This is a genomic window from Hymenobacter puniceus, assembly GCF_014333525.1.
In the GTDB taxonomy this organism is placed as follows: Bacteria; Bacteroidota; Bacteroidia; order Cytophagales; family Hymenobacteraceae; genus Hymenobacter.
Map to the genome: position 1 here is coordinate 800,202 of NZ_JACSCX010000002.1, position 48,148 is coordinate 848,349.

40 protein-coding genes and 1 tRNA gene (1 of these 41 running past the window's edge) are annotated in these 48,148 nt (G+C 61.9%); 6 read left to right on the plus strand and 35 right to left on the minus strand.

Going from position 1 to position 48,148, the window contains the following annotated elements; translation table 11 throughout:
* The 7 genes from H8B14_RS08525 to H8B14_RS08555 all read right to left on the minus strand — a co-directional run.
* Positions 1-343 carry the start of a S8 family peptidase gene (locus H8B14_RS08525; RefSeq protein ID WP_187315189.1) on the minus strand. Its footprint begins 2,474 nt before the window's first position, so only the first 343 of its 2,817 coding nucleotides appear in the window; its start codon is at positions 341-343; its stop codon lies off the left edge, out of view.
* Between the two features lie 401 nt (positions 344-744).
* A complete protein-coding gene (locus H8B14_RS08530) occupies positions 745-1,008 on the minus strand; it encodes a hypothetical protein (protein ID WP_187315190.1) in 264 nt (87 codons plus the stop codon).
* Positions 1,009-1,085: 77 nt separating this feature from the next.
* Complete coding sequence (locus H8B14_RS08535; RefSeq protein ID WP_187315191.1) at positions 1,086-1,835, minus strand: LytR/AlgR family response regulator transcription factor; 750 nt, start codon at positions 1,833-1,835, stop codon at positions 1,086-1,088.
* Between the two features lie 84 nt (positions 1,836-1,919).
* The gene (locus tag H8B14_RS08540) at positions 1,920-3,002 is read right to left on the minus strand and encodes a sensor histidine kinase (protein WP_187315192.1); all 1,083 of its coding nucleotides are present in this window, start codon (positions 3,000-3,002) and stop codon (positions 1,920-1,922) included.
* Positions 3,003-3,020: 18 nt separating this feature from the next.
* The gene (locus H8B14_RS08545; protein ID WP_187315193.1) at positions 3,021-3,605 is read right to left on the minus strand and encodes a DUF7010 family protein; all 585 of its coding nucleotides are present in this window, start codon (positions 3,603-3,605) and stop codon (positions 3,021-3,023) included.
* A gap of 62 nt (positions 3,606-3,667) precedes the next feature.
* Positions 3,668-4,609: an alpha/beta fold hydrolase gene (locus H8B14_RS08550; protein WP_187315194.1), complete on the minus strand. Its 942-nt coding sequence runs from the start codon at positions 4,607-4,609 to the stop codon at positions 3,668-3,670.
* A gap of 370 nt (positions 4,610-4,979) precedes the next feature.
* The gene (locus H8B14_RS08555) at positions 4,980-5,303 is read right to left on the minus strand and encodes a sll1863 family stress response protein (protein WP_187315195.1); all 324 of its coding nucleotides are present in this window, start codon (positions 5,301-5,303) and stop codon (positions 4,980-4,982) included.
* Positions 5,304-5,567: 264 nt separating this feature from the next.
* On the opposite strand from H8B14_RS08555, the gene H8B14_RS08560 reads away from it, so the two are divergent.
* Positions 5,568-6,035, plus strand: coding sequence for an energy transducer TonB (locus H8B14_RS08560; protein WP_187315196.1), 468 nt, complete (start codon positions 5,568-5,570; stop codon positions 6,033-6,035).
* Between the two features lie 172 nt (positions 6,036-6,207).
* On the opposite strand, the gene H8B14_RS08565 is transcribed toward H8B14_RS08560, so the two are convergent.
* From H8B14_RS08565 to H8B14_RS08580, 4 genes are all read right to left on the minus strand, one after another.
* Complete coding sequence (locus H8B14_RS08565; RefSeq protein ID WP_187315197.1) at positions 6,208-6,771, minus strand: hypothetical protein; 564 nt, start codon at positions 6,769-6,771, stop codon at positions 6,208-6,210.
* Between the two features lie 136 nt (positions 6,772-6,907).
* Complete coding sequence (locus tag H8B14_RS08570; protein ID WP_187315198.1) at positions 6,908-8,125, minus strand: PQQ-dependent sugar dehydrogenase; 1,218 nt, start codon at positions 8,123-8,125, stop codon at positions 6,908-6,910.
* A gap of 67 nt (positions 8,126-8,192) precedes the next feature.
* The gene (locus tag H8B14_RS08575) at positions 8,193-8,855 is read right to left on the minus strand and encodes a hypothetical protein (protein WP_187315199.1); all 663 of its coding nucleotides are present in this window, start codon (positions 8,853-8,855) and stop codon (positions 8,193-8,195) included.
* Between the two features lie 31 nt (positions 8,856-8,886).
* A complete protein-coding gene (locus H8B14_RS08580; protein WP_222840563.1) occupies positions 8,887-9,501 on the minus strand; it encodes a DUF3575 domain-containing protein in 615 nt (204 codons plus the stop codon).
* A gap of 363 nt (positions 9,502-9,864) precedes the next feature.
* Between H8B14_RS08580 and H8B14_RS08585 the strand changes: the two genes are divergently transcribed.
* Positions 9,865-11,991 carry a TonB-dependent receptor family protein gene (locus tag H8B14_RS08585; RefSeq protein WP_187315201.1) on the plus strand — a complete coding sequence of 709 codons (2,127 nt, stop codon included), beginning with the start codon at positions 9,865-9,867 and terminating at the stop codon, positions 11,989-11,991.
* A gap of 195 nt (positions 11,992-12,186) precedes the next feature.
* Here H8B14_RS08585 and H8B14_RS08590 read toward each other — a convergent pair whose 3' ends face one another.
* From H8B14_RS08590 to H8B14_RS08605, 4 genes are all read right to left on the minus strand, one after another.
* Positions 12,187-13,338 (minus strand): Gfo/Idh/MocA family protein, encoded by a 1,152-nt coding sequence (locus tag H8B14_RS08590; RefSeq protein WP_187315202.1) that lies wholly within the window; start codon positions 13,336-13,338, stop codon positions 12,187-12,189.
* 70 nt (positions 13,339-13,408) lie between these two features.
* Positions 13,409-14,227 carry a universal stress protein gene (locus H8B14_RS08595; protein WP_187315203.1) on the minus strand — a complete coding sequence of 273 codons (819 nt, stop codon included), beginning with the start codon at positions 14,225-14,227 and terminating at the stop codon, positions 13,409-13,411.
* A gap of 202 nt (positions 14,228-14,429) precedes the next feature.
* Complete coding sequence (locus tag H8B14_RS08600; RefSeq protein WP_187315204.1) at positions 14,430-14,702, minus strand: hypothetical protein; 273 nt, start codon at positions 14,700-14,702, stop codon at positions 14,430-14,432.
* 37 nt (positions 14,703-14,739) lie between these two features.
* Complete coding sequence (locus tag H8B14_RS08605) at positions 14,740-15,285, minus strand: hypothetical protein (RefSeq protein ID WP_187315205.1); 546 nt, start codon at positions 15,283-15,285, stop codon at positions 14,740-14,742.
* Between the two features lie 179 nt (positions 15,286-15,464).
* Between H8B14_RS08605 and H8B14_RS08610 the strand changes: the two genes are divergently transcribed.
* Entirely contained in the window at positions 15,465-15,752 is a 288-nt protein-coding gene (locus H8B14_RS08610; RefSeq protein ID WP_187315206.1) for a GNAT family N-acetyltransferase, read from the plus strand.
* A gap of 78 nt (positions 15,753-15,830) precedes the next feature.
* On the opposite strand, the gene H8B14_RS08615 is transcribed toward H8B14_RS08610, so the two are convergent.
* The 19 genes from H8B14_RS08615 to H8B14_RS08705 all read right to left on the minus strand — a co-directional run bounded on the left by H8B14_RS08615 (position 15,831) and on the right by H8B14_RS08705 (position 44,223).
* Positions 15,831-18,149: an endonuclease gene (locus tag H8B14_RS08615; RefSeq protein WP_187315207.1), complete on the minus strand. Its 2,319-nt coding sequence runs from the start codon at positions 18,147-18,149 to the stop codon at positions 15,831-15,833.
* 193 nt (positions 18,150-18,342) lie between these two features.
* The gene (locus H8B14_RS08620) at positions 18,343-18,858 is read right to left on the minus strand and encodes a fasciclin domain-containing protein (RefSeq protein WP_261989949.1); all 516 of its coding nucleotides are present in this window, start codon (positions 18,856-18,858) and stop codon (positions 18,343-18,345) included.
* A gap of 367 nt (positions 18,859-19,225) precedes the next feature.
* Positions 19,226-19,900, minus strand: a complete 675-nt coding sequence (locus H8B14_RS08625) for an SOS response-associated peptidase (RefSeq protein WP_187315208.1) — start codon at positions 19,898-19,900, stop codon at positions 19,226-19,228.
* 213 nt (positions 19,901-20,113) lie between these two features.
* Entirely contained in the window at positions 20,114-21,589 is a 1,476-nt protein-coding gene (locus tag H8B14_RS08630) for a glycoside hydrolase family 30 protein (protein ID WP_187315209.1), read from the minus strand.
* A gap of 79 nt (positions 21,590-21,668) precedes the next feature.
* Positions 21,669-23,123 (minus strand): glycoside hydrolase family 30 protein, encoded by a 1,455-nt coding sequence (locus H8B14_RS08635; protein ID WP_187315210.1) that lies wholly within the window; start codon positions 23,121-23,123, stop codon positions 21,669-21,671.
* A gap of 175 nt (positions 23,124-23,298) precedes the next feature.
* Complete coding sequence (locus H8B14_RS08640) at positions 23,299-24,741, minus strand: glycoside hydrolase family 30 protein (RefSeq protein WP_187315211.1); 1,443 nt, start codon at positions 24,739-24,741, stop codon at positions 23,299-23,301.
* A 286-nt stretch (positions 24,742-25,027) separates the two neighbouring features.
* A complete protein-coding gene (locus H8B14_RS08645) occupies positions 25,028-26,530 on the minus strand; it encodes a RagB/SusD family nutrient uptake outer membrane protein (protein WP_187315212.1) in 1,503 nt (500 codons plus the stop codon).
* 13 nt (positions 26,531-26,543) lie between these two features.
* Complete coding sequence (locus H8B14_RS08650) at positions 26,544-29,759, minus strand: SusC/RagA family TonB-linked outer membrane protein (protein WP_187315213.1); 3,216 nt, start codon at positions 29,757-29,759, stop codon at positions 26,544-26,546.
* An 82-nt stretch (positions 29,760-29,841) separates the two neighbouring features.
* Entirely contained in the window at positions 29,842-30,720 is an 879-nt protein-coding gene (locus H8B14_RS08655; protein ID WP_187315214.1) for a PfkB family carbohydrate kinase, read from the minus strand.
* A 182-nt stretch (positions 30,721-30,902) separates the two neighbouring features.
* Entirely contained in the window at positions 30,903-33,683 is a 2,781-nt protein-coding gene (locus tag H8B14_RS08660) for a substrate-binding domain-containing protein (RefSeq protein ID WP_187315215.1), read from the minus strand.
* A gap of 227 nt (positions 33,684-33,910) precedes the next feature.
* Positions 33,911-37,132: an efflux RND transporter permease subunit gene (locus H8B14_RS08665; RefSeq protein ID WP_187315216.1), complete on the minus strand. Its 3,222-nt coding sequence runs from the start codon at positions 37,130-37,132 to the stop codon at positions 33,911-33,913.
* 102 nt (positions 37,133-37,234) lie between these two features.
* Entirely contained in the window at positions 37,235-37,750 is a 516-nt protein-coding gene (locus H8B14_RS08670; RefSeq protein WP_187315217.1) for a YybH family protein, read from the minus strand.
* A gap of 38 nt (positions 37,751-37,788) precedes the next feature.
* Entirely contained in the window at positions 37,789-38,934 is a 1,146-nt protein-coding gene (locus H8B14_RS08675; protein ID WP_187315218.1) for an efflux RND transporter periplasmic adaptor subunit, read from the minus strand.
* The gene (locus tag H8B14_RS08680; RefSeq protein WP_187315219.1) at positions 38,918-39,529 is read right to left on the minus strand and encodes a hypothetical protein; all 612 of its coding nucleotides are present in this window, start codon (positions 39,527-39,529) and stop codon (positions 38,918-38,920) included. The genes H8B14_RS08675 and H8B14_RS08680 overlap by 17 nt, the downstream gene beginning before the upstream one ends.
* A gap of 12 nt (positions 39,530-39,541) precedes the next feature.
* On the minus strand, positions 39,542-40,789 hold the full coding sequence (locus tag H8B14_RS08685) for a TolC family protein (RefSeq protein ID WP_187315220.1): 1,248 nt from the start codon (positions 40,787-40,789) through the stop codon (positions 39,542-39,544).
* A 103-nt stretch (positions 40,790-40,892) separates the two neighbouring features.
* Complete coding sequence (locus H8B14_RS21065) at positions 40,893-41,444, minus strand: heavy metal-binding domain-containing protein (RefSeq protein ID WP_187315257.1); 552 nt, start codon at positions 41,442-41,444, stop codon at positions 40,893-40,895.
* Positions 41,445-41,676: 232 nt separating this feature from the next.
* Positions 41,677-42,399 (minus strand): DUF305 domain-containing protein, encoded by a 723-nt coding sequence (locus H8B14_RS08695; protein ID WP_187315221.1) that lies wholly within the window; start codon positions 42,397-42,399, stop codon positions 41,677-41,679.
* 50 nt (positions 42,400-42,449) lie between these two features.
* A complete protein-coding gene (locus H8B14_RS08700; protein WP_187315222.1) occupies positions 42,450-43,409 on the minus strand; it encodes a heavy metal-binding domain-containing protein in 960 nt (319 codons plus the stop codon).
* A 325-nt stretch (positions 43,410-43,734) separates the two neighbouring features.
* Positions 43,735-44,223 (minus strand): hypothetical protein, encoded by a 489-nt coding sequence (locus H8B14_RS08705; RefSeq protein WP_187315223.1) that lies wholly within the window; start codon positions 44,221-44,223, stop codon positions 43,735-43,737.
* A gap of 377 nt (positions 44,224-44,600) precedes the next feature.
* Here H8B14_RS08705 and H8B14_RS08710 point away from each other — a divergent pair, with 377 nt between their 5' ends.
* Both H8B14_RS08710 and H8B14_RS08715 read left to right on the plus strand, forming a co-directional pair.
* On the plus strand, positions 44,601-46,874 hold the full coding sequence (locus H8B14_RS08710) for a heavy metal translocating P-type ATPase (protein ID WP_187315224.1): 2,274 nt from the start codon (positions 44,601-44,603) through the stop codon (positions 46,872-46,874).
* A gap of 6 nt (positions 46,875-46,880) precedes the next feature.
* Positions 46,881-47,258: a cupredoxin domain-containing protein gene (locus tag H8B14_RS08715; RefSeq protein ID WP_187315225.1), complete on the plus strand. Its 378-nt coding sequence runs from the start codon at positions 46,881-46,883 to the stop codon at positions 47,256-47,258.
* A 111-nt stretch (positions 47,259-47,369) separates the two neighbouring features.
* Here the strand turns inward: H8B14_RS08715 and H8B14_RS08720 are convergent.
* Positions 47,370-47,441 (minus strand) — tRNA-Arg (locus H8B14_RS08720).
* 145 nt (positions 47,442-47,586) lie between these two features.
* On the opposite strand from H8B14_RS08720, the gene H8B14_RS08725 reads away from it, so the two are divergent.
* The gene (locus H8B14_RS08725) at positions 47,587-48,069 is read left to right on the plus strand and encodes an Ohr family peroxiredoxin (RefSeq protein WP_187315226.1); all 483 of its coding nucleotides are present in this window, start codon (positions 47,587-47,589) and stop codon (positions 48,067-48,069) included.
* The last annotated feature ends 79 nt before the right edge of the window (positions 48,070-48,148 follow it).

Consider the following 48,148-nt stretch of genomic DNA (forward strand, 5'->3'; position numbering starts at 1 on the left):
GCACACCGGTTTGGCGCAAAGCCAGCTGGGCTTTAAGCAAGTCGGTGGTAGTTGGCAGCCACACTTGATATACCAGACGCAAATTTACGGCTTCCGGATTTTTAGGGTCGGGAAGCTGGGCATTCGGAAATTTCTGCACCATCCGTATCATTCCCAAACGGCGCAGCGTAGCCTCCAGCCGAGGTATCGTTACGCGGCCTGCCTGCGCCTGCGCGTAGTGTTCCGGCTTTAGCTTGAAGGCCAGCAGACCAGGCTGAACTACCGCAGCTGGTGTGGCCGTAGTGCTGGCGCTGGCAATGCTGCCAGTTTGCGCAATAGTGCTGCCGCTACGCAGCAGAAGCACAGCCAGCAGAGTAATTGCCGAAGAAAGTACTGATGTGCGCATAAGCGAATAGAAAATCAGGATAGGTGGGATGCTGATCCGAACGAAGCAAATCCGCCTTCGGATGTTGCGAAGTGCCTGCTAAACAGGGAATAGCACCAGCGAATTTAGCTGTTTCAGGGCGTTCTGCGGCAGATGCGCATCGGCTTTTCGACCAACTACGCAAATGGCTCTGCCAGCAGCTTCAAACCAATGGTGATAGTGCTGTTTCCTGATTTTGTGCAACTGGCCGCTAGTGGCCGACTATCCAGAAAAGCAGTGCTGTAGGGCAGGTGTCTTCTGCTGATGCTGGTGCGTTGAAAATGCAAAAAGCCCCGCCAATAATGTAGGCAGGGCTTCAGACCAGGGCAGGCAGGCAAGGGTTACCAGCCTACTTTGCTGTATTTATATTTCTTCGGCGCTTTCACAGTTTCGTACTGTGTAGGCTTACGCGGCGAAAGATCAATGCCTAAATCAATGGGGTTGCGTTCTTTACGGAAGCGGGCCTTGTTGTTGCTCCGGCGCTCCGGCTTCACTTTTACGGTGCCGTAGCCACGTGGATTAGCGCTTTGGGCGGTGCGGTCCTGGGCGCAGGAGCCGAGACCAATTAGCGTTGCAAGGGCAAGTATAGGGAGTAGCGTTTTCATGTCGAGGGGCCAGTAGAAAGGGTGTTGCTCCGTGTACTACTGCCGTCCTAAAAAAGATACATATTCTTCGTATTATTCTAAAGGCTAAGTAGTTCGCGGAACCGGGCGGACTGCTGCCGAGATACTTCCACCTCGGGGCCGCCCCGCAACCGGATTTTGAGGGTGCTGCTAAACCAGGGCTCAATGCCTTCGATCCACTTCAGGTTGATAATCTGCTGGCGGTTGGCGCGGAAAAACACGCGGGAATCGAGGCGCTGCTCCAGGTGCTGCAGGGTCCGCGGAATCAGGGGGCGGTGCTGCTCGAAGTAGATCTGGGTGTAGCTGCCATTGATTTCGAAGAGCCGAATGTCGGACAAGCGCACAAACCAGCACCGTTCCCCATCTTTCACAAACACCTGGTCGTGCTCGGTTAACAGGGTGGGTGCGGGCTCATTGGGCAGGGCCGCCGACGCAGGTGTTGGCGCCTCGGCGGCCGGCATCAGCTTGGCCCGCGCCTTTTCCAGCGCGGCGGCCAGGCGGCTTTCCTGCACGGGCTTCAAGAGGTAGTCGAGGGCATTTACCTCAAAAGCCCGCAGCGCATACTCGTCGTAGGCGGTGGTGAAGACGACGTGCGGTGCCGCTTCCAGTGAGGCCAGCAGCTCGAAGCCGGTTTCGCCGGGCATATGGATATCGAGCAGCAGCAGGTCGGGGCGCAGCTCCTGCAGGCGCGTGCGGGCCTCGGCGGCGTGGCGGGCTTCGCCTACTACCGTCACGTCGGGAAAGGCCTGCAGCAGGTGGCGCAGTTCGGTGCGGGCCAGCCGCGAGTCATCAACGAGCAGAACGTTCACAGAAGAGAAGTGATGAGGGGATGAGGTGACGGGGTGAATGGGAAATATTCTGTCATCCTGAGCTTGCGAATGCTGGCAGCAAGCCTATGCTGGCAGCGCCTCGGCCCGCACCGGCAGGCGCAGGTGGGCTACCACGGTGTTGGGCTCGGTGGGGTCGTTGCGGATGTCGAGGTGGGCAGCGGGGCCGAACAGCAAGGCCAGCCGCTCGCGGGCGTTGCGCACGCCTACGCCATCGTGGTTGGGCGGCGGCTGGTAGCGGCCAGTGTTCCGGACGCTCACGTGCAGCTGGCTGGCTCCGTCGAGCTGGGCCGTGAGCTGAATGCTGCCGCCTTCGGGCCGTGGGGCCAGGCCATGCTTGATGGCATTTTCGACGAGCAGCTGCAGCGTCATGGGTGGCAAAAGCACTTCCCGGGCGGCCGGATCGACATCGAGCGTGTACGTGAGGCGCTCTTCCAGCTGCAGGGCTTCCAGCTGCAGGTAGTGCTCCACAATCTCCAGCTCGCGGCTCAGCGGCACTTGCTCGGCCGAGTTCAGCTGAATGGAGTAGCGCAACAGGTCCGACAGGTGCGTCATCATGTCGCGGGCGCGGGCCGGATTTTCAATCACCAGCGCCCGGATGTTGTTGAGGCCGTTGAATAGAAAATGCGGGTTGATCTGGGCTTTGAGAGTGCGCATTTCCGCTTCCTGCACCGCGGCGGCCAGCCGCCACTTATCTACTTCGGCCTGCTTGTAGCGGTGGAAAAAGTGCCAGCCAAAATAGAAGCCCGCCCACAGCCACAGCATAAAGTTGACGTTAAGCGAATAGCCCAGAAACTGCGCCCAGCCGTGTGGCCGCCCATCCGGACTAGGCCGCACCACCCAAAGCAGCAGCGCCCAGATAATAACCTGGCTGAGCACCGACAGCAGCGCATTGGTCAGGAGCAGGCGCCCCAGCAGCGGCAGCGGCGGTAGCTGTTCCCAGCCATTGGCCCGAATGTGGTAGCGCAACGCGTGCGACAGCCCCATGACGGGCAGTACAATGGCAGTAACGATAAGTACCAGCTCGGCGGAAAACCGTCCGAATACTGAAAACACGAACAGGTTGAAAACGAAATACAGGCTCCATCCAACCAATTGCGCACGCCAGTAGAGGCGGCTGGGAGCGGGCACAGAAACGTAGGAGAACATAGCCGTACTATGTTGCTGCTATTGGCCGGCCAGCGGGGTGAGATCATACGCCTGCCGGTTGCGCCGATAGGAGAGCAGCAGCAGCCCACCCAGTACCAGCAGCGCCCCGGCCACAAACGCTGGTATCAGGTACAGGTTGGGCGCGGCCACGCGCAGCCCCAGTATCAGGCAGCCCACCGGAATCAGGCCGGCCATGAATGCGTAGGGCCAGGCCCGATAAAACCACGCGTACGGAAAGAAATGCGCCCCCGTGATGATGCCGTAGGTCATGATGAAATGCTGCGGGTAGCGGCTGAACATAAACATCAGGAACGGGAAGTAGAACAATTGCGCAAAGTTCAGCCACAACCCCAGCGGCTGCAATGGGTTGTGCGGCAGCTTCCAGGTGGTACCAAACACCTTGGACAGCAGGCCCGCCAGCGGCAGCGTAGCCGAACCCACAAAAAAGGTGATAAAGCTGTTTTGGGTGGCCGGGTTAGGCAGCGTCCAGATGAAAGCAATAGCCAGCCAGATGACTGTAGCTGCTACAATGAAGTCCAGCCCGTTCTTGGCTTTTACCGACAATTCCAGCTGCAGCGCGGTGAATTCCTGCGTGAGTGACATAATTACTGATAACTAGGAGGGAAGAGGTAGAGAGAGAGTGAAACGCTTCGGAAAGATAGTTTTTACTTTTTCGCTACATAATGCTGCTGCAGGAAGGCATCCGTCAGCTGGTAAAACCAGGCGGTGTCGTCGTACATGAGAAAATGGCGGCCGGCCTCCGACATTTCGATGCGGTGCTGGGGCAGCTTGGCGTACTGCTGCTCGAACACGGCCCGGGTGCTTTCCTTGGTAGAGCCGTACGCTTTGTAGGCGGCCCAGGCGCCTAACACCAGCACGGGCTGCTGCACGCGGGCAATATCCTGGCGCAGATCGGTCGTGAACAGGTCGTACATGGCTTGCGCCACGGTGGCTGGGTCGGAGGCCACGCTCCAGCGGGCCGTCTGGGTGATGCGGGCAGTGTCCTGCATCATGGTAGCGCTCATCTGACGGGCCGCCGCCATCGTCATAGCGCCGCTGGCCATCTGCTTGCGCATACCTTCGGCCATGGGTTTGGCACCTTCGGCAGTTTGGGCGGGGTTCTGCACGGCGGCCAGAAACGGTAGCGAGTCCACAATCACCAGCGGCCCGATGGCCTCCGGCTGGGTGGTACTCAGCCACAAGCCCATAAAGCCGCCCAGGCTGTGGCCCACCACCACGGGCTTGCTTAGCTTCTGGGTTTTGATGTACGCCAGCAGCTGGTCGCGCACGTTTTGCAGCAGCTGGTTGGTGGAGGCCGGCGCCGCGGTGCCCCCAAAGCCGGCCAGACTGATGATGTGGCACTGATACTGGCGCTGGTAGCGGGCCACGGTTTCGTCCCAGACAGCGCCGGGACAGGTGAGGCCCGGAATCAGCAGCATGGGCCGGCCTTTGCCCACCACGCGCACCGTGAAGTTGGGGTGCGCGGCTGGGGCATCGGCGGTGCCGATGCCGGCACTTGGAGCCGTTGGAGCGGCGGCAATGGCAGGAGCAGCAGTGGCCAGCAGCAGGGCGGCGCAGACGGGGCGGAGGAAGGCGGTCAGGTTCATGGCAGAAGAGTTGGCAGGGTGAAAGGTTGATTTCTGTTTCAAACCTACCTCGCCAACGGCCCCGCTGAAACCGGTTTTCAGCGAACGGTAAATCCGACCGCCGAACTGCTGGTTTTGCCAACCGAACGGATTCGCTGGCCTGCTCTTTTCACCGCTGCAAGTCTCCCAACCGGAATATGGCCGCCCGGTTGCCTCATACCTCCAGCGAGTCGGCAGGCAGCAACCAATCAAACGCCCACGCCCACGGACCAGACAAGTAGAGCAAGGTGGTGGGCCCACACACAAAGAGGACCCGCCGGCTGGCAGGTCCTCTTTGTGTGTTCAAGTATGCAGTAGTTGAGTAATCCGTCTGAAACGACGGCATCAGCGCTTAAATGATGTTGCGTAAATCCTGGCGCAGGTTCTCGATGCCCAGCCAGATTTCGTCCCAGGCGCTCCGGTCAGTGTCAGAGGTGGAGTGGGCTTCAGCGGACGAAGCCGGGGCCGTGCCGAGGCGCTCCTGCAGCTTCTGGCGCTTGGCTTCCAGGCTGGCAATGTGCTCGTGGTAAGTGTGCGAGGCGCCGGCGGTGGTAGCGTGGGCACGGTTGCGGAGCGTCTGGATCTTGCTTTCCAGCTCCGTCAGGGCCTGCCGAAGTGAGGCGTCAGACAGATTCTGGGGCGGACGAACGTGGTCGGGGGAAGGCAGCGTTGACATAGCAGTATCAGTGAGGTGAGCAATGAAAGGTAGGTGAAGCGCTGAGCAGTGCACCAAGCAGCAGAAGCAAGCAGGTGGTATATCCTATCCTTGGCACGGCTGAATGGGGCATTCTTACTCTGTATTCCAAGATACAGCTTTCGGCCCTGAAAGGATACAGGCTATGTTACCAACATAAGCGCAATGCAAGCATAATACTGGCGTTACGGTGGGGCTTGGCAGAGACGGTAGCTTTGTGGGCCAACCCGTTATGCTCAGCTGCTTATGTTTCGTACTGCTACGCTTTTGCTGCCGCTTTCCTTACTGCTGCTGACTCCCCGCCTGCTGGCAGCCCAAACAGCCAGCGCCACCACGCTCATCGACTCCAACTCCAGCCACACCGGCTCGGATAGTCCTGTAGTGGCAGCGCCGCCAATGCTCTACCACGCCGCCGATGAAATGCCAGCCTTTCCAGGCGGCGCGCCGGCATTTCAGCGTTTCTTGCGCGACAAGCTCCAATACCCCGAGGAAGCGCTGCGGCGCAATCTGTCGGGCAAGGTGCACATCAGCTTCGTGATAGATGAGCAGGGCCATATCCTCGACCCCAAAGTGGTGCGCGGCCTGGGCGGCGGCCTCGACGAAGAAGCGCTGCGCCTCGTGCGCATCATGCCCTGGTGGACGCCCGGCCGTGTCGGCGGCCAGCCGGTGCGCGTGGCCTATACGCTGCCCATCGTGTTCCGGGCGCTGGAGTAGAAGGTCAGGTAAAGGAACGACGTGCTGAGCTTGCCGCAGCTTCTCTCCCGCTTTGTTGAAACGTCCTTCCAAACAGCAGTACGCGAGATGCCTCGCACGCTCGGAATAACTCAGGTGAAGCGGTAGAGATGCTTCGGCAAGCTCAGCATGACATTCGAAGGTTTCCCGTAGCTTAATTTGCAATGGCCATCGGCACGCCCAGCTCCCGGGCCAGTGGTGCGGCGGCAGAAGCGTAGAGCAGCGCCAGCACTTCGTTGAGGGCGGGTTCCAGCTCTACCAGATAGTCGGGATGGAGCTTGCTGGCCTGGCGCAGCACTTCGTGGGTGCGGCGGGCCAGGTGCTGCAGCAGCGGCTGCGTGGGGCCGTGCAGGCGGGCCGTAGCTTCGGGCTGGTGGCGCAGCACGTTGCCCAGCAAACGTATCGTTAGCTCAATCTCGCCGAACGTGTCGCCGGTTACCTTGGCATGATAAGTTAAGCGGGCCTGCAGCTGCCGCACAATATGGAGCAGATCGTTGGGGGTTTGGTGGTAGCCGCGCACCGGATCATCGACTTGGGTGCGCAGGCGCTGGCGGCGGGTTTCCAGGGCGTCGGCATCGTCTTCCAGTTCCAGTAGCCGGTAGGTCAGCTGCTCAACCAGCACGGCATCCTGCGCCACGAGGCGCGTCAGGATCTGGTCTTTTTCCTTGGGAGGCAGGGCCAGCAGGGCTTTGCGGAGGTCGGGAGAAAGGGCGGGCATAGCAGGTGAATAACTCGGTAGGGTGTTACCAAACGCAACAGTAAAGTAGCAAAAACAGGCCTGCATGCCGGTTCGGCGCCCTGGGCACCCAACCAACATGCAGGCCACAATAGGTTTGGAAGCATAAGCCTCCAGACTAGCTGCGTTTCTTTTTAGCGGGCTTGCCGCTGGCATACGCAATACGGTAAATCACGCCGTTGTCGTCGTCGGAAACCAGCAGCGCGCCATCGGCGGCCTGCACAATGGCGCAGGGCCGGCCGAACTGCGACTTGTCGTTTTCCACCAACCAGCCCGTGGCGAAATCCTCGAACTGCTGCGGCTGCCCCTGCTCGTTGAAGCGCACCCGCACAATTTTGTAGCCCGAGGGCTGGGCGCGGTTCCAGGAGCCGTGCATAGTCACGAAGGCGCTGTTCTTGTAGTCGGCGGGCAGCTGGGTGCTGCGGTTAAACACCAGCCCCAGCGGCGCCGAGTGGGCCTTGTAGAGCAGCAGCGGGCGCACGGCCTTGGCATCAAACTGCTCATACGACTCGCCGCTTTTGGGCTTGTTGGCCGGGTAGGGCTTGCCGTCGGCAATGATGGACGGCCAGCCGTAGTTAGCGCCCTGCTTGAGCTGGTTGAACTCTTCCTGCTGGTCTTCGTCGCCGAGCCAATCGATGCCGTGGTCCATGCCGAACAGGGCCTTCGTGGTCGGGTGCCAGTCGAAGCCGATGGTGTTGCGTAGGCCGGTGGCGTAGATGCGGCGCCCCGAGCCATCGGTGTTGATTTGCAGCAGGGTTGCGCTTTCGGGGTTATCTTCGTCACAGGCGTTGCAGGTGCTGCCCACCGAGAGGTAGAGCTGGCCATCGGGCCCGAACTGCAGGGTGCGGTTGGCGTGCTGGCCGGCGTCGGGCAGGTCGGTGTAAAGCGTTTTCAGCTCGCCCAGCGTGCCGTCGGCCTTCACGTCGGCCACGTACAGCTCGCGCACGGCGGCCATATACAGCTTGCCGTCCTTGAGGGCGAGGCCGTGCAGATGGGGCTTCTGAGCTACTTGCTGCGTCACCTCCACTTTGCCGTCTTTGTTGGCGTCGCGCAGCAAGGTCACGGTGCCTTTCACGCGGTTGCTCACGTACAGGTCGCCGTTGGGGGCCTGCGCCAACATGCGCGGCGCATCCAAGCCCTCGGCGTATTTACTGACCGTGAAGCCGGCCGGCACTTTCAGCGAGGCTACCCGCTCGGGTGTGGCGGGCAGCTTCTTGGGCAGGTAGATGTTGCCCGTCATCTGAAACGGCGTAGCCTCGGGCGGCACATTCTGGGCAGTAGCAGTAGTGAAGCCGGCAAACAAGGCCGTAGCAAGCAGGAGTGGAGATTTGGTCATGGAAAATCGAAGGGAAGTGTAGTCCCTGTTCAACTCCCATTCCGGCGCCGGGGTTACAGCCCATCTTTCACCCCAGCCACCAACGCCGCCCCAACCGCACAGCAGACAGCAGCGCCATCAGTAGCAACAGTAGCGTAGAGTTGCGCCAGTCGGGAGCTAGTAACTCGGCCAGTGGAAAAGAAAAGGGCGCGTATAATTCAGGCAGATGCGTGCTGTAATAGCTAGTGCCACATAAAAATTGATAGGGTTTAGGCTTGTTTTTGAAGGCGTACAATGCAGTGGAATGCGGTTGAAAGTCAAGCCACCATGTGGTAATATCATTCCGATCCAACAAATCAATTGCCGAAACTAGATTCCCATAAGTTGCATCAGAATCAAATGATATTTTGAGTCCTAAGCGGTAAGTTGAATCCGCGCGTAACCGTTCTGCATCCAGGTTGCTTTGCTGGTAACCGAAGTAATCAACCAGCGAGTTGCCGGAAAAGCTAGTTGATTGCCACTGTCGAAACTGCGCTAGCTGCAGCTCTGCAGAATAAACAGGAGGAATGAACTGCCAATACTCGGATGTGTGTACGGGCACAGCCGTAATTTGCATCACAGACTCCGGCCGTTCCATCCCCCGCATCTGCGGCAGCGCCACGCAGCCCAGCCACAGTAGCCACGCCAGCGCCAGCAGGCCCGGCGGGAACAGCAGCGGCCGGCGGTGGCGGCGGACTAGGTGGAGCTTCACGGTCTGCATGGTAGCATATAGAACGGGTGACTCACTTTTTTAAACGTACGCCCACAGTAAAACCCGCCCGCAGCCACAGAAAAGCTGATTTTTGGCTGAACGAAGGATTGGTGTATTGGGGCGTTTGCCAACGGTACGCCGGCCCGGCAAATGCATCCAGGGTAAGCCGCGAGAATAGTTGCTGATAGCCGAACAGTACGCCGGCTTCCTGTTCCGTGCGTGTGTCTCGCACAGCACCAGGAGGTGGCACGTCACCCAAACCCAGCTTCAACCGGCCCACACCCACAAAAGGGCCTACGAAAAAACCGGTTTGGGGCTGGGCAGGAGTGAAGTAGTATCGATAGTCAAGATATAGCTTAGGGCCGTTGTCCGGCTCCTGATCCTGCGCCCGGAAGTGACGGTAGCTGCCCGTGAGCTGCAGCGCTGAGTGCGGCGTCAGGCCCACTTCCAGCCCCAGGCTGGCCGATAGCGGAATCCGGTCGTCTATGGAGAGCAGGGGGTTAGCGCTGGCTTTCACAGTTATGGTCTGAGCCGAAACCGGATGCGCAAATGCAAACGGCAGCAGAGCTAATAAGGCGCCGCCAGCAAATAGTTGGGCCCGTAAGCCCGGCGGAAACAGCAACAGCGGGCGAGGGTAGCGAAACAAACAGAGTCTAGGGAGCAGCATAGTGGGGTGCAATAAAGAATAGCACTGAAATATCAGCAATTCTCTACGGCTTCGCTCCAATTGTCCGCGGCTATGTAGGGGGGGGCACTGCCTCGCCTTACTTCTCCGCTGCCTCGCATCAAGTTTCCGCGGTGTGGTTTTAGTGAGTTGCGGCCTCGCCTCAGTTCTTCGCGGCTCTGGCTCGGGTTTTCGCTTTCAAGCGTCAGATGCCCGCGGCCATGCCGCAAGTGTCCGCGCCCCGGTCTCGCCTTTGCGCTACAGGTCTCGTGGGGCTTTTTTAGAAATCTTACCAACCCTGCGGCCGCTTTTTGGGTTAGCAACACCAATACTTTTCCTTGCCCGATGCCCTACCGCTACGCCGCGCCGCTGTTGCTGCTGCCTGTTTCCGTCCTTGCCCAAACCGCCGCGCCCGATACCACCCGCGCCGTGGCCCTGCCCGAAGCCACCGTCACGGGCTACGGCCAGCAGCTGCCACTGCGCCGCACCGCCGCCGCCGTGGGTGTGCTCCGCGCCGCCGACTTCGACCGGTTCGGGCAGCAGGCCCTCACCCAGGCTGTAAATACGCTGCCCGGCGTACGGCTGGAGGAGCGCGCCACCGCCAGCTACCGCCTCAGCGTGCGGGGCAGCACGCTTCGCTCGCCGTTTGGGGTGCGCAACGTGAAGCTCTACTACGAAGGCATTCCGTTCACCGATGCCAGCGGCAGCACCCCGCTCAACCTCCTCGACCCCGCCCAGATTGGCGGCCTCGAAGTGCTGAAAGGTCCCGCCGCCAGCGTGTATGGAGCCGGCACCGGTGGCGCTATTCTGCTGCGCAACCGCCGCCCCGAACCCGGGCAGGCCCACGCCCAGGTGGGCTTCACGGCCGGCAGCTTTGGGCTGCGGCGCTACACCGCCACCGCCGAGAGCGGCACCACCACCGGCTACGTGCGCGCCCAGTACGCCCGCCAGACCCTCGACGGCTACCGCCAGCAAAGCGCCCTGCGCCGCGACGTGCTGGCCCTCGACGGTGAGTTTCAGCCAACCGCCCGCCAGACCGTGGCCCTGCACAGTCTCTACTCCGACATCAACTACCAGCTGCCCGGCGGCCTCACCCGCGCCCAGTTCCAAGCCGACCCCCGGCAGGCGCGGCCTAGTACGGCCACCGCGCCCGGCACCGTAGCCCAGCGCGCCTACTACGCCTCGCGCACCCTGCTGCTGGGCGGCACCCACGAGTTCCGGTTCACGCCGCGCCTGAGCTCAGTGGCCACGCTCTACGGCACCGGCAGCGCCATCCGGACGCCGTTTTTGGTGGATTTTGAGCGCAACACGCGCCTGGAAACCGGGGCCCGGGTGGCGCTGCGCTACCAAACCAGCCTGGCTGGCCAGGTGCTGCGCCTGCAGGGTGGGGTAGAAGGCCAGGCGGGTTTCCTGAGTGGCCGCAGCTACCAGAACCGCGCCGGGGAAGCCGGCCCTCTGCGCTACGACGACGAAATCAAGTCCGGCACCGGCTTCCTGTTCGCGCAGGCCGACTACGAGCTACCGGCCGGGTTCCTGCTGACGGCCGGCGCCAGCTACAGCCGCCTGCGCTACGACGTGCGCCGCCTGCTCGATGCCACCCGCCCCGGCACGCCCACCAGCTACGCCGTGCAGCGCGACTTCCGGCCGGTGGTGTCGCCAAGAGTGGCACTGCTCAAGGAGCTGACGCCGCAGATTTCCGTGTATGGCAGCGTGAGCCGGGGATTCTCGCCGCCTACCACCGAGGAAATTCGCCCCTCTGATGGTAGCCTTAATACCGATTTGCAGGCCGAGCGCGGCACCAGCTACGAGGTGGGCACCCGCGGCACGCTGCTAAATCAGCGCCTCAAGTTCGACGTGGCCGCCTACGATTTCCGCCTGCGCCAGACCATCACCACCTTTACCACCGACCAAGGCACCAGCCTGTTCCGCAACGCCGGCACCACCCGCCAGCGCGGCCTGGAAGTGGCCCTGAGCGGCTGGCTGTGGCGGAACATTCAAATTGTAAACGCGGACTATAGGGACGGCTCCTACAAAGTATTGCGTCTGGAATCTAGTCTGCGCGCTTTTGTGAGCTACGCCTACAACCACTACCGCTTCGGCAGCTACGAAAGCGGCGGCCAAGATTTCAGCGGCAACCGCCTCACCGGCACCGCCCCGCACACGCTCACCGCCGGCCTCGATTTCACCCAGCATATCGGCTTCTACCTCAGCCCCACCGTCAGCCACCAGGCCCACATCTTCCTCAACGACGCCAACACCGAAGCCGCGCCCGGCTACTGGGTGTTCGGGGCCCGCGGCGGCTGGCGGCGCACGCTCGGCCGCCTGGAGCTGGACGTATTCGGCGGCCTCGACAACGCCACCAACCGCCGCTACAGCCTCGGCAACGACCTCAACGCCTTTGGTGGCCGCTACTTTCAGGCTGCCCCCACCCGCAACGGCTACGGCGGCGTGCTGCTGGGCTGGAAGCTGTAAAACGGAACGCTGTCATTGCGAGCAGAGCGAAGCAATCCTTCCTCTCCGTGCTGAAAACAAACCTAAGCGCGAAGCCCTCCGGCGTTAGTGTATTACACTACTGCCGGAGGGCTTTTCTGTAAGGGAGGTGTCTGCCACGAAAGGAAGGATTGCGTCGCGCTGCTCGCAATGACAGAAGATAATGACAGGTTCCGCTTACACCTTCACCCGCTTGCCGGTGCGGGCCGCCTCGTAGATGGCCATGATGATGCGGATGTCTTTGAGGCCTTCCTCGCCGGGCGTTTTGGGCGTTTTGTTTTGCAGCACGCACTCGGCCATGTGGTCGAGTTCGGCTGCAAACTGGTTGCCTTCCTTGATCTTGGGCTGATGCTCGCCCTCCTTGTCGCCGATGGTCATGTGGTGCTCGTAGTAGTCGGTGGCGGGGTCGAGGTCCAGCCAGGCTTTGTCGCCGAAGGCCCGAAACCGCTTCACCTCCTGAATGCTGTAGGAACTGGTGCACGAGGCCAGCACGCCGCTGGGGAAGCGCAGCGTGAAATGGATGGTGTCTTCCACCTCCTTAAAGCGCGGGTCCGACTTGTCGCTGAACTCCTGGGCCGTGACTTCCACGGGCTCCTCGCCGGTGAGGTAGCGGGTAGCATTCAGCGAGTAAATGCCGATGTCCATGAGCGAGCCACCGCCAGCCAGCTTTTTCTGCACGCGCCACGCCTCCGCGGGCTCCTCGGTGGGTTTTACGCTGCGGCCGTGGTCGGCCGTAATCTGGCGCAGCTTGCCCAGCTCGCCCTTTTTGATGCGGGCAATGGCGTCGAGGTTGAACGGCTCGAACTGGGCGCGGTAGGCAATCATCAGCTTCTTGCCGGCCTTTTCGCAGGCTTCAATCATCTTCTGGCAGTCGGCCACTGAGGTAGCCATGGGTTTCTCGCACAGCACGTGCTTACCGGCCTTGGCCGCCCGAATGGTGTACTCGGCGTGCAGGCTGGGCGGCAGCACAATATACACCACGTCCACCGCCGGATTGTCCTTGATGGAATCGAAGTTGTCGTAGCTGTATATGCTCTTTTCCTCGACGCCGTATTCGCGGGCCAGTTTGCGGGCCTTGTCGGGCGAGCCGCTCACAAGGGCCGTGATGCGGGCATGCTTGCAGTCCTTGAAAGCGGGCATCATCTGCTGCTGGGCAAACTTGCCGAGGCCCACAATGGCGAAGCCGAGCTTTTTCTGATCATCGTATTGCATAGCGGAGGGAGAAGCGGCCAAAGCTGCCGTAGGGCCGGCCACAGCCGTAGCGGCTGCCGTCAGGCTAAGCTGGCGCAGAAACTGCCGGCGCGAGTCGGCGGAATTGGAAGAAGACATGAATTGCAAGACGGGGTATAATAGGTATCCTAACCAAACGGCCAGCGGCGGCCGGGCGTTTGGTGTGCGGCTACTCGGTGGCGGGTAGCAGCAGCACCGGCACGCTACTGTGCAGCACCACCTGCGCCGACACACTCCGGTTGAAGATCTGCTCCAGAAAATTGCGGCGGCGGGCTACTACTACCAGCAGGTCGGCGCGGGTTTCGGCGGCCGCCTGCAGAATACCACTCGCTGGTTGTGTATGGCGTACACCATGGGTTTGAATGTGGGGCAAGTCGGTACCCAGGCCACTGTGCACTACGCTGGCCAGGGCCATGCGGCAGTCGTCGCTGTCTTCGGGCTCGGCTACGTGCGCTACCGTGAGAGCAAGAGGCACACGCTGCAATAGCTTCTGCGTGGAAGCAATAATAGCAGGCGCCAACCGGAATGGCTGGCCGTCGGCGGCCAGCGTGAGGCGGCCAGGTGGCACGGCAGCCGAGTACCGGCCGGGAACTACCAGTAGCGGTACCTGCGTGGCACGCAGCAGCGTAAGGGAGGTGCTGGCCACCAGTTCATCGGGCGTGGTATCGGTGTTGGGCTTGCCCAGAATAACCAGTACCGCCCGGTGGCGGCTTACGGCTTCCTCTACGCCATTGGCCACACTTTCCACAGCCGTTTCCACTACAATAGGCACCTGCACTGTAGCAGCCCGTTCGGCCAGGGCCGCCGCCACTTCTCCCTCACTCATGTGCCTGATTTTACCGGTAAAGGCGTCAGGGTCAAGCAATGACTCGCGGCGGATGTGCAGCAGTACCAATGAGGCTCCCAGCGGAGCAGCCAGCGCGGCGGCGTAGGCCAGGGCATGGTCGGCATCGGGCGTGAAATCGGTGAGGACAAGTAGGGCGGACATAGGCGGGTAGGGTGGAAATAAATAGGAGGCAACACCACTTATGCGTGTGGGCCTGCTAGAAGGTTGCGTGTGGTGGTTGGCTGCGTGGGCGGCAGTCTGCCAAAGTTGGATTGGCTTTAGGTGCCAGCATATAAACCAGCATGTGAAAAAGGCCCTCCACAAAATGCAGAGGGCCTTTCAGCAACGCCAGGCAGATGGAACCCTAGCGGTTATTGTCGTCGATGGGGTTGTTGAAGCCCGGGTTCATCAGTTCGTCAGTCATGCTGGAATTATCGGGGTCGGGGCCGGTAGTGGCGCTGTCCGTCGGGATGCCCGTAGTTTCGTTTTCAAGGCGGGCTGAAGTATCGAGGGTGCCTTCTTCGTCGCGCTTGTAGCTGTACAGCTCCTCGCGGTGCTTGCGCTGCTCATCGGAGAGGTTGGCGCCGGCTTTCGGATCGAGGGCGTCGGCAGGATTCTGGTTATCGGGAGTGGCCATAGGGCTGAAAAAAGGAAAGTGGAAACGTGTTGGCGGCTTACTTGCCCGGTACGCCTTTGCCGCCGTCGGGGCGCAGCGCGCTGAATTCATCGGGGTTGTCGTTGCTGCCGTCGTTGGACACGGTGCGGCCGTCGTTGCCTTCCTGCTCAGCGGTGCTGGTGGTTTGGTTGGCGGGTTCAGCAGTAGGCCAGTTGCGGGTGCCGCCGGCATAGCGGGGGTCGTCTTTAGCCCAGCCTTCGCGCTGGTCTTCGTACTCGGCGTTTTTCACGTCGCGCACCGCTTCTGGTTCGAGGTTCTGCGGAACGCTGCCACGCTGCTCGGGCTCTGCATAGGAAGGGGCGGCCACACCACCAGGATTGGTCCCGGCCGGGTGCGACGCCAACTGCTCGGGGGTTAGTGCAACCGGCTCGGCATGGCCAAACTCACCGTATTGCGGGGTATGGCTGACAGCCCCAGCCGCCGATGCAGGCTGGTTGGCCTGCTCAGCGCCACGCCGGATATTATCTGGTGCCTGGCGGCTGTTATCAAACGCGTTGTCGGAGTTGGTGGCGTCGTTGCTGTCGGAAGAAGGATGGGTTTGCATAAGAGGAAGGCGTGAATGAAACAAAAAAGAGGGAGAGAGGCCCAGTTAGCTGGGTAGAGTTGCATACGCAGGGTGCCCAGCTCAAGGATACGCTAGCCCCAAAAAAATCCTGCTACTGTCTTTGCGCGTACAGCTTCCGGCCACTAGGCCCCACTTTCGTTTTTAGCCTCCTTCCACTTATGCCCAGCACCATCGAACACCACCCCCAGGACCAGGAATTCATTGCCACCTCCAACGACCACACCGGCGAGCTGGCCTACAGCACGCCCACCGAAGGCGTCGTAGACTTCACGCACACTTTCGTAGACGAAGCCCTGCGCGGCCAGGGCGTGGGCGAGGAGCTGGCCCGCGCTGGCCTGGACTACGCCCGCCAGCACCAGTTGCGGGTGCGCACCAGCTGCAAGTTCATGGCCGCCTTCGTGCGCCAGCATTCCGAGTTCCAGGACTTGCTGGATAGCAAAGCCTAACGGCCAGCTTGCAGACCACAAAAAAGCCCCGGCTTCCATCAGGAAACCGGGGCTTTTTAGCTTGAAAATGGGAGCTGCTTAGTGCTTCACGGCCACGCGGCTGGTGTAGCGCACGCCGTCTACCACTACCCGCACTGAATAAAGGCCGGCGGGCAGGTTCTGCACCTCAATCAGGGTGGCATCGGCGCCGCTGATGGTGCGCTCCTGGAGCAGCACTTGCTGGCCCAGGGCGTTGTAGAGGCGAATGTCGGCAGCGTGGCGGCCGCGCAATCCGGCAATCTGTACCTGCACGGCCGTGGCGGCTGGGTTGGGATACACGGCCAGGCCAGTGTTCAGCGGCGCATTTTTCACCGTTGAGCTGACGATGCAGGCAGTGCTGGTATGGCGGCCGACGTTGGTGTACACGTCAGTGCCCAAGGCCTGCCAGGTGCTGGCGCCCACACTCCAGCGGGTTTCGCCGCGGGCCACGGTGGGCTTGCGCACCAGCGTGTTGTCGGTGGTGGAGCCACCGCCCGGAATGGTCCAGGTGGTGCCGGGGTCGGTGCCAATCACGCCGATAACGTCCAGCGTGTCAGAGCCATCAAACAAGGCCAGCGCGTCGTCGCCGTTGAAGAAACACACCGCCGACTGCAGATCAGTCTGGCCCAGCACCACCGAGGAAACCACACCGGTATTAGCCACCACGTACACGTCGCCGGGGGCAATGGTGCCGCTCAGGGCCTGGGTGGCCGTGGGCGTGCTCGAGCCGTTGGCAAACAGCTCCAGGCGCAGGCCCGTCAGGCTGATAGGCGCGCTGGTGGGGTTGAAGATTTCCACGGCCTTGGTGTTGCTGGCGGCGCCTTCCACGTACTCCGAGAAGTACAGGTCGGTGCAAGGCGAGCCGGCGGGCGCCTGGTCGTCGTTGAGGATGGTAAGCGTGTGCGTGATAGGCGCTACCACCAGCACGGTGGCGTTGGTAGGCGTGCCCAAGCGCAAACGCACCGTTTCGTTGGGCTCAGGGGCCACGTCGCCGTTCACGGTGAGGTTCACGGAAGCAGTGCTCGTGCCGGGCGAGAAAATCAGGCTGGCCGTAGTCAGCACAAAGTCGGTAGCGTCGGCGGTAGTGCCGCTGGTTTCCACGGTCACGGGCACCGAAACCCCGGTAGTCGGAATGTTCTCGGCCGCTACGCTGATGGAGTAGCTGGTGGTGCCGCTGTTGCCTTCCGTGAGGCTAGCCATGGCCGATGTAAAGCGCACGGATGGCGGCGTGCCGTCGTCGTTGGTGATGGTAAGCTCCTGCGAGGCCGGGCCGCCGATGGCCGCACCGCTGGCTGCATTCTGCAGTGCCAGTACCACGGTTTCATTGGCTTCGGCCTGGGTGTCGCCGTTCACCGTCACGGTTACGGTCTGGCTAGTCTGGCCGGCGGCGAAGGTCAGCGTCTGGGGCGAAGTGAAAGTGAAATCCTGGCCGCTGGTGGCAGTGGAGTTGGCGGCGTCAAACGCTACCTGCACGGTGAGGGCAGCGGTTGGCGCGGGTGTCACGTTCACGGTAGCCGTGTAGGTGGTGGTGCCGCTGTTGCCCTCCGTGATGCTGCCGGTGGCGGAAGCAAACGAGAAAGTAGGTACCACCTGGAAACCCCAGGCGCGGGCCACGAGGTCGGGGAAAGCAATGTAGGGGTTGAAGTTGCCCTGGCTTTTGGCGGCACGGCGGTTTCGCTCTCGCTCCCGGGCATCTACCGGGTCGGCCAGGTGCCACTGATACAAGGTGTTCAAGTCTGCCAGCGCCGTAATAACGTCTTTGCCGGGGTCGAACGTCTGGCCCTGGTGCATGGTGTAGAAGTAGAACGCACACCGGGCCAGGTTGCCCTTGTGGTCTTCGCGGGGCTCAAACTGCGAGTTAGTATCCTCGCTGTACTCTTCGATGTTGCTGGTCGGGATAGTGGTCTGGCTGCTGTTGCCACGAATCCACTTGGTGGTCTGGTTGTCCGGGATTTCCGCAAACGGATCCGAGCCGCGGTCAGAGTTCCACTGAATCACGGTTGGGAACAGATGGTGGATATCGGAGCGCATGCGCACTACCTCGTTGAACCATGACTGCGGAATGCTATGCTCACAATTGATGTTGCTGACCACGCCCGGGTTGGTGCTGGTAGAGTCGAGGCGCACGGTTTCCTGGTAGCCGGAGTATACGCACGTCACGCGGCCCTGGAAGTTATCGACGTAGTTGTACATCTTGCCCCGGGCGACATTATAGCTAAGCTCAGTGCGCTTGCCATCATACCAGTTCTGGCGCAGCCAGTCTTTCAGGGCCTGGCCCTGCAGAGAGGTAGGCGGGGCAGGCGGTAAAGTTTGCGCTGAAGCCACGACACTGCTCAAGGTCAGCGCCGCGCCCAGCAAACGGGCGAAAAAGTGTTTCATGCTGGCAAAAAGAGGTAAGGAAAACGTCAGCTAAGGTCGGGAATTTATAGCAATGGTAGCGTGGCTAAATTGTTACCTGCCTAGCAGTTGCTGCCAACCAGGGCCCTGCGCACAACAAGAAGGCCTGCCTCACCAGGAGACAGGCCTTCTTGTTGTGCGCAGGGCCGGAAATCCGGCCGGCTGGCTTTCTGGCTTACTTAGTAGGCATCAGCACCGTGTCAATTACGTGCGTGATGCCGTTGCTCGATACCACGTTCGGGATGGTAACGTTGGCCATGCCGCCTTTGGCATCATGAATCATTACAGAGTTGCCGCTGCGGTGCACGGTCAGGTTTTCGCCTTCCACGGTGGTCAGCGTCTGGCCGTCTTTCAGGTCGGCAGCCATCAGGCGGCCGGGCACTACGTGGTAGGTGAGGATGGTGGTGAGCTTGGTTTTGTTTTCAGGCATCACCAGCGTGTTTACGGTGCCAGCGGGCAGCTTATCGAAAGCAGCGTTGGTAGGAGCAAATACCGTGAATGGGCCAGCGCCTTTCAGCGTCTCCACGAGGCCGCCAGCCTTCACGGCCGCTACCAGCGTGGTGTGGTCTGAAGAGCCCACGGCGTTATCCACGATGTCTTTATCGGGCGTCATCATGGCGCCACCTACCATTACCCCGCCCGTTGCAGCAGTGCCCATGGTGCCGGAGCTCATGGAGGCATCGCCGCTCATCTTCATTTCCTTCATGTCCTTGCCTTTGCGGGGCTTGGTGGTGGCTTTCATCTTCGAGCCATCAGCGGCTTCGCCTTTCACCTTCATTTTGCCGTCGTCGGCCACCTTGGTTTTGGTGGTCATTTCGCCGTCTTTGGTTTTGGTCTTCTCGTCGTCCGACTTGGTTTTGGCGGTCTGGGCGGCGGCAGTAGAGGTCAGGCCAACGTTTACGGCCAGGGCCAGCGTGGCTACGGAAAGGAATTTCTTAAACATGGGTGTGAGAGCTATTAGTGAGTGAGAAGAGGTCAGTTTGGGGCCTTATACGGGCTGAGGCCAGGAATAGATATAGCCAGAGCTATAAAGGCCTCCCGATGTTCTGCGCAGGCTTTTAGGCAGCCGGCAGCAGAACCGTAGGGTCGTTGTGGCTGGGTGAGTTCACCAGCGTGCTTACCACGTACTCCTGCATCTGGTCGGCGGCGTAGGGCAGCAGCAGGCTTTGGTGGGCGGCCGGGCCCAGGCCGTCGTCCAGCCAGGCCAGCTCGGCCGCACGGCCCGGCAGAATCACGGGCATGCGGTTATGGATGCGGGCCATCAGCTCGTTGGGCTCGGTCGTGACGATGGTGAATGTAGGCAGCACCTCGCCGCTGGCGCGGTCCAGCCACTCGTCCCAGAGGCCGGCAAAAGCGTAGGGCTGCTCATCCTGGAGCAGGATGCGGTGCGGCGTTTTGGGGCCTTTGCTGCCGCCGGTCTGCTGCCATTCGTAGAAGCTGTCGGCCAGCACCAGGCAGCGCCGCCGCTGCAGCAGCTGCCGAAATGAGGGCTTTTCGGTTAGCGTTTCGGCGCGGGCGTTGATGGGCTGCGGGCCGGTGGTGCGGTCTTTCACCCAGGCCGGCACCAGTCCCCACTGAAACAGCTGCACCCGCCCCGGCTCGGTGTTCGTGACGACGGGCAGGCGCTGCGAAGGCGCAGCGTTGTAGTTGGGCAGAAGGTCGGCGGGCACAGCCACCTCGAAGCGTTCGGCAATAGTCGGAGCCGGGGCAATGAAGGTATAGCGGCCGCACATAAGCAGGAGAGGAAAAGTCAGAAAACAGTTTCCTCTGCAAACGGCCCACCCGCCACGGGGGTTGGTATTAGGGCGGCTTCAGGTACAAAAAAGGAACGTCATGCTGAGCTTGCCGAAGCATCTCTACCGCCAAAGTAACTTGATTACTATTGCGGTAGAAATGCTTCGGCAAGCTCAGCATGACGTTCTACGACGTTCTAATTATTTAGTAGGCTAGTTTACTACCATCGTCATGATGGAGTGGGCAGGGCTGTTGGCCGTGGCGCCCTGGCCCTGCATCCAGAGCTGGAAATCCTGGGCTTTGTCGCTGTTGTTCATCACCACCACGGCCACTTTGCCGTCGGGGTTGAGGAAGGCCGTGGTGCTCAGATGGTCGCGGTTGGAGGAGCTGATGATGCGCCGCGCACCGGGCTTGATGAACTTGGAGAAGTGGCCGATGTAGTAGTAGGCGTTGGTGTAAATCAGCTTGCCGGTGCGCGTGTCCCCAATGATGGGCGCGAAGCAGAAGTTCTGCACGTGGTTGGGGCCACCAGTCTGGTCGAGCAGGATGTTCCAGTCGGTCCAGCCCACGGTGCCGCTATTGAAGTCGTTGATCATGGAGTGGCCGTACCGCTCGCCCAGGGCCCAGTCGTTCACCTTATCGAAGTTGAATTTCTCTACGCAGCCTTCCGTGAACAATAGGTTGGTGTTGGGGTAAGCCTCGTGCACGCGCCGCAGGTTGTCGAAGAGCATGCTGCTGCCGGTCCAGGTTTCGTACCAGTGGTAGCCGATGCCCCACACGTATTGCGCGGCCTTGGGGTCGTCGAGGATGGTGCTAGCGCGCTGGTAGATCTGGTCGCGGTTGTGGTCCCAGGCAATAAGCTTCCGGTCGCCGAGGCCACCTTTCTTCAGCGTCGGGCCGAGGTATTCCTTGATAAAGTCGCGCTCCTCGGTGGCCGAGAAGATGCACGATTCCCACTTCTGCTTGGCCATAGGCTCGTTCTGCACACTCAGCCCCCAGATCGGAATGCCCTGGCGCTCATACTCTTTGATGAACTTTACATAGTAGTCTGCCCAGGTTTGGCGGTATTGGGGCAGCAGCTTGCCGCCGCGTAGCATGTCGTTGCTGTCCTTCATCCAGGCCGGTGGGCTCCAGGGGCTCACGTACATCGTGAGCTTGCCGCCGGCCGCCGCCTGAGCCTGCTTGATGAACGGAATCCGGAACTGCTCGTCGTGCTTGACGCTGAATGTTTTCAACTGCTCGTCTTTGTCGGCCACGTAGGTGTAGGGCGCGGTGGAGAAGTCGGAACTGTGGATGCTGGTGCGGGCCAGCGTGTAGCCGATGCCGGCCGTGGGGCTGTAGTAGGCCTGCATGAACTCCTGCTGGGTGGCCTTGGGCAGCTTGGCGTAGGTTTCGGCGGCGGCATCCGTTAGGGCCCCGCCAATGCCCAGCATGGTCTGGAACGTCTTGCCGGGGTCCACGAAGATGCAGACCTGCGTTTCCAGCGGCTGGCCCACCGGCTGCAGCGTCAGGCTGGTGCCGGCCGACAGCCGCAGGTCAGAGTTGGCGGCGGTGGTAAACACCTGGGCCTTTTTGCCAACGGCCGAATACGACTGAGAATTACCAAGATTTTTGGCGGCTTTCTGGGCCACGGCGCTGCCGCTGCACAAGGCAGCCACCAGCAGAGAAGGGAGGAGGGATTTGCGCATAGTAAGGAAGGTGGCGGGAGGCTCCGCCAGTACCGCCGGTGGGAGGCAGGTATGAAAAATCAGGAAGTGGTAGTGGGGGTTACCACACGTAGGTGCCCACGGCGCCGGCCGGCAGCGTGGTGCTGGCCGCCTTGCCGCGGTACTGAATGTCGAAGGACTGGTTGGTGGCGCTGGTGTTCTGCACAATCAGCACTTTCTGACCATTGGGCGCCTTAAAGGCCACATTGGTAAGGCTGCCGGGCGTAGTGGAGGCAATGCGCACCGAGCCGGGCCGCACAAACTTGGCTGCGTGGGCCACTGTGTAATAGGCCGTGTTGCGCTGAACCGTGTTACCGTTGATGGTGAGGGCGCCCAGGCAGGTGCTGCAGCCGCCGTTGGTGTGCGGGCCGTAGTTCTGGTCGGCGGCCAGGTTCCATTCCAGCACGTTGCGGCTCCAGTTGCGCGTACCCCCGATAATCAGGTTGTTGATGTGCCAGGTGAAGTCGGCGGCGAAGTTGCCGGGGCCGCCCACCCACTGCTCCGTGAAGTACACGCTCTTGGTTGGAAAGGCGTTGTGCACCTGGCTCATGGCGTTGATGTTGCCGGCGTACAGATGAAACGCCGAGCCATCCACGTAGCGGCTCACCTGCGGATCGGCCAGCAGGGCGAGCGGGTAATCGGTGCGGTCGGTGTTGTGGTCGTAGAGGATGATTTTGGTGGTCAGCCCGGCTGCCTGCAGCGCCGGCCCCAGGTTGTTTTTGATGAAGTTGCCCTGCTCCGGCGCAGTCATCAGCATGCTGGGGTTGTTGAAAGGATTCAGCGGCTCGTTCTGAATGGTTATGGCATCCAGGCGCACACCCTCGGCCTGCATCTGCTGCAGGTATTTCACGAAGTAGCGGGCGTACACGTCGTAGGACTCGGGCTTCAGAGAGCCGCCCACAAAGCTGCCGTTGGTTTTCATCCAGGTGGGCGCCGTCCAGGGTGAGCCCAGGATTTTCAGGCTGGGGTTGATCTGCAAAATCTCGCGCAGCACGGGCAGCAGGTCGGCGCGCTCGGGCTCCAGGCTGAAGCGGGCCAGCGTGGGGTCGGTCTGGCCGCCGGGCAGGTCGTTGTAGGTGAATTCGCGGCTGCTCAAATCGGAGGCTCCGATGCTGATGCGCAGGTAGCTCACGCCAATGCTACCGGCATCGGTGCCGAACAGCTCCCGTAGCAGCGTGGTGCGGGCCGCGGCCGGCAGCTGGTTGAGCAGCTGGGCACTGCCACCCGTGAGCGTGTACCCAAAGCCGTCGATGCCCTGAAACGTCTGCGTTGTGTCCACCACAATGGTCGGATTCTGCCCTACCGGCGTCAGGAAATTCAGCGCCAGCGTGCTTTTCTGGAACAGCGCCGTCTGATCGGTGGTAGTCAGCCACAGCGCCACCTGCGACGGGCCAGCAGGGGGCGGGGGCGTCACGGGCGGCGTCGGAGGTGTGGCCGGGTTCGGCGAATCGGTGCCGCAGTTGCTTAGGCCCAGCAGCAACGCGCCGGCCAGGGTGCAGATCAGGCTATGTTTCATGGAGTAGTAGTTAGTATTGGGTATTGAGTAGTTGGTCGGGAGCAAGCCGCTTAGCAGGATGATGGGTGTGCAATAATCAGCAGGAGGAGAGCAGGGTAACGGCGGCTGTGCATCTGCTGCCGCTACCCTTTCGATGCTCAATACCAACTACTCAATACCAACTACTCAATGCTACTTACCACACGTAGGTGCCCACGGCGCCGGGGGCCAGGGTGGAGGCAAACGTGCGGCCGGCGTGGCGCACGCTGAAGGTTTGGGCGGTGGGGTTGTCGTTCTGCACAATCAGCACCCGGTCGCCGTTGGGCGCCTTGAAGGCCACGTTGGCCAGCTTGCCGGTTACCGTGGAGGCTATGCGCACCGAACCGGGCCGCACAAACTTGCTGGCGTGCGCAATGATGTAGTAAGCATCTTCGCGGCTGACGGTGTTGCCATCCAGCGTGAGGGCGCCGCGGCACTCGGTGCAGCCGCCGGGCGTGTGCGGGTTCTGCTGCGGGTCGGCGGCCAGGTTCCACTCCAGCACTGTGCGGGCCCAGTTGCGCGTAGCCCCGATGATGAGCGTCCGCACGTGCCAGGGCAGGTTTTCCGAGAAGTTGCTCTTCGAGCCCACCCACTGCTCCGTGAAGTACAGGTTCTTGTCGGGGTGGGCGTCGTGCACCTGGCTCAGGGCCTCAATGGGGCCGGCGTAGAGGTGAAACGCCGAGCCGTCCACGTATTGCTTGGCTTCCGGGTCGTTGAGGATGGTAATCGGGTAATCGGGCCGGTCGGCGTTGTGGTCGTAGACGATGATTTTGGTGTCCAGCTTCGCCGCCTTAAACGTGGGACCGAGGTGCTTCTTCACGAACTCGGCCTGCTGCTCGGCCAGCATCAGCAGGCTAGGGTTGTTGCCGGGGTGCAGTGGCTCGTTCTGGATGGTAATAGCGTCAATCCGCACACCTTCGGCCTTCATCTGCTGCACATACTTCACGAAGTAGCGGGCGTAGGCGTCGTAAAACTCGGGCTTCAGCGAGCCGCCTTTGGAGTTGTTGTTGGTTTTCATCCAGGTCGGCGGCGACCAGGGCGAGCCGAGCAGCTTGATGGCCGGGTTGATGGCCAGAATCTCCTTCAGGATGGGCAGCAGGTGCGGCTTGTCGGGGGCGAGGCTGAACTTGGCGAGGGTGGGGTCGGTCTGGCCGGCGGGCAGGTCGTCGTAGCTGAAAACCTGGGCATCGAGGTCGGAAGCCCCGATGCTCAGGCGGAGGTAGCTGACGCCAATAGCGTTGCCGGTGGTGCCAAACAGCTCCTGCAGCAAAGCGGCCCGCTTGGGCGCATCCATGCGGTGCAGCAGCTCGGCGCTGCCGCCCGTCAGGCAGTACCCGAAGCCGTCAATCGGCTGGAACGTCTGGCTTTCATCGACTTCAATAAGAGTGCCCGCAGCCGGACTGGAACTCCACACGGGAGCAGGCTGCAGCTGAAACAAGGCCGATTTATCAGGATTGGTGAGCCAGAACGCGGCCGAACGGCTAGTGTTGGCCGCGGTAGGGGCGGTAGCGGTGCCGGCCTGGGGTGGCCGCTGGCAGCCTGCGCCAAGGCCCAGCAGCAGGAGTAGCGAAAAGCCGGTAGAACGGAAAGTGGAAATCATAGCAAATGGGAAGAGCAAAAAAGAGCAGGAGTGGTAGCCAGGTCCGGCAGTGGTAGCTGCCAGCCCAGGCCCCAAGGGCCGGTTCCGAGGTGTCCCCCCACGAAACCGGCCCTGGTTCCTGTTGGCCGGAAATGCGCCGGACCGCGCAGCTTGCCCCGAAGCGTTGCAGCGCCTCAGGTACAGAGGCCACCTCTGCCTTCCGACGAAAATTGAAGCCTTATCAGGGTCGTTCAGCAGATTCAACCAGGCTTCTTTTTTCGTTGGAATGACAGCGGCGGCCCTGCTGTTAGTACCCCGGGTTCTGGGTTACGTTGGGGTTGGTGTTGGTTTCCTGCTGCGGAATAGGCAGCAGCAGGTAGTTCACGTCGCGGCGGGTCAGCTTCTCCTGGATGGCGTCGAGGGCATCCTTGGGATGGTTGACGCCAGCCTGCGCGGCCTCGTGGCGGGTGTAGCGCAGCAGGTCAAACCACCGCTCGCCCTCGAAGGCCAACTCCAAACGGCGCTGCCGGTCGATTTCGTTGCGCAGCGTGGCCTGGCTGGCAGCTTCCGGCGAGGTGGCCGTGAGGGCGGCCAACCCGGCGCGGGTGCGCACCTGGTTGAGGGGAGGTAGCGCGGCGGCCGTCTGGCCTTGCTCGTTGGCGGCTTCGGCCTGCATCAGCAGCACATCGGCGTAGCGGATGACGTAGGTGTTGTCGGGCGAGTTGAAGCTGTTGGGGTTGCCGGGCCACTTGTACACGAAAGCACCATCGTCGTTGCCGGTGCCCGGGCCGCCGTCCACGTAGCTCACATGGTCGCGGCCGCCCGTCACGTTGCCGAGGTAGGCCCAGCGCAAATCGGTGCGGCGCTGCTGCGGGTTGTTGGGGGCGTACACGGTGGTGTCGGCGCCGTTGGGGCCGCCACCCAGCAGCTCGGGCGTGGGGATGTTGAACTTCGGAAACGAGAAGGTAGCGGGCGGCGCGGGCAACGCCACATCGGGGAAGATGTTGCCGCCATCATCAGCCCCCGCAAACTGCACTTCAAACACCGACTCGCGGCGGTTGTTGGCTGGATACAGGGCTTTGGGTGTGCTTTCGAGAGTGTAGAAGTTGCTGGCTACCACCTGCGCGGCGGCCGCACCGGCCGCGGCCCAGTTGCGCTGCGTGAGCTGTACGCGGGCCAGCAGGCCGTTCACCGAGCCACGGGTGGCGCGGGTGCGGCCCGTAGCGTCGCCGACCGGGGCCAGCTGAGCGGCCTGCGTGAGGTCGTCCACAATCTGCGCATACACCTGGTCGGCGCTGGCGCGGCTCAGGTTCAGCACGGCCGGGTCGCCGGTTTCGGTGGGCTCCAGGCGCAACGGCACGCCGCCGTACAGGCGCACCAGGTTGAAGTAGTGCAGGGCGCGCAGGAAGCGGGCCTCGCCCAGAATCTGGTTGCGGCGGGCTTCGGGCATGGCAATGGCCGGCACGTACTTCAGCACAGCATTGGCCCGGTTGATACCAATGTAGGAGGCGGTGTACACGGTGCGCACCTGCTTGGTGGTGGGGCGCCACGTGAAGCGGTCTAGGTCCGTCACGTCGCCGTTGGTGCTGGAGGCGTTGTCGGTCGGCATTTCGCCCACGGCAATCAAATCCAGGCCGTAGGTGCCTTCCTGCTGCAGGGCATCGTAGGCGGCCACGATGCCGGCCTCGGCGTCGTCGGCGTTCTGGAAAAAGTTGACGGGCGTGATGCTGGGCAGCGGCTCCTTATCGAGAATGTCGCAGCCGGTGGTAACCAGCAAAGCTGCCAGAATGGGATAGAGTATCTTTTTCATGGGTAGGAGTCGGTTAGAAAGTGGCGTTCAGGCCTACCGTGTAGGTGCGGGCCTGCGGATACACGCCCAGGTCGCGGCCAAAGCCAGTGCTGGAGAAGGGGTCGGCGCTTACTTCGGGGTCGTAGCCGGAGTAGTCGGTCCAGGTGAGCAGGTTCTGGCCCGTCACGTAGACGCGCACGCCGCTGATGCCGGATTTCTGCAGCACGCTCATGGGCAGGCCATACGCCAGCGTCAGGTTCTTGAGGCGCACATACGAGCCGTCCTCGATGAAGCGGCTGGACACCTGGTTGTTGCCGGCCGGGTCGCCGAACACGGCGCGGGGCACGTCGGTGTTGGTGTTGGTCGGGGTCCAGCGGTTCAGCACGCGGGTGGTTTGGTTGAGGGCCTGGCTCATGCCCTCGGTGGTGCGGCGGTTTTCGTTATAGAGGTCGTTGCCGAATGAGCCCTGAAAGAATACGCTCAACTCCAGCCCCTTGAACGAGAAGGTGTTCGTGACGCCTGCAATGGAGTTGGGGTTGGCATTGCCGATAATCGTGCGGTCCTGGTCGTTGATGCGGCCGTCGCCGTTCAGGTCCACAAACCGCTGGTCGCCGGCGCGGGCGTTAGGGTTCTGGGCCCGGGCCTCCGCATCGGTCTGGAAGATGCCGTCGGCCTGCAGGCCATAGAAAGTGCCCAACGGTGAGCCGTTGCGCACAATGTTATAGTCGTTGATGATCTGGCGGCCGCTCTCCTGGCCCTGCTCGTTGCGCACCGTCCCGATGTTGAGGACTTTGCCGCGGTTGAGCGTGAAGTTCAGGTTGGTGCTCCAGGCGAAGCCGTTATCCTCGGCGCGCACGTTCACCGTGTTCAAACCCAGCTCCAGGCCCTTGTTTTCCACTTCGCCCAGGTTCTGGATGATGTTGAGCGTCTGGGCGCCGGTGCTCAGCGGCAGCGGCACCTCAAACAGCAGGTCGGTGCTGCGCTTGCGGTACAAGTCGGCGTTGAAGGTCAGGCGGTCTTCCAGCAAGCTCAGGTCGAGGCCCAGGTTGGTTTGCTTGGTTACCTCCCAGCTCACGTCGGCGTTGCCGATGCGCTCCGGCGCGATACCGCCCGAAATGCTGCCGTTGCCCTGGTAGCCGAAGCCCGAGCCGTAGGTGGAGAAGCGCACGTAGTCGCCGATTTCCTGGTTGCCGTTTTCACCGTAGGACGCGCGCAGCTTCAGGCTGCTGATGGCGTCGGTCTGCGGGAAGAAGCTTTCCTTGCTGATGTTCCAGCCCGCACTGACGGCCGGGAAGTAGCCGAAACGCTTGTTTTTGGCAAAGCGGCTGGAACCGTCGGCCCGGAAGCTCACGGTGGCCAGGTACCGGTCGTCGTAGTTGTAGATGGCGCGCCCGAACGCGCTCAGCAGCGCCCATTCCGACTCGAAGCTGCTCACCGAGCGGTTGGCGGTGCCGGCAAACAGGTACGGCACGGCGTTGGACGGGAAGCCCGTGGCGCGGGCGTTGGACGTGAACCGGTTGGACGCCTGCACCGACTGGCCGGCCAGCAGCGTCAGGCGGCTTTTCTCGCCCAGCGTGAGGTTGTAGGTCAGCGTGTTTTCGTTCAGCCAAATCACCTGCTGGTCGGTGCCGGTGCGGGCCTGGCCGAGCGTAGCCGGGTCGGGCGTGCTGGTCTGGCGGTTGCCGGGGTACTCGCGGGTCACGTACTCATTCTCCACCTGCGAGCGGAAATCAATGCCCAGCGACGAGCGGAACTGCAGGTTGTCGAGGATGTCCAGCTCGCCGTAGATGTTGCCGATGGCCTGGTAGATGAGGGCCTTGTTGCGGGTTTCCAGCAGGTTGCCCACGGGGTTGTCGAAGCTGCTGTTGAAGGGGTTGGTGGCGTAAGTGCCGTCGGCGTTGCGCACGGGCAGCGTCGGAATCTGGGTGATGGTGCCCAGCACCGTGCCGCCGTTGCCGGAGCCGCGCTCCGAGCGCACCGAGCCGTTGTTGTTGGTGCGGCTCAGGTTCAGGTTAGTGCCGATACGGAACCGCTGGCTTACTTCCTGGTCGAGGTTGATGCGGAAGCTGAACCGGTCGAAGCCGGAGTTGCGGAAGATACCGTCCTGCTTGAAGTAGCCGCCGCTCACATAATAGCGGGTTTTGTCGGAGCCGCCGCTCACGTTGAGCTGGTAGTTCTGGATGGCGGCTGTGCGGTACACCTCGTCCTGCCAGTCAGTGTTGGCGGGCAGGTTGTTGAGGTCGGGGTAGGCGGCGGTGCGGCCGCCGTTGATCAAGGCTTCGTTGTAGTACTCGGCAAACTGGCGGGCGTTGAGCACGTCCAGCTTTTTGCGCAGCTGCTGCTGGCCGTAGTACATGCTGAGGCCCACCTGGGCCTTACCGGCCCTGCCGCGCTTGGTCGTGATAACTACCACGCCGTTGGAAGCACGCACGCCGTAAATAGCGGCCGCCGCGCCGTCCTTCAGCACGTCGATGCTTTCGATGTCGCTGGGGTTGAGGGCATTCAGCGGGTTCGGCGACTGGTTGCTCAAGCCGCCCAGCTCCCGGTTGTAGGTCGGCAGCACCGGCACGCCGTCAATCACATACAGCGGGCTGTTCGACAAGCTCACCGACGAGTTGCCCCGAATCCGGACGTTGATGCCCGCGCCGGGCGCGCCGCTCGGCGAGGTCACCTGCACGCCGGGCGTCTGGCCCTGCAGCGCCTGGTCGAAGCCGGCCACCGTCTGCCGCTCAATCTGCCGCGCCCCCACCGAAGACACGGCCGTGGTCAGCTCTTGGCGGGTCTGGGTGCCGTAGCCTACTACCACCACTTCGTTCAGTGCCTGGGTGTTTTCGGCCAGGGTGGTGGCGGCCACCTGCGTGGTCTGGCCATCTACTACCGTTATTGGCAGGCGCGTCGTGGTGAAGCCAATCGAGGAAATAACCAGCGTCTGCGGGCCAGCCGGCACGTTCGGGATGGTGAAGTTACCGTTGGCATCGGTGGCGCTACCTAGGGTAGTGCCTTCCACCACTACCGTCACGCCGGGCAGAGCCTCGCCCTTGGCATCCACCACCCGCCCCGAAACGGGACCGTTGAAGGCAGCAAAGAGGTTGTTGCCGGACTCATTAGCGGGCAGGGTGGGGGCGTAGGCCAGCGCCGCGCCAGGCTGGGCGGCTGCCAGGCCCGAGAGCAGCAAGCTGCCCACGGCCGGCGTCAGCAGCAGGCGCCGGAAGGGCAGCTTGCCCTGCGGAGATTGTAAAGGGAACGACATGGGAAAGTAGGTTAGGTGAGACGAAGTAGGGTAGGACAGAACTGAAAAAGCGGACCCGCAGGCGGGTGGAAACTCGAAGAAGTCAGCCGGAAAGCGCCGCAATGGCCGCCTCTGATAATGGGGCAGCCGCTCCGGGCTGCGTGGCTACCAGCGCCGCCGCCGCGCAGGCCCGCCGCAAACTGGTGGCCGGATTGGCGGTGGGCCAGTCAGCTAGTAGTGCAGCCAGGAAGGCGTCGCTGCTGCCTAGTGTGCCGGGCGCGGCCACTGCAAAGCCGGCCTGCTCCAGCAGGTGGCCGCTGTGCCAGAGCGTGGCGCCGGCGGCGCCCCGGGTAAGGCATACGGCCTGCAGCCCGAAGTGCGCCGCCAGCCACGGCAGCGCCGTAGCCGGGGTGTCGGGCTGGCCCAGCCAACCCATTATTTCGGTTAGCTCGGCTTCATTGAGCTTCACTAGATCGGCTTGGCGGAGGAGGTACTGCACCACCGAGCGGGTGTAGTGCGGGGCGCGCAAATTCACGTCGAACACTTTGTAAGACGCCACTTGCAGCAGGCGGTACAGCGTCTCGCGGGTGGTCAGGCCGCGGGCCGCCAACGAGCCATATACCAGCATCCGGGAAGCGGCTACAGTGTCGCGCAGCTCGTCGGTGTGCTGCAGGTAGTCCCAGGCCACGGGCTCCACCACTTTGTAGGTGGCGTGGCCGTGGCGCAAGGTCACTTTCACCACGCCCGTCAGGTGGGTCTGGCTGTGCTGGATCAGCTCCGGACCCAGGCCCTGCGCGGTTAGCTCACGCAGCAGATCCGTGCCCAGCTCGTCGTCGCCGACGCGGCTGATGAGCTGCACCGGCTGCCCCAGCTGCCGCAGGTGCCGCGCCACATTGAACGGCGCCCCGCCGGGCTGGCGGCCATCGGGCAGCATGTCCCAGAGGAACTCACCGAGGCAGACAATGGGGGCAACTGGGTTCATGGAGGCAAGACGATTTCAACAAAAGTCGCCTACTGCCCTCCCGAAGGCTTGCTCATTTATATCAAAATCCGAACAGGGAAATAATTGAGTTTATGTCATTGATAGTTAATGATTTGAAAATAAAAAAACCGAGCCTGTAACAGGCTCGGTTTCGTTTTTAGCACACAGCTTTCAAGATTGTATCAGTGGTGCGGGGTGATGTGCAGAGCCCGGAACTCGGAAGGCGAAATCTGGTAGCGGCCCTTGAAGCTGGTGGAGAAGTAGGAGGGCGAGGAGAAGCCCAGCTCGTAAGCCACATCGGCAATGCTGAGGGCGTCGTCGAGCAGCAACTCGCGGGCTTTGGTGAGGCGCAGATTCTGGATGAAGTCCGTGACGCCGGTGCCCAGCAGCGCCTTCACCTTGCGGTAGAGCTGCATGCGCGAAATGCCCAAACTGCGGGCAATATCTTCCACGCTCAGGTCTGTGCGGGTGAGGTGGGCCTCCACAATGGCCGTGAGGTCGGCCAGGAATTTCTGATCGGGATTGGTGAGCACCGTAGCCGTATCCACGCTCAGCTCGCGCCGGAAATGCTCACGCTGGCGGGCGCGGTTGGCCAGCAGAGTCCGCACGCTTTCCAGCAAAAAGGTGGGGTTGAAGGGCTTGGTGAGGTAGAGGTCGGCGCCGGCCTGCACGCCTTCCACCTGTTGCTCGGGGGCGCTGCGGGCCGTGAGGAGCACCACCGGAATGTGGCTGGTGCGCCAGTCGGCCCGCAGCTGGGTCACCACTTCCAGGCCGCTCAGGCCGGGCATCATCACGTCGCACACAATCAGGTCCGGAATCAGGTCGGTGGCCATGCGAAAGCCGGTGTGGCCATCGGTGGCGCTCTGCACCCGGAAATCGGTGCGCAGCCGCCGCGCCAGAAAGTCGTTTACCTCGGGGTTGTCCTCAATCACCAGCACCAGCGTTTCGCTGCCGCCGTCGGTTGGGGCGGCCGTGGTGGCTTCCAGCTCGGGGCTGAAGGTGGTGGCAATGGCCTCGGGCTCATCGAGCAGGAAGCTAGCCGTGGGCGTGTCGGAGGTGGCGCGCAAGGCTTCCGGCAGCTCGCGCGGCAAAGCCACCACAAATGTGCTACCCTGGCCGGGCTGGCTGCTGAACGTGAGCTGGCCCTGGTGCAGGCGCACCAGCCCCTGCGCCAGCGCCAGCCCCATGCCCGATCCTTTGGCCACGGCGCCCTGGTCGCCCTGGTAAAACCACTCGAAAATGTGGGCCCGGTCCTGGTCGCTGATGCCGCGGCCCGTGTCGGCAATGCTCACGCGCAGCCCCTGGCCGTCGGGGCTGGCCTGCAGGCTGATGGTGATGCAGCCTTGCTCGGGCGTGAACTTCAGGGCGTTGGACAGCAGGTTGAAGAACACCTTGTCGAGGATGTTACCGTCAAACCAGGCCAGCAGCTCGGGCTCGGCGGCCAGAAACCGCAGCTGCACGCCGCGCAGCCGGGCCGGCTTCTCGAAGGCATCCACTATTTCGCGCACGAAGGCCACGAGGTTGCCGTAGGTGGCGTGCACGGCCATCTTGCCCACCTCGATTTTGCGAAAATCCAGCAGCTGATTCACCAGCTGCAGCAGCCGCTGGGTGTTGCGGCGCACCAGCGCCAGGTCCTGGTGCTGGGCAGCGGTGAGGTCGGGCGTGCTGGTGAGCAGTTCTTCCACCGGCCCCAGAATCAGGGTGAGCGGCGTGCGCAACTCGTGGGAGAAGTTGGTGAAAAAGCGCAGCTTGGCCTCCGTGTCGGCGCGCGACTGCTCAGCCAGGGCTTCCAGCTGGTTGCGCTGCAGCCGGATTTCCTCGTTCTGCTGCTGCAGCTGCTGGTTGATTTTGTCGTTTTCGGCGTTGCGCAAGGCCAGCTGCTGGTTGATCTGCCGGTTGCGGCGGGCCGAATGCCAGGCCAGCGTGCCCAGCACCACCGCGCCAAGCAGCGTCGCCAGTAGGCCATTCAGCACGGTCTGCTGGCTGGCGTAGGTGGCGCGCAGTTGTTGCAGCAAGCCCTGCTGCCGCTCGATGTCGCGCTGCTGGCTGACCATCTTATCGGTTTGCTGCTGCATGGTCCGCACGTTGGTCGAGTCGATGACGATGGTGCCGAGCGTGTTTTCCTTGTCGTAGGGCTGCTTGTTCAGGATTTTCAGGGCGGTGCGCATGGCATCCTCACCGCCCGGCGCATACAGAATGCTGGCGTCGAGCACACCGCGCTGCACCAGGTCAATGCCCTCTCCCTTGCCCACCAGCCCGTCTACGCCAATGATGCGCACCTGGCCAGCCAGCCCGAGCTGCTGGCACACTTCGTAGGCACCACGGCCCATGGCATCGTTGTGGGCGAAAATCAGCGTCACATTGGGGTGGGCGCGCAATGCCTCCGTTAAGGCCGGTTTCAAAGTTTTCTCCTGCCAGTTGCCGGTCACCTGGGCCACTACCCGCAAGCCGGGAGAAGCTTTCAGGCCTTCCATGAAACCCTGGTGGCGCTCCGAAGTAGCCGAGGAGCCCGGGGTACCCAAAATCTCAATCAGCTCGCCCTGCGGCCGGCCCAGCAGGCGGGCGCCGTAGCGGGCCGCCGTCTGGCCCACTTCCAGGTTGTCGCCGCCCACGTAAGCAGTGTAGCGCTGCGACGCGGTGCGGCGGTCCAGCAGCACCACCGGAATGCCCTGCGCATACGCCTCTTCCACGGCCGGCGTCACGGGGCCAGCCTCATACGGCGACACAATCAGCAGATCGAGGCCGCCCTGCACCAGCTTGCGGATCTGCTGCTGCTGCAGGTCGCTGTTGTCGTGGGCGTCGGTGGTGCGCAGCTGCACTTCGGGGTGGAAACTCAGCTCCCGGTTCATGCCGTTGAGCATGGCCTCGCGCCACGGCCCCGACGTGCTGCACTGCGAGAATCCGATGCGGTAGGCCGGTTTTTTGGTTGGTTCCGTACAGCCCGCCAGCAGCGTTCCGGCCAATAGCAACAGCAACCGAAGCTCCCGAAAGAGTCCTGCTTTTCTCAAGTGACAACCGGCCCTGCCAGGGGTGGAAACCGGCCCAGCCAAACCAAATATACCGGATTGTGCTGCACGCTGCCAAGAATATAGCAATGGCGCAGTATGGTAGTTGGCAGAAAGGTGCAGCTTGTGTAGACTAGCCGGAGGCATCAGGAACTGACAAAGTCAGCCCTGACTTGGGGCCAAAATTACCTGGTCGGCAGCACCGGATTCTGGTCGGAAGTTGGCGTGAGCGGCTGGGCGTCTAGCTCCTGCGGGTGGTCGTCGAGGCCAACTTCCTGGTGCGCCGTGAAGTACTGTGCCAACGCCTTTTCGCCCACCAGCCAGAACACTACCGGCGTCACGATGATGTCGAGGAACGTTGACGAGAGCAGGCCGCCGAGGATGACCGTGGCCACCGGATACAGGATTTCTTTGCCGGGTGCGTCTTTGGCCAGCGTGAGCGGCACCAGCGCCAGCGCAGCCACCAGAGCCGTCATCAGCACCGGTACCAGCCGCTCCAGCGAGCCACGAATTATCATGGGGATGCCGAACTTTTCGCCTTCGTGCTCTACCAGGTGGATGTAGTGCGAAATCATCATGATGCCGTTGCGCGAGGCAATGCCGGTGAGGGTGATGAAACCCACGAGCGAAGCAATGCTGAACGTGCCGCCCGTGAGCAACACCGCCACCACCGAGCCGATGAGGGCCAGCGGAATGTTGAGCATGATCTGGCCCACCATCAGTGTGGACTTGAAGTGCGAGAACAGCACCAGGAAGATGCCGGCCAGTGAAAACAAGCTCAGCCACAGAATCTTATGCGAAGCCGACTGCTGACTCTCAAACTGCCCGCCGTAGGTGAGGTAGTAGCCGGGTGGCAGCTTCACCTGTTGGCTGACTTTCTGCTGAATCTCTTTTACCGTGGAGCCCAAATCCCGCTCGGCCACATTCAGCGAGATGGTGATGCGGCGCTGGGTGTTTTCGTGGTTGACGGTATTAGGGCCGGGCTCGTACAGCACCTCGGCCACCTCACTGACGGGAATCATGGCGCCGCTGGGCGTTTCGATGCGGGTCTGGCTGATGGCGGCCATATCGTTGCGCTGGGATTCGGGCAGCTTCACTACCAGGTCAAAGCGTTTCTGGCCATCGAGCATCTGTGAAACCACCGCGCCCTGAAATAGGGTTTCCAGGTCGCGCACTACCTCGCCGCGGGCCATGCCGTAGGCGCGCAGGGCTTCGTCGCGGGGCCGGATGAGCAGCTGCGGAATCTGCACCTGCTTTTCCACCTGCAAATCTACCACGCCCGGCACCGTGCCGGCGGCGGCGCGCACTTCATTGGCGTAGCGGCGCAGCTCCAGCAAATCATTGCCGAATACCTTAATGGCCACCTGGGCCCGCACGCCCGACAGTAGGTGGTCGAGGCGGTGGGAAATGGGCTGGCCGATGTTCACGTTTACGCCCGTAATCAGGCTCAGCTTCTGGCGCATGTCGGCCAGAATTTCGTCGCGGCTGCGCATGGTTTTGCCCTCTTTTTCCAGCTCTTCCTCGGTCTTGAAAGCCACCTCAATTTCCGAGTTGTTCACCGATTCGGCGTGCTCGTCCAGCTCGGCGCGGCCGGTGCGGCGGGCCGTGTAGGCCACTTCCGGAATCCGGAGCATCTGCTGCTCGCCCAACGTGCCCAGGCGGTTGCTCTCAGTGAGCGAAGTGCCGGCCGGAGCCGAGAAATTCACCGTGAGCGAGCCTTCGTTGAAGGGGGGCAGAAACTCGGTGCCGAAAAACGGAATAAGGGCCATGGCCGCCACAAACAGCGCCCCGGTCACCCCCAATATGGCTTTGGGGTGCTGCAGGCCCCAGCCCAGCAGGCGCGTGTCCTTTTTTTTCAGCCAGCGCACCAGCCCGCCGTCGGTTTCGGGGTGGTTCATCTGCTTCATCTTCGGCAGCAAATAGTAGCACAGCACCGGCGTCACGGTCAGCGACACGAACAGCGAGGCCACGATGCTGGTGATGTAGGCAATGCCCAGCGGCGCGAAAATGCGGCCTTCCATGCCTTCCAGCGCAAACAGGGGCAAAAACACCAGCACCACGATGATGGTGGCATACACGATGGAGTTGCGCACCTCGGAGCTGGCTTTGTAGATGACCTGGAGCACGGGCTGGGGCTGCGGTAGCTGTTGGTTTTCGCGCAGGCGCCGGTACACGTTTTCCACGTCCACGATGGCGTCATCCACCAGCTCCCCGATGGCAATGGCCAGCCCGCCCAGCGTCATGGTGTTGATGCTGATGCCCGCCGCCCGAAATACCAGCGCCGTAACCAGCAACGACAGCGGAATGGCCACCAGCGAGATAAACGTGGTGCGCACGTTCAGCAGGAAGGCAAACAGCACGATAACCACCAGAATGGCACCGTCGCGCAAGGCCTCCTCCACGTTGCTGATCGACGACTCAATAAACTCTGACTGCTTGAACAGGCGCGTGTTCACTTGCACATCTTTGGGCAGCGAGGGCTGCAGCTCTACCAGGGCTTTTTCCACGGCTTCGGTAAGGCCCACGGTGGCGGCGCCGGGTTGCTTCTCGATGCTCAGAATCACGGCGGGCTTACCGTTTACGCTCCCGTCGCCGCGCTTGAAACGGGCGCCGAACTCCACCTTGGCCACATCGGCCACGCGGATAGGCGACTGGTCGCGGTAGCCCACGATGATATCTTCGATATCCTTCACTGAGCGCAGCCGGCCCAGGTTGCGGATGAGTACCTCCGAGCCGTTGCGGTCGAAGAAGTTGCCGGTGGTGTTCAGGTTGGACTGCCGCAGGGCCTCTTCCACCTGATTCACGGTCAGGCCAGTAGCATTCAGGCGGGGCATATCCAGCAGCACCTGGTACTGCAGGTTGTCGCCGCCGATAGGAATCACCTGGGCCACGCCGGGGATGCTGAGCAGGCGCTGACGCACGGTGTAGTTAGCCAGGGTGCGCAAATCGGCGGCATTGGTCTGCTGCCCGCCCGAAAGTCCCACCAGCATAATCTGGCCCATCACCGACGAAATAGGCCCCAGTACCGGCGTAATGCCCTCGGGCAGCTGCTCGCCGGTGGTTTGCAGCTTCTCGCTCACAATCTGGCGGGCCGTAAAGATGTCGGTGCCGTAGTCGAACTCCACGAACACCATACCCAGGCCAATAGCCGAGTTGGAACGCACCGCCGACACGCCGGTGGCGCCGTTCAGGGCCGTTTCCACGGGCAGCGTCACCAGGGCTTCCACTTCTTCGGGCGCCATGCCCGGCGCTTCCAGAAACACGGTCACACGGGGCCGGTCCAGGTCGGGCAGCACGTCCACCGGCAGCTGCTGGGCCGTGTAGGAGCCCGCAATGAGAAGGCCCACGGCGAAGGCCAGCATGAGCAGCCGGTTCTGCAGGGCAAAGCGGATTATTTTGTCAAGCATTGGTTCTAGAGCGCAAAGGGGAACGAGCGGGAGCACCCAGGGTGGTGCCTGGCTGCTGAATCAAGCGTGGCCGGGCGGCTGACCGTTAAGGCCCACACTACCTTATTTTTTGGGGCGCGGCGTCCGGGCCGAGCTGTGGGTGCTCATGATTTGCCACTGGCCAGCCGCATTTTTGCGTAACACCGAGGTGGCCACGCCGCGCCGCACAATGGGGGCCTTGGCTTCCTTCGCCTTGGGGTCTTTCTTCAGGTGCATGGTGTAAGTGTACGTTTCCGTGGCAAAGGCGTAAGGACCATCTACCTGCACGGCAGCCTTGTAGTCGCTGAAGGTGAAGGCGCTGAATTCTTTGAGCTCCGGACCCAGGTGGTGCTCAGCGTAATGTCGGTAGGTACCTTCCACACCGCCCGACTCGAACACCTGGGAGTTAGCCGTAAACAAGCGGGCTGTGCCCGTGGTGTCGAGTTTTTGTATGGCCTGCTGATACGTGGTCAGCACCAGCTTCACGGCCGCCTCGTCGGCGGTAGTGCTGGTGGTAGCAGACGCCGTCTGGGCCTGCGCCGAAGTGCCGGTGAGTTGCAGCACAGCAGTAAGTGCGGCGAGGGCAAAGGGATATTTCATGGGCAGCAGGGAAGAGAGCTGGCGCTTGTTTTCAAGCGCTACTGGTTCAGGTAGATGGACTTAAGCTGGTAGGTGCCGGTCGTCACCACCCGGTCGTTTTCGTTCACCTGGCCCTGCGTCAGCACGGTTTGCTCGCCACTGACAGTGCCGGGCTGCACAAAGCGAATCTTAAACCGCTCGGGCTCGGTGTGCACAAACACCACCGGCTTGCCGTTGAGGTCGGTAATGGCGGCAGTGGGCACCACCAGCTGGGGCTTGCCGCCGCCAGTCTGGCCCACCACCTGCACGTTCACGGCCTGGCCGGCGCGGTAGGCGTTGCCTGCCGGGGCATCGAGCTCCAGCACCAGCTGCCGGGCTTGGTTCACGGGATTCACCACGTTGCTGAACACCACCAGCCGGGCCGGTACGCCTGCTTGGCCCTGCAACCCCTCCACCCGAAACTGCGCGCCGGGCGTGACTTTGGCCAAATCCTGAGCAAACACCTGGGCCTCCACGCGCAGCTTGCCGGGGTTGATAACCCGAAACAGCTCGTCGCCCTGATTAACCTGCTGGCCTACAGCTAGGCTGAACACGTCCACGGTGCCGCTCACGGGCGAGGTAATGGGCACGCGCCGCTGGCTGGCCTGGCCGTTGTAAATGGCTGCATTTTGGCGGGCCTGGCGCAGGCGCAGCTCGGCGGCTACCACGTCTTTGCGGGCGGCAATGTCGGCAATGCTCTGCAGGCGGGCGTAGTCCTGCTGGGCGGCGCGCAGCTCGGCCTGGGCGTTGGCCCGCTCGGTACTAAGGCCGATTTGCTGGGTGGCGTCCAGCGTCTGCTCGATGACGGCCAGCGTCTGGCCGGCGCGCACCTGCTGGCCCACCCGCGCAGCGAGGCTGACAATGCGTCCGCCCTGTGGCACCACAATACGTCCCTCGCCACCCGCCGCCGCCGACACCGTGCCGTAGAGAGTGGCGCGGCTGTAGGTGGTGGAGTAGGCCGCGAGGCTGGTTTGCACCTGAAACAGGAACTGGCTCTCCTTGGGCAGCAGCACCTCGTCGGTGAGGGCCACGCCGGTGCTGGCCTTGGCCGCGTCGCCGTGGTCTTCGCCGCCGTGGGCCTGCACCAGGCTCGGCAGCGGCAGCAGCACGGCCAGCACGAGGCTGGCAGCGGCCGAGGCAGCCAGGAATTTATGCGTGGTTTTCATAAACGGGAGGCGTTGGAGTGGAAACAGGAGCGTTGGGGCGGCGGCGGCGCAGAAGCAGCACTGTGAGGCCGATGCCCAGCACAAAGGCGCCGACCAGGGCCAGGATGGTTTTCCAGGACGAAAACAACCCGGGCGCATCCGTGTGCGGGGCCTCGGCCACGGGCAGCTTTTCCCCCACCTTAATGCCTTCAAGCAAAAGCAAATCGGCCTTGTCGCCGGCCACCACATTCACCGTGAAGCTGTAAGCCTTGTTGGCCGGAAACTGACCCTCTACTAGGTAAATGCCCGGTTCCTGCTCGGTCACGGCCCATTTCAGCTTTGCGTCCTCAGGATTGGCCAGGGTGAGCTTGGCGCCCTTAATAGGAACGTTGGTGGCGTAGTCAGACAGAAACAGGCGCAGGTCGGCAGGCTGGCCGCCTTCCAGCGGCTCGTAGCGCAGCAGCACCTCGAACTGTTCGGAGAGCGCCGCCACCGAAAACGACGTGGCCCCGGCCGGCGTGCCGGCTTTGGGTCCGTCACCGTGGTCCTCGCCGCCGTGGGCGTGGGCCGGGGCGCTCAGCAGCAAACCCAGCAGCAAAATCAGGAGTTGTTTCATGAGGATTGACAATTATTCGCCCCGCAGGTAATTGAGTTCGACTAAAGCCTGCCGGTAATCCCGGATGGTGGTCAGGTAGGTATTCTGAATGGCGAAGGCCTGGTTCAGGCTCTGAATCAATACCAGGTAGCTGATTTCGCCGGCCCGGAACAGGCGCTGCGACTGGCTGATGATGGCCTGCGACTGGGGCAGGCCGGTTTGCTCGTAATAGGCCAATGACGAGGAAAACTTGCGCGTATCGGCCAGGGCTTGCTCGTACTGGGTACTTAGCTCCAGGCGTTGGGTCTGGAGCTGGTAGCCAGCTGCCTTGCTGCGGGCCGTGGCGGCCTGCAACTGCGCGCGGTAGGTCCAGAACCAAATGGGCACCGACACCCCGAACTGGAAACGGTACCGGATAGCGGAGTTTTCAAATGCCTGGTTCTGGTAGCCCACCGTGAGGGCCGGGGTGCGCCGGGCCCGCACCAGACTGATACCCGACTGGCTTAAGGCCACGTTCTGGGTGGCGACGGCCAGCGTGGGGCTGCGCACCAGGGCCGCACTGTCTTCGGAGGGCAAGCTGGCAAGAAGCGCGCCGCCGGTTTGGGCCAGCTCGGGGCCGCTGCGGCGCAGGTCGGTGCTGGTGGCGAGGGCCGCGGTGGGCTGGCCCAGCAGCAACCCCAAGCGGCGCTGGGCGGCGCGCTGGTCTTCGGTGGCCTGCTGCAGCTGCACCGTCACCTGCCGGGCCTCAGCATCGGTGCTGATGCGTTGCAGCGAGGTAACTTCGCCGGCCGCAAACAGCCGCTCGGTAGCTACCCGCAACGCCCGAAACAAACTATCCTGGTAGGCGAGCTGGCGCACCTGGGCTTCGGCAAACTGCAGCGCCAGGTAAGCCAGCCGCGTGTCGCGCAGTACACTGGCCCGGCTCACCTCACGGTTGCGCTCGGCCAGCGTTACGCCGGCCTCGGCCACCTGCCGCTGCCGGCGGTACACGTTGGGCAGGTCGATGGTTTGTATTACGCCCGGGGCCCACATTTCGCCGGTGGGGGCCGAGAACAGAAAGTCGGGGTTGGCTGGCGCAAACGAACCCCGCTTCAGGGCACGCTGCTCCTCAATCTCCTGGGTTGACTGCCGCAGCCGCGGGTGGCGGCGCAAGGTCAGGGCTTCGGCGCTGTCGAGGCTGATGGTGGTTTGGGCGCGCACGGTTCCCTGGCCCGGCCCCAGCACCAGCAAGACCAGCACCAGTAGCCCGAGGTACGCGCTTTTTATGGCAAAATTCGTCATACAATTAGGTTATAACCAGCCTGGTAGGCCGCCTGCCGTTGCAGCATCGGGCGGCCTGGGACGCAGCCGGCTGGGGCGCCCAGCACTCCGAGTCAGGTGTCGCCTACGACTTTTTCACGAGGGCCATGCCGCACTTTGGGCAGCTGCCGGGTTTGGGGCTGGCGCTGCCTTCGCAGTTCATGGGGCAGGTATAGGCTGCCGTGGTGGCCTTGGAGGCTTTGGCCGTTGCGTCCAGCTTTTCAAACCGGGCTGAGAGGGATTTACCATTGGTCTTCAGGCTGACAATGGCTGTGCGCAGCGTAGTGCCAGCCGGCATGGCGGCCATCAGGTGGTCGCCGCTCACGGTGAGGGGGGCAGTGCTGGTTTTGCCAGCCGCCGTCAGCAGCATTACCGTGCCGGTGGTGCCTTTGAGGGCTACAGTAGCTTCTTTGCCATCGAGCAGATACACGTGTACCGCGCCAGCCTGCTGCACCAACTCAATGTGGTAGGCACCCGCCGTGCGCACCACGCCGCCGTGGGGCGACGCGTGGGCGTGCGTCTCGCCGGCGGCTTTGTGGCCGTGCGCGGCCGTGCCGGGCTTATGGCTGTGCTGGGCCTGCGCCGAGAAAGAAGCAGTGGCGACAAGAGCCGCCGCGAGAATCAGGGAGAATTTCATGGGAGGGTAAATTAGGGGTGTGGGGATTGGAAGAGAGTGTTAAATGTTTGATTGACAGTCCAGATCGTCCTGCTGAGCTTGCCGAAGCATCTCTGCCGCTTCGTCTGGGTGTCAACCTCACATCCCCAGCCCCTCTCCGAAAAAAGAGGGGGCACCGGTTCTGCGCTGGCGTCAGGCGCCCTCTCTCTTGGACAGGGGCCGGGGATGTGAGGTTGGCGTTCCAGCCTGCTGCCTACATCTTGTCGGCATTCTTGCTGTGCCAGTCTTTAAGCTGCTGAATTTCCTTTTCCTGAGCTGTTATCATCTGCTGAGCCATTTCCTTGAGCTTGGTGTCCTTGCCATGAGCCAGCTCGGCCTTGGCCATGTCCACGGCGCTCTGGTGGTGCACCGTCATCAGCATGTTGAAATTCATGTCGGGGTTGGCCACGGGCTTGGGCATGTTCTGCATCATCCCGTCCATAGAGGCCTTCATCTTGCTGGCAAAAGGGTCCGCCGGGTTGTTGGGCTGGTAGTTGGTAGGGGCACTGTCGAGGCGGGTAGCAGCAGCTTCCAGCGCGGTGATTTCCTTTTGTTGATCGGCTTTAATCTGCTCGGCCAGCTGGCGCATGGTGGCGTCTTTGCCGTCGCGCAGCTGAATGTCGGCCATGACCACGGCGCCCTTGTGGTGCTCCAGCATATGATGGGCAAAGTCGTGGTCAGTGTTGCCTTTCGGCTTGTCGGCGTGCATTTTCTGCATCATCTCGTTCATGGCTACCAACTGCGGCGAGGTGTTGGCACCCGCGGCGTCGTGGCCCATAGCGGAGTGGTCCATGCCGGCCATGTTGCCGGAAGCGGCTGAGTCCGTGGCCATGGTGTCGGTGGTGGCCGTGGTATCAGCGGCTTTGTCGTTGTTGCAGCTGCCGAGCAGCAGGGTGCCTGCGCACAGGGCAGCAAGGAAATAAGCGGGCTTTTTCATGGGAATCAGGTAAAGTTGAAGTGAGACAATGAAGAGCAGAAAGCCCGCACCTAGCTGGCTGCCGCGCCCTTCACATTGATAGTGAAGTCGCCGGTGTGGATTTTGCCAGCGTGGTTGAACTGCAGGAACACGCGGTAGAGGCCGGGCTTCTCGAAGTTGGTGTTGAAGCCGATGTTCGGACCCTTATCGGCCTGATCGTTGGGGTGCACGTGCAGGTAGTTCTCGGTATCCTCGCTGATGACTACCACGTGGCCCAGGGCCCCGAGGTAGTTGGCCAGGTCCGTCACGGGCTGTCCGTCTTTGCTGATGTTGATTTTCATGCCCAGCAGCTGGCCCGTGGTCAGCGCCTTATCAAACGACAGTGTAGCCTGGTAGCCATCCTTTTCCCACTGCATGTCGTCGTTTTTGAACTTCACCGGCGCGTACTTTGGCCCCTGCACTGTAAGAGGCTGGCGGCCCAGCTGGTGGCCCGAACCGGTGGGCGTGTAGTCCTGGAAGAGCACATAGTCGCCGCCCTTGGGGAAGGTGTACTGCACTTTGTAGTCGCCGTCGGCGGTGTATTCGGGGTGCTCGTGGTAGAACTGGCCTAGGTCTTTGCTGACGATAATGAGGTGGATTTTCTTCTCATGTACCACGGCCAGCGGCACGGGTGCCGCCTCATTGCCAGCCTCGTGCGGCGTAAAAGCCAGCGTGGTGGGCTGCCCGGCCACCACCTGCGTGGGCGTGGGTACCAGCTTCATTTCGTAGGTTTTACCGTTGGCTACCTTGTCGTTGTGTTCCAGCTTCATGCCGCACTTGGGGCACTTCTCGCCGTCCTTGGTGCTAGTTACCTCCGGGTGCATGGGGCAGGCATAGGTATGGCCGCCACTGTGCTCGGCGGTGCCTTCGGCTGGGCCGTTGGTGGGCGTGGTAACCGTGTTAGCGGCGCTGCTCGAATCGGCTTCCGAGGAACAGCTGGCAGTGAAGAGCAGGCCAGTCAGAGCCAGCAGGGAAAGCGGTAAACGGTACATAAAAGGAAAATGAGTGGTGAAGATGAGGGCACTCAGCTGAGTAGCCTTTAAACTCCTGCGTTTGAGTCTGTTGGTGGCGTGGCTGGCAGCATGCGTCGGCCGGCACAAAATCCTGGACCGCACAGCGCCAGCAGAAAGGTGAGTTGTGAGCCAGGCCTTGCAGGGCAGCAGTTACATTCGTTTTTCCGCCACAACCCACAGTTGTTGGAGAAAGTGAGCCCGCAGGGGGCGCCGCACTTGGGCATTAGGCAGCCACGCAAAAACGAAGGCTCGCGCCGGAACATAGCAATGCTATGCCGGGGCGAGCCTCAGCGCGTTACACCAATCAGACCGTTAGGGACTGAATGAAAATACGGATATCGGGTATTTTGGGCGGCAGGTGCTCACGCAGCACCAAGGTTACCGCACTGGCCTGGTTCCAGTGGCCCGCGGCGGGGCGGAAGTGGAAGGCCGTAGCCTCCAGCAGCAAGGCCGGGGCGAGAGCAAACGACTGCTTTTCAGCTGGCGTTGTTAGTGATGAAAGCAGCGCAGCCGATTTGTCCTGGCAGCAGTTGCGTTTGTTGCTGTGTTTCTGCTGGTACGGCAGCTTAGCTGCAGGGCCTGTGACCAGCTTGCTCTGGCGGCCGGCCGGCTTGCAGCAGGCGTGGCCCGGTTGCATGGGGGCAGCCTTGGCAGTCAACTCACGCTGTGCCGCGCCGGTAGCTGCAGCCTGCCGTAGGCTGGCGCAGTAGCACTGGCCCGCAAACACGTTGACGAAGACAAGCAGGAAGCTTGTCGCCAGCAAACGGCGCAAAGGGAACAGGCTACGGAACATGACAAGTGCTAAGCAACTGCAAAACTATACTTCCGCGCAGAAAGTGCAATGCAGGCTGTGTACTGATATGGCAAACCAAGGGTTCGGGGCCGAAGACGCTTGACCGGTGAGCCAGAGACAAAAACGCCGCTCCTTCCATTAGTAAGGGGTTTCTTATGGCAGTTTGATTTGGTTGCGGGAATAGGCCGATGCAAAATTATGCAAGCATTCGGCATGATTATGTGAAGCCGCCCCTGGACCTGATGTGCAAATTTTGCAAGATCCAGGAAGGATTTCATACCAACTCCGACTTCTGCAACCCGTTCCTTTGTCATGCACTTTCCGGTTCAGCCTTTCATTCTCGGAAGCCTGCCCGGATGCTCAATCTGCTTCATTCTATGGAACCTACTACCAAAACCGAAACGCTCGATATCGAAGGCATGACCTGCGCTTCGTGTGCTTCTTTTGTGGAAAAGTCTCTGTCCCGCACGCCCGGCGTACAGCGGGCCGTAGTCAACTTCGCCACCGAAAAGGCCACCATCGACTACCTGCCCACGCAGGCCAGCCCCGCTACGCTAAAGGAGGCGGTGGTCAATGCTGGATATGGCGTGGCCGAACGTGCGCCCGATACGTCGGCCGCCGACAGGCAGGCAGAAATCGACCAGCAGAAAGCCCTGGCTTACGGCAAGCTCAAGCGCCGCTTCTGGGTGGCAGCGGGGCTGGCTGTGGTCATTATGCCTCTGAGTATGCTCATGCTCTGGCCCGCCCTGATGGAGCGCCTCAACATGCAGTGGCTCAACTATGGCCTGCTGCTGCTCACGCTGCCCGTGCTGCTCTACAGCGGCCGCGAGTTTTACGTTTCGGCCTGGAATGGTTTCCGGCACCGGGCTGCCAACATGGATACGCTTATTGCCGTAGGCACCGGCGCGGCGTTTCTCTACAGCCTGGCTGCCACCGTGGTACCGGGCTGGTTTACGCGCCAAGGCATCATGCCGGAAGTGTACTACGATACCACGGCCACTATCATTGCCCTGATTCTGTTGGGCAAGGTGCTGGAGCTGCGCGCCAAAACCCAGACGTCGGCCGCCATCAAGGCCCTGATGGGGCTGCAGGCTAAAACGGCCCGCGTGGTGCGCCCCGATGGCCAGGAAGTGGATGTGCCTATCGAGCAGGTACAACTCAACGACCTTATTGTGGTGCGCCCCGGCGAGAAAGTGGCCACCGACGGCCTCATCGAAGAAGGCCATTCGGCCGTGGATGAGGCCATGCTCACCGGCGAAAGTTTACCGGTAGACAAAAAAGCCGGCGACCCGGTGTTTGGGGCCACCCTCAACAAAACGGGCTCCTTCCGCTTCCGCGTCACCAAAATAGGCGCCGATACCATGCTTTCCCAGATTGTGAAGCTGGTGGAAGATGCGCAGGGCAGCCGCGCGCCCATCCAGCGGCTGGCCGATAAGGTTAGTGCCATCTTCGTGCCCACGGTCGTTGTCATTGCCATTCTCACGTTCGTGCTCTGGTTTGATCTGGCGCCGGTGGAAAGCCGCCTGCCGCTGGCGTTGGTCAATTTTGTGGCCGTGCTCATCATTGCCTGCCCCTGCGCGCTGGGCCTAGCCACGCCTACGGCCATCATGGTCAGTACCGGCAAAGGAGCCGAGCACGGGGTGCTGATCCGCAACGCCGAGGCGCTGGAAAAAGCCCATCAGGTAGATACCGTGCTGCTCGACAAAACCGGTACCATTACCCGCGGTGAGCCCGCCGTCACGGATTATGTGTCGGCGGCCGGACAGGATGCCGGCCAACTGCTGCAAATGGTAGCCGCCGTAGAGCGGCAGTCAGAGCACCCGCTCGCCGAAGCCGTGGTGCGCTATGCGGAGGCGCAAGGCGTTAGCTTTATTTCAGCCACGGGCTTTCAGGCCCTGGAAGGGAAAGGCGCCCAAGCAGTGGTAAACAGCCAGCCCGTGCTTATCGGCAATTTTCGCCTGCTCGAAGAAGCCGGCATTTCCCTGCCTGTGGCCGTGCGCCAGCAGGCCGATGAGCTGTTGGCTAAGGCCAGAACGGTGCTCTACGTGGCGGTGGCCGGCCAGGCGGCCGGGGTGATTGGGGTAGCCGACACCGTGCGCGAAACCTCTGTGGCGGCTATCAGGCGGCTGCAGCGCATGGGCCTGGAAGTGGTGATGATGACCGGCGACAATCCCCAGACTGCCGCTCAGGTGGCCGGCCAGGTGGGCATCACGCGCTACTTTGCCGAAGTGCTGCCCAGCGCCAAGGCCGGCAAGGTGAAGGAACTGCAGGCCGAGGGGCGCGTGGTGGCAATGGTCGGCGACGGTATCAACGATGCGCCTGCCCTCGCGCAAGCTGATATTGGCCTGGCCATGGGTGGCGGCACCGATGTGGCTATGGAAGCGGCCGGCATCACGCTCATGCGTTCCGATCTGCAAGGCGTGGCGGCTGCCATTGAGCTTTCGCGTCAGACCATCCGCACCATCAAGCAGAATCTGTTTTTTGCCTTTATCTACAACACGCTGGGCATTCCCATAGCGGCCGGGCTGCTGTATCCTTTCTTCGGCATTCTGCTTTCGCCCATGCTGGCAGCCGGGGCTATGGCGCTTAGCTCAGTGTCGGTGCTTACCAACTCGCTGCGGCTGCGTAGTTTCTCCCCAGCTAAAAACTAACGTTACATGGATACGACCGAAATCATCGTGACCTTGGTGGGCCTGGCCCTGTCTGGCTTTGTTGTCTGGTACTTCTTTCTTTCCACCCGCCAAACGGTCAGCGCCGTGTCGTCCTCTGGCGGCGTGCAGCAAGTGGATATCACCGTGAAAGGCGGTTACTCGCCCGACATAATTGAGGTGGAGCGTGGCAAGCCAGTACAGCTAAGCTTCTACCGTGACGAGGAAAACAGTTGCTCTGAGGAACTGCTGATGCCTGATTTCAGTGTTCGGCGCGACCTGCCAGCTTTCAAAACAACCTTGGTGGAGCTGCTGCCGCAGCAGGCAGGTACCTTTGCATTCACCTGTGGCATGGGCATGCTGCGTGGCAGCTTAGTAGTGAAGTAGCCTGCACAGCAGCCGAGTCAATCAGGCATTGCCATTGATACCATCCAGGATGCTATCAATGGCCAGCAAGGAAAATAAAAAAGGCCTCAGCATGCTGCTGAGGCCTTTTTGTGGTCGCGCTAGGAATCGAACCTAGATCTAGAGCTTCGGAGGCTCCCATACTATCCGTTGTACTACGCAACCCGGTAATGAGGGGCAAAACTAGAGAGAAAATGCCGCCGCGCAAAACAACGCAGGCTGATTTATGCAAAATCATGTTCAGCGCAGCTACAACCTTCCGGCCGGTAAAGCAGTTAGCCTTACCACACAACCCGAACTTTTTCTACTTATGGCTTCCACTGAAAAAAAGAACCTGTATACCGCCGACGCCACTGCCGTAGGCGGCCGCAGCGGCCACGTCCGCTCTGCTACTGGCATCATTGACCTGGATATGTCGGTGCCGGAAGGGCTGGGCGGCAAGAAGAATGCCACCAACCCCGAAGAACTGTTTGCCGCCGGCTATTCGTCGTGCTTCCAGCAGGCGCTGCTCGTTATAGCCCAGCGCGCCGGCGACAAGCTTGACCCGCAAACCGAAGTGAAATGCTCGGTAACGCTGTTCCAGGAAGGTGAAGGCTATGGCCTGTCGGCTGTGCTCGACGTGGACCTGAAGTCGTTTGACCAACAGAAAACTGTGGAAATGGTGCGCCAGGCCCACAAAATCTGCCCGTACTCGGTAGGTACCCGCGGCAACATGGAAGTGGAGCTACGTGTGAAAGGCGAAGCCCTGCCCGTAGAAGCTGAAGAAAATGCCGGTGTAGCTGCCAACGGCTAACCGAAGCTTTCATCAGTCCAATAGAAAAGGCCCGTCCGGATATCCGGACGGGCCTTTTCTATTGGACTGATGAAAGCTT

Bases quoted from the DNA above. Each gene is read 5' to 3' on its own strand.
- H8B14_RS08555 (WP_187315195.1), bottom strand. From the start codon at position 5,303: ATGTCAACGCTGCCTTCCCCCGACCACGTTCGTCCGCCCCAGAATCTG.
- H8B14_RS08540 (WP_187315192.1), bottom strand. From the start codon at position 3,002: ATGTTCTCCTACGTTTCTGTGCCCGCTCCCAGCCGCCTCTACTGGCGT.
- H8B14_RS08560 (WP_187315196.1), top strand. From the start codon at position 5,568: ATGTTTCGTACTGCTACGCTTTTGCTGCCGCTTTCCTTACTGCTGCTG.
- H8B14_RS08570 (WP_187315198.1), bottom strand. From the start codon at position 8,125: ATGACCAAATCTCCACTCCTGCTTGCTACGGCCTTGTTTGCCGGCTTC.
- H8B14_RS08700 (WP_187315222.1), bottom strand. From the start codon at position 43,409: ATGTACCGTTTACCGCTTTCCCTGCTGGCTCTGACTGGCCTGCTCTTC.
- H8B14_RS08715 (WP_187315225.1), top strand. From the start codon at position 46,881: ATGGATACGACCGAAATCATCGTGACCTTGGTGGGCCTGGCCCTGTCT.
- H8B14_RS08595 (WP_187315203.1), bottom strand. From the start codon at position 14,227: ATGTCCGCCCTACTTGTCCTCACCGATTTCACGCCCGATGCCGACCAT.
- H8B14_RS08600 (WP_187315204.1), bottom strand. From the start codon at position 14,702: ATGGCCACTCCCGATAACCAGAATCCTGCCGACGCCCTCGATCCGAAA.
- H8B14_RS08670 (WP_187315217.1), bottom strand. From the start codon at position 37,750: ATGAAATATCCCTTTGCCCTCGCCGCACTTACTGCTGTGCTGCAACTC.
- H8B14_RS08615 (WP_187315207.1), bottom strand. From the start codon at position 18,149: ATGAAACACTTTTTCGCCCGTTTGCTGGGCGCGGCGCTGACCTTGAGC.
- H8B14_RS08545 (WP_187315193.1), bottom strand. From the start codon at position 3,605: ATGTCACTCACGCAGGAATTCACCGCGCTGCAGCTGGAATTGTCGGTA.
- H8B14_RS08680 (WP_187315219.1), bottom strand. From the start codon at position 39,529: ATGAAACAACTCCTGATTTTGCTGCTGGGTTTGCTGCTGAGCGCCCCG.
- H8B14_RS08620 (WP_261989949.1), bottom strand. From the start codon at position 18,858: ATGAGCGGCGATGCCTCCATGAGCTCCGGCACCATGGGCACTGCTGCA.
- H8B14_RS08625 (WP_187315208.1), bottom strand. From the start codon at position 19,900: ATGTGCGGCCGCTATACCTTCATTGCCCCGGCTCCGACTATTGCCGAA.
- H8B14_RS08605 (WP_187315205.1), bottom strand. From the start codon at position 15,285: ATGCAAACCCATCCTTCTTCCGACAGCAACGACGCCACCAACTCCGAC.
- H8B14_RS08630 (WP_187315209.1), bottom strand. From the start codon at position 21,589: ATGCGCAAATCCCTCCTCCCTTCTCTGCTGGTGGCTGCCTTGTGCAGC.
- H8B14_RS08705 (WP_187315223.1), bottom strand. From the start codon at position 44,223: ATGTTCCGTAGCCTGTTCCCTTTGCGCCGTTTGCTGGCGACAAGCTTC.
- H8B14_RS08550 (WP_187315194.1), bottom strand. From the start codon at position 4,609: ATGAACCTGACCGCCTTCCTCCGCCCCGTCTGCGCCGCCCTGCTGCTG.
- H8B14_RS08590 (WP_187315202.1), bottom strand. From the start codon at position 13,338: ATGTCTTCTTCCAATTCCGCCGACTCGCGCCGGCAGTTTCTGCGCCAG.
- H8B14_RS08635 (WP_187315210.1), bottom strand. From the start codon at position 23,123: ATGAAACATAGCCTGATCTGCACCCTGGCCGGCGCGTTGCTGCTGGGC.
- H8B14_RS08640 (WP_187315211.1), bottom strand. From the start codon at position 24,741: ATGATTTCCACTTTCCGTTCTACCGGCTTTTCGCTACTCCTGCTGCTG.
- H8B14_RS08710 (WP_187315224.1), top strand. From the start codon at position 44,601: ATGGAACCTACTACCAAAACCGAAACGCTCGATATCGAAGGCATGACC.
- H8B14_RS21065 (WP_187315257.1), bottom strand. From the start codon at position 41,444: ATGAAATTCTCCCTGATTCTCGCGGCGGCTCTTGTCGCCACTGCTTCT.
- H8B14_RS08610 (WP_187315206.1), top strand. From the start codon at position 15,465: ATGCCCAGCACCATCGAACACCACCCCCAGGACCAGGAATTCATTGCC.
- H8B14_RS08695 (WP_187315221.1), bottom strand. From the start codon at position 42,399: ATGAAAAAGCCCGCTTATTTCCTTGCTGCCCTGTGCGCAGGCACCCTG.
- H8B14_RS08645 (WP_187315212.1), bottom strand. From the start codon at position 26,530: ATGAAAAAGATACTCTATCCCATTCTGGCAGCTTTGCTGGTTACCACC.
- H8B14_RS08565 (WP_187315197.1), bottom strand. From the start codon at position 6,771: ATGCCCGCCCTTTCTCCCGACCTCCGCAAAGCCCTGCTGGCCCTGCCT.
- H8B14_RS08665 (WP_187315216.1), bottom strand. From the start codon at position 37,132: ATGCTTGACAAAATAATCCGCTTTGCCCTGCAGAACCGGCTGCTCATG.
- H8B14_RS08530 (WP_187315190.1), bottom strand. From the start codon at position 1,008: ATGAAAACGCTACTCCCTATACTTGCCCTTGCAACGCTAATTGGTCTC.
- H8B14_RS08655 (WP_187315214.1), bottom strand. From the start codon at position 30,720: ATGAACCCAGTTGCCCCCATTGTCTGCCTCGGTGAGTTCCTCTGGGAC.
- H8B14_RS08685 (WP_187315220.1), bottom strand. From the start codon at position 40,789: ATGACGAATTTTGCCATAAAAAGCGCGTACCTCGGGCTACTGGTGCTG.
- H8B14_RS08585 (WP_187315201.1), top strand. From the start codon at position 9,865: ATGCCCTACCGCTACGCCGCGCCGCTGTTGCTGCTGCCTGTTTCCGTC.
- H8B14_RS08650 (WP_187315213.1), bottom strand. From the start codon at position 29,759: ATGTCGTTCCCTTTACAATCTCCGCAGGGCAAGCTGCCCTTCCGGCGC.
- H8B14_RS08725 (WP_187315226.1), top strand. From the start codon at position 47,587: ATGGCTTCCACTGAAAAAAAGAACCTGTATACCGCCGACGCCACTGCC.
- H8B14_RS08675 (WP_187315218.1), bottom strand. From the start codon at position 38,934: ATGAAAACCACGCATAAATTCCTGGCTGCCTCGGCCGCTGCCAGCCTC.